Here is a 57,671-nt window from a genome sequence, read left to right as displayed (position 1 = left end):
CCCGGAAGTTCGAACGATTCCGCGGTATCGGATTCGTCTACGTCGACAACAGCCGACTGAGCCTCGTTGCGTCGCGCCTTGAGCTCCTCCAGCGAATCCTCCGAAACCTCGTCGGACTCCGTTCGCCGCGGTGCGTCGTAGTCAGTTGCCATGTCGTCTTCCCCTCATCTTCTTTCATGTATCCCGGCCTCGCGGGGCCCGTCGAACGGAAGTCGGTCGATCGTCCACACGAAAACCGCCTCGGCGCAGATCACACCCGCGGCCTGCACAACGTTGCAGCGGCCGCCCACGTGCCCGGATCCAGTTCCCGGGGACATGATGTGCGCCTCACTTCGTCTCTTCTGTCCGCCCTCGTCGTACGTGCATTTAACGACTGGGGCCGCCAGACAGTAGCCGAAGGGAGTACAAAAGTCGTAACCGAATCAACGGATCGCGCAAATTGTCTGCTAATCGTCACCAACCCCACAGCAAGCTGTGACATTTGACAACCGGGACGGGTACGGAGATATGACACTGGTGGGATCTAAGGTAGGTGCCGAACCTGCGCCACAACGTGTGGCCGGGCCCTGTATCGATGCGCTGTACGGGGTGGACGTCCCCAGCGCTGTTCGTAGGAGAGGTCGAGGCACACTGTGGTTTCACTGATCACCGAAGGCAGTTCGCGCGACGAGAACGGTCGTCCGTTCCGGCGACGGCGAAGTTTGCCCATTCTTGTGGTGTTCGCGGTTCTCGCCCTACTCGGCGCAGTGGTGTGGGCGGGCATTCTGGGCGAGGACGAAAACCTCGCCACCACCGTGGATTGCAACGCTCCTGCGCCGGCGTCGCAACCGGCGGATCCGGCGGCCCCGCCGCAACAGACTCTCGGCGAGAAGGTGGACCCGTCGACGCTCCGGGACGTCGAGCCGGCCGCTCTGTCCGCCACCAAGGTGCGGGTGTTCAACGCGAACGGTGAGCACGGCCAGGCAGCCCAGGTCGCCGCCCAGCTGAGCGACTACGGCTTCGCGAGCGCACCCGACGTGCAAGCCGGCAACGACCCGATCTACCTCGACCAGAACATGCAGTGTCAGGGGCAGCTGCGGTTCGGTCCTCAGGGTCTCGCCGCCGCGAGCGCCGTCTGGCTGGTGGCGCCGTGCGCGGAACTGATCCAGGATGCACGCACCGACGACACCGTCGATCTCGCGCTCGGCACCTACTTCCGGAAGATCTCACCGAACACCGACGCCGAGGAGGTGTTGCGGTCCCTGAAGGATCCTCCTCCGGGAACGCAGCCCGCCCCACTCGACATCGACCTGCTGAAGGCCGCTCGCACCGCCCGCTGCTGATCCCGCGGCCGTTACTCCGGGATCGGCCGGTCGCATCCGACCTCCGCGAACAATGCGTCGAGGGCGTCGGCGATGCCGGGGGCGGCAGCGACGGTGATCTCCCCGTCGGCGCTGGAGGTGTGCGGTGACGGGACGCGTACGCGGGCGCCCGCCTCCGCGGCGATCAGCGATCCGGCGGCCCAGTCCCAGGGGCTCAACCCGTGTTCGAAGTGGGCATCCACCCGGCCCGCAGCGACCATGCACAGATCGAGCGCCGCTGAGCCGATGCGTCGGATGTCCCGCACGCGCGGCAGAATGTCGCCGATCAGTGCGCCCTGTACGGCGCGCCTGCCTGCGCCGTATCCGAATCCTGTGGCGAGCAGAGTCATCGACAGCTCGCGGACAGGGTTGCAGCGTAGTTCGCTCACCCGACCGTCCACATCAGTCATCGTGGCACCGCGGCCCGACGCGGCGGAGTAGGTCGACTGCGCCGCCACGTCGACGACCGCCCCGGCGACCGAGACCCCGTCGATCTGCGCCGCCACCGACACGGCGTAGGCCGGTACGCCGTACAAGAAGTTCACCGTGCCATCGATCGGATCCACCACCCACCGCACGCCGTCGAGCGAATCCCCCTCTCCCCCACCTTCTTCCCCGAGGATCGCATCGTCCGGACGCCACTGCGCGAGGCGCTCCCGGATGACGAGTTCAGCTTCGGTGTCGACCACCGTCACAGGATCGGTCGGACTACTCTTCGACGCTACCGAGTCGCCGGAACCCAGTCGGCTCCCGACGATCCCGAAAACCTCGGGCCGCCGGGCGCGGACATGAGCCGCGGCCTCCTGCGCCACCGCCACGGCAACCTCGCGGAGATGCTGGGGATCGGGGGCGGTGTGGCCTCGGACAGTGTCTCGACTCTGGGGTGCGTGCACAGACCCATCGGATCACACTTCCCCTGCCTCCCACCACCGCTGGAGGCACGGTGGGGCCTCCGTGTCATCCACCCAACTCGGCACAACCCATTAGTGTGACGATCAGCAGGAGCGTTTCCGAGCACGCCACAGTCGACACGGAGGAGTACACGCGATGACCAGGACCGGGTTCGGCGTCGACGTCGGAGGCAGTGGCGTCAAGGGCGGTGTGGTGGACCTCGAGACCGGCAAGCTGGTCGGGGATCGCATCAAGATTCTCACTCCACAACCGTCCACGCCGGAGGCTGTCGCCGACACCGTCGCCGAAATCGTTCGTCAAGCGTCGTGGGACGGGCCGGTGGGGATCACCTTGCCGAGCGTCGTCACCGGCGGAGTCGCCCGGTCCGCGGCGAACATCGACAAGAAGTGGATCGGTACGGACGCCCGTGCACTGTTCAGCGAGGCGCTCGGCGGACGGAACGTCACCGTCCTCAACGACGCCGACGCCGCCGGGATCGCCGAGGACGCCCTCGGCGCCGGCAGGGACGCCAAGGGCGTCATCATCCTCCTCACCTTCGGTACGGGTATCGGATCGGCGATCCTCCACAACGGCGTCCTGCTTCCCAACACCGAGTTCGGGCACATGGAAGTGGACGGAAAGGAAGCCGAGCATCGTGCGGCGTCCTCGGTCAAAGAGGACAAGGATCTCTCCTACAAGGAGTGGGCGGTGGAGGTGTCCCGGGTGCTCACCCGCTTCGAGGACCTCCTGTGGCCGGATCTGTTCATCGCCGGGGGCGGAATCAGCCGCAAACACGAGAAGTGGATTCCGCATCTCACCAACCGGACCACCGTCGTACCTGCTGCCCTCCTGAACTCGGCGGGCATCGTCGGCGCTGCTCTGGCGGTCGAAACGGGCATCGCTCCGTAACTGTTTCGGATAGGTCGTTACAATGGAAGAGCCCGGCTGCGCGCCGGCAAAACCAGTAGACCTCTCCGCCGGATGACCACTCTGGCGTGACGCCGCACGACACCGTCACGAAAGGGCGTACGTGGCAGCCACCGATACACGTCAGACTGCTGATTCGACTTCAGAGTCAGGACCGGAAGCACCAGTCGCACAGGCCGCCGACGGAACTGCTTCGGCAGTCGAGGAAGCTCCCGCGAAGAAGGCTCCGGCCAAGAAGGCTCCCGCCAAGAAAGCAGCGGCAAAGAAGGCTCCTGCGAAGAAGGCAGCAGCAAAGAAGGCGGGCGGCAAGAAGGCCACGTCCGGCAAGACCGGCGACGGTGAGGACGGCCCCGACGAGGACGTCGCGGACATCGAGGACATCGACATCACCGAGGGCGACCTCGCGGAGGTCGAGTCCGATGTCGTCGAGGTCGTTGCAGTCGGCGAGGAGGACGAAGCCGAAGAGCCGTCCGACAAGGACAAGGCATCCGGCGACTTCGTGTGGGACGAGGAAGAGTCGGAGGCGCTCCGGCAGGCCCGCAAGGACGCCGAACTGACGGCCTCGGCCGACTCGGTCCGCGCCTACCTCAAGCAGATCGGCAAGGTCGCCCTCCTGAACGCCGAGGAGGAGGTGGAACTCGCCAAGCGGATCGAGGCGGGCTTGTACGCCACCCAGATCATGCAGGAGCTCGCCGACGCGGGCGAGAAGCTCCCCGCCGCCCAGCGTCGCGACATGAGCTGGATCTGCCGTGACGGCAACCGCGCCAAAAACCACCTGCTCGAGGCGAATCTTCGCCTCGTGGTGTCGTTGGCCAAGCGCTACACCGGCCGCGGCATGGCTTTCCTCGACCTCATCCAGGAAGGCAACCTGGGCCTCATCCGTGCAGTCGAGAAGTTCGACTACACCAAGGGCTACAAGTTCTCGACCTACGCAACGTGGTGGATCCGTCAGGCCATCACCCGCGCCATGGCGGACCAGGCACGCACCATCCGTATCCCGGTGCACATGGTCGAGGTCATCAACAAGCTCGGCCGCATCCAGCGTGAACTGCTCCAGGACCTGGGTCGCGAACCCACTCCCGAAGAGCTCGCGAAGGAAATGGACATCACGCCGGAGAAGGTGCTGGAAATCCAGCAGTACGCCCGTGAGCCCATCTCCCTCGACCAGACCATCGGCGACGAGGGCGACAGCCAGCTCGGTGACTTCATCGAGGACTCCGAAGCTGTCGTGGCCGTCGACGCCGTGTCGTTCACGTTGTTGCAGGACCAGCTGCAGTCGGTACTCGAGACGCTCTCCGAGCGCGAAGCAGGTGTCGTCCGGCTCCGCTTCGGACTCACCGACGGGCAGCCGCGCACGCTCGACGAGATTGGACAGGTGTACGGCGTCACGCGCGAGCGCATCCGTCAGATCGAATCCAAGACCATGTCGAAGCTGCGGCACCCGTCCCGGTCCCAGGTGCTGCGCGACTACCTGGACTAGACGCACAGATCACACGACGATGCCCCGGACTTCCGAGTCCGGGGCATCGTCGTGTCGTAGTGACCGGTGTCGGGGCCCTCAGGCGCTCGCGCGCACTCGCAGCCACGCCTCGGCGACCGGTTCGACCACCCGCGCCGCGATGGGTCCGATGACAGCCATCAGGAGAACGTAGGCCGTGGCGAGGGCGACGAGTTGACTTTCGACTGCACCGGCCGCCACGGCGAGTCCGGCGATGACGATCGAGAATTCCCCCCGCGCAATCAGCGCCACCCCGGCCCTGGCGCGGCCCAGGCGGCCGACACCCTGTTGTTTGGCCGCCCACGCACCGGTAATCATCTTGGTGAGCGCTGTGGTGACCGCCAGCAGGACGGCCCAGCCGAGGACCGGGGGAATTGCCGTCGGATCCGTATTGAGACCGAACACGACGAAGAACATGGCGGCGAAGAGATCGCGGAGGGGTTCGAGGACACGGCTCGCGTTGTGCGCGGTCGAACCGGAAATCGCGATCCCCAGCAGGAAGGCCCCCACCGCAGCCGACACCTGCATCGCCGAACTGATCCCGGCGATCAGAAGGGCTGCGCCGAGCAACTTCAACAACAACGTCTCACTGTCCGGGCTGTCCAGCACAGCGGAGACGTAGCGTCCGTACCGCAGGGCGATCACCAGGACGACCGAGATCACTATCAGCGAGATGCCGACTGCCTCGAGGCCACCGGCGATACTGACCCCGGCGAGCAACGCGGTGAGGATCGGAAGGTAGACGGCCATCGCGAGGTCCTCGAACACCAGGATGGACAGCACGACCGGAGTTTCCCGGTTGCCGAGGCGGCCGAGATCGGTGAGGACCTTCGCGATGATGCCGGAGGACGAGATGTAGGTGACGCCGCCCAGCACCACCGCCCCGGTGGTCCCCCAGCCGAGGAATATCGCGACGGCCGCGCCCGGCGCGGCGTTCAGAACCAGATCGACGACACCGGCCATCCACGATCTGCGTAAACCGGTGACGAGCTCCGAGGCCGTGTACTCGAGGCCGAGAAGCAGCAGGAGCAGTACGACACCGATCTCACTGGCGATATGGCTGAACTCACTGATGTCTCCGAGCTGGACGAAGCCGCCACTGCCGAAGCACAGCCCGCCCAGCAGGTAGAACGGGATCGGCGACATGCCGAATCGTGCCGCGAGGCGGCCGAGAAGCCCGAGCGCGAAGAACACCGCGCCCAGTTCGATGAGCGCGAGCGTGGTGGTGTTCACGGGACTGTCAGCCGTTGGCCAGGAGCTTGGCCGCTGCGTCCAGTCCCTCTGTGGTTCCGACGGTAACCAGAAGATCGCCTGACGTGAGCATGAAATCCGGCTTCGGCGACGGGTACACCTCGCCCGCCCGCATCACCGCGACGATCGAGACCCCGGTACGGGTACGCATCGCCGTATCCCCGAGCGGACGACCGTCGAACCGGGAATCTTCCTTGATGTAGAGCTGCTTGGTGCGGATTCCCGGGAGGTCGCGATGCTCCTCTTCCAATTGGGCCACCAGTTGCGGCGCACCCAGCAGATTGCTGAGGACCGCCGCCTCCTCGGTACTCAACGGCAGGGACGCGGCGCACGCGTCGGGGTCGTCCTGTTTCGACACGATCAGGTCTGTGCGACCGTCACGATGGCTGACGACACCGATACGACGTCCGGAGGCGAGTACGAAGTCTTTGCGTACGCCGATTCCGGGTAGAGGCGTCACTTCTACGTTCATGCCTCCACGGTAGTCCCGCGGGGCGACACGGCGGTGTCGGGCGCGCGAGAGGGTGTTCGGCGACCCGCGCGGTCTTTCGGTTCCGTCACCCCAGAGCGGGAAACCGGCCGTCGGCGCCGGGACGGTAGTCCTCGATCGAGGTGACCGCAGCCAACGGCAGTGGCCCGTAGAGGTGGGGAAAGAGCATCGAGGACGGGTCGGTCGGCACACCGGGCTCCCAGAGCACCGGCGAGCCGAGAGCGGTCGGATCGAGCCACAGAATGACCAGATCTGAGCGCCCCGCGAAGAGCCGGTTGGCCGGCAGGTGCACCTGCGCCGGCGTCGACAGGTGAATGAATCCGTCGGCGCCGAACGACTCCGGTACGCGCCGGCCGCTTCCGAGCGCCTCATTCCACTCGTCGCGGCTACAGATGTGCACGAGCGCCTGTTCCGAATTCATTCGGCGAGAATAGCGTTTCGACGCGGGAGGGCGAATCAGCTGTCAGCGAAACTCATACCGCGAAGTCTGTTCATATTCGCCCTCGTCACGGGGTGTTGCGCAGGTTTCAGAGCTGTTTCGTGTGTGATGCAACACTGAGAAACGCCTACGGGAACAACGCGTAAACCGCAAACGTCTGACAGAGTAGATCCACCGCGCCACCCCGACGCGGCGGACCAAGGCCCCAGGCACTCGGCACCAGTCGAAAGCCAGTACGGAGGAGTCATGCCCGGAACACTGACCAGCCCCCCGTTGACCGCAGCCGACCGGTGCGACCGGTGCGGTGCGGGAGCCCGCGTTCGCGCGGTACTTCCGACCGGAGGAGAGTTGCTCTTCTGCGGTCACCACGCCAACGAGCACGCAGACCGTCTTCGCGAGATGAACGCCACGATCGTGTCCGAAGCCGAAGCTGCAATCTGATACGTCAGCCCGGGTGACCCGTCCCAGGCTCACCTCTTCAGACCGAGAGACCGGCGAGTGCCTGCACTCGCCGGTCTCTTCTGTGTCGCCCACATTTGCACGAGTTACCACTGGCGCAGGGTGGCGATCCGATCGGTCAGCTGCTCGACGGTCGCAATGGCCGTCGGCGGTCCACCACAGACGCGGCGCAGTTCCCCGTGGATGGTGCCGTGCGGCTTTCCTGTCCTGTGGTGGTGCATCGCGACGAGACTGTTCAACTCGCGCCGGAGCTGGGCGAGCTGCCCAGCTGCTGCCACCCTCTCGGCGACCTGCGGGACCGGTGGCGCAACGACGGGCGCGGCCTCCGGCTTGCTGATCTGCTCCTGCTGGCGTTGACGAAGTAGCGCACGCATCTGCTCGGCGTCGAGCAGCCCCGGCAATCCCAGGTAATCCGCCTCCTCGTCCGAACCGGAGAAGGTCGCCGTCCCGAAGGACGAACCGTCGTAGATCACCTGATCGAGTTCCGCGTCGGCGCCGATCGAAGTGAACGCCTTCTCGTCCTCCCCGAGCTCGTCCTTCTGCTTGTTCGCGTCGGCGAGGAGGTCGTCGTCGAACCCTTCCTTCTCCCGATGCGGCTTACCCAGTACGTGATCTCGCTGCGCCTCGAGCTGGCTGGCAAGGTCGAGGAGAACCGGCACCGACGGAAGGAAGACGCTGGCGGTCTCACCCTTGCGCCGCGACCGCACGAAGCGTCCGATCGCCTGCGCGAAATACAGCGGGGTGGACGCACTGGTGGCGTAGACACCGACGGCCAAGCGGGGAACGTCGACACCCTCGGACACCATCCGGACGGCGACCATCCATTTCTGGGTACTTGCGCCGAATTCCGCGATCCGCTTGGAGGCCGTCGGGTCGTCCGAGAGCACGACGACCGGTTCTTCGCCGGTCACGGCCGTCAACGTCTGGGCATATGCGCGGGCAACCGTCTGATCGGTGGCGATGACGAGTCCGCCCGCGTCCGGCATGCCACCCGCACGTAGCTGTCCGAGCCGGGTGTCGGCGGCGTGCAGCACAGCCGGAATCCAGTCGCCCGCAGGGTCGAGCGCGGTTCGCCAGGCACGCGCCGTCTGTTCCGCGCTGAGGGGCTCGCCCAGTCGAGCCGAGAATTCCTCGCCCGCATTGTTCCGCCACCGGGCCTCACCGGAATATGCGAGGAACACCACCGGCCGGACGACTCCGTCGGCGAGCGCATCGGAATATCCGTACGAGTGATCGGCTTTCGACCGGAGAAGCCCCTCACGGTCGGGTTCGTACGTGACGAAGGGAATCGCGCTGTCGTCGCTTCGAAAGGGCGTTCCGGTCAGCGCAAGCCGGCGCGTGGCATCACCGAATGCCTCACGGATCGCATCTCCCCAGCTCTTCGCGTCACCGCCGTGGTGGATCTCGTCGAGGATCACCAGCGTGCGCCGGCTCTCGGTGCGCACCCGGTGCTTGAACGGGTGGGAAGCCACCTGCGCGTAGGTGACCACCACACCCTGGTAATCACTCGAGGTCTGCCCGGTCGAGTTGGAGAAGTACGAGTCCAGGGCGATCCCGTTACGGGTTGCCGACTCGGCCCACTGGTGTTTGAGGTGTTCGGTGGGTGCGACCACCGTCACCTGGTCGACCGTGCGGTCCCGCAGCAGTTCCGACGCCACGCGTAGCGCGAACGTCGTCTTACCGGCACCCGGTGTTGCGACAGCGAGGAAATCGCGCGGACCGGTGGACAGGTATTTGGCCAGGGCACGACGCTGCCAAGCGCGCAGTGACCCCGCCGCCGGTCGAGCTGGTTCGGTCTGAGCGAGATATGCCTCGGTGCCCACTATCTGCGCCGCCCCGGGACCTACGGTCTCAGCACTCACTGGCGGCCCTCCGCTGACATGGCACTGTTTGCTGCACTCCTCGTGTATCCGTCCGACGTGTTCCGGTCCAGCCCCGCGGGCGCTGTCCGTCAAGGAGCCTAGCGCCCGAGTCCGACTCGAACCGCATTCGCGGCGCCCGGCAGCGGCAGATTCTTTGCGACACGAGGAAGGCAGCGGTGGGCAACCGGGCGTGTCGTCAGGGATGCTGGAGGAATCATGAGCGAAACGCGCGCGAAGGCGTCGGACAGGGGCGCCGCCCGACACCGAGCGCGGTGGCATCCGCTACGCCGGACGCTGCGCGTGATCACGCACACAGCGAGCCAGGCGTGGGGCGACTCGATCTTCGCCAAGGCGGCGACCGCTGCGTTCTGGCAGACGCTCTCGCTGCCCCCGCTCCTGCTGGGACTGCTCGGGATGCTCGGTTACGTGGGGGGATGGTTCGGGCCGGACACTGTCGACATCATCCAGTCCAAGATCATCACCTTCAGTGGAACCGTATTCAGCGACAGTGTGGTCGAGGAGATCATCCGCCCCACCGTCGGTGACGTGCTGCGTCAAGGTCGCCCGGAGATCGTCTCCCTGAGTTTCCTGCTGTCGCTGTGGGCCGGATCGTCCGCGATCTCGACGTTCGTGGACTCGATCGTGGAGGCACACGGGCAGCAGGAGGCACGCCACCCCGTCTGGCAGCGGGTGTTCGCGTTGTTGCTCTACGTCGCTTTTCTCGTCCTCGCGGTGTTCACCCTGCCGCTGGTTGCCCTGGGACCTACCCTTGTCGGCCAGGTCCTGCCCGAGGCGTGGCGCACCATCGGAACGGAGATCGTGGACACGTTCTACTACCCGGGTGTCGGATTGCTCATGATCATCGGCCTGACCACCCTGTACAAGGTGGCGCTGCCGAAGTCGCTGCCCTGGCACCGCCTGCTCGGCGGCGCACTCGTGGCGGGAGTCTTCTTCCTGGCCGCCAGCACGGGCCTGCGGCGGTACCTGAGCTGGGCGACCGGTACCGGATACACGTACGGGGCGCTCGCCGCCCCGATCGCGTTCTTGCTCTTCACGTTCTTCCTCGGTTTCGCCGTGGTTCTGGGCGCCGAGTTCAACGCAACGATTCAGGAGTTCTGGCCGGCCCGCGCGACTCGCATCGATCAGATGCGGGACTGGATCGCCGCCCAAGCCGATAGCCCCTCGACGGGTCCGGTGACCAACCTCACCCGCCGCATCGCCACGGGACCGATCAACATCATCGGCGACCGCAATCGGCAAGGCGGAAGACATGAGGCCTCCGACGGGGACGCCACACCGGGCCGTCCCCGAGACGGCAGCCCGAAGGACGCCAGCCCGAAAGACGCCGGGCCGGAAGAGGGGGTCCTACGGGACGAAACCCCCGCGTCCCCCGGTCTGTGTGAACCGTCGACGCCTCAGTCGCCCTTGCGCAACCCCTCGTAGATCTTCTTGCAATCGGGGCAGACGGGTGATCCCGGCTTCGCGGACTTGGTGACCGGGAAGACCTCACCGCACAGCGCGACGACGTGCGTGCCCATCACAGCGCTCTCGGCGATCTTGTTCTTCTTCACGTAGTGGAAGAACTTCGGGGTGTCGTCATCGGTCGACTCGTCAGTGGTGACGTCGGGCCGTTCCTTTGTTTGAGTGCTCACCCCTCAATAATGCCGCAACGGCCCGAGGATCCCACCCCCACGACCCGCCGTGTGCATTTGCTCCCCGACAGTGGAACAGTGGAGGCATGGCCCGAAGTGCAGGGTTCGGCGCATCAGGCGAAGCCGGCTCACCGAACAACCCGGTTCTCATCACCGAAGCGGCGCGATCCATCGAGGATCAGCACCGCGCGCGTGTCCGCAAGTACCTGATCATCATGTCCTTCCGCTTCCCCGCACTTATTTTCTCGGCGGCGGCCTACGGCATCTGGGGCAATGCCTGGATCTCCATGGCGATCATCGGTCTGTCCATCCCGTTGCCGTGGATCGCAGTCCTCATCGCGAACGACCGGCCTCCGCGCACCAAGGACGAACCGAGTCGGTACGACCATCGAGACACCACCGCTCTGCCTGCGCCGCCGCACCGAACGATCGAAGGCTGACACCGGAGCGCGACCTGCAACAATGCACCGGTGAACCGCAACACGCTGCTGTCGATCTGCGCTCCCCTGCGAGAAGCTCTCCTTCGCAACCGGTATGACACCGACACCCTGCTCGACACGCTGGGCCCGGACATCCATGCAGCACTGGGCCGCAACGAGCCCGTCCCGGTCCGGCGGGCCAGCGCGAGCTGCGGTGAACTCGGAACACTGATCCGGTTGTTCCTTCTCGGCGACGACTGCCCGATCGCCGAGGTCGCGGCCGCACTCCGCCCGCTGAGCGTCGAGGCGGCGGTCGACGCGGGTCTCCTCGCGAGCGATGCCGGTGTCGTCCGCGCGGCACTGGACCTCCGGCCCATCGATACCGGCTCCGGAAATCGGTGGGTGCTTTCGGACCTCGACGGGTCGATGCGCCCCCGCGAGACTGCGGTCGATCACGTCATCGGGGTGGGCCACGCCTCTCTGTCCTTGTTGCAGGCCACCCCGGGTGCGCCCGTCGGGTCTCTCCTCGACGTGGGAACGGGGTGTGGCATCCAGGCCCTGCACGGAACGTCCTATGCGCAGTCGGTCACCGCGACCGACCTGAACGTCAGGGCGGTGGATCTGGCAGCCGTCACGATGGCCCTCAACGAAGAGGAGGTCGAACTGCTGACCGGGTCGTGGTTCGAGCCGGTGGAGGGCCGTACTTTCGACCAGGTCGTCGCGAATCCGCCGTTCGTCGTCAGCCGAGCGACAGTGGGCCACACATATCGCGACTCCGGCCTCGACCTCGACGGTGCGAGCCGACTGATGATCTCCCGGTCTCCCGACTACCTGGCTCCCGGCGGCACCGCCGCGCTCCTCGCGTCCTGGGTCCACGTCGCGGGAGAGGACTGGCGGAACCGGGTGGCGTCATGGTTGCCCGCACACGGCATCGACGCGTGGGTGGTCCAGCGGGACGTGGCCGACCCAGCCCTCTACGTGGGCACCTGGATGCGCGACGGTGGACTGGACACCAAGGATCCCTCTGCCGCCGCGACGGCCGAGCAGTGGCTCGATCACCTCGAGAGCGCCGATGTCGAGGGAGTCGGATTCGGGTTCGTCTACCTGCGCCGGACCGACGCGCCCAGTGACCTCCTGGCCGAGGATCTCACGCACGGTTTCGACGATCCGCTGGGGGCGGAGGCGCTCGCCTACTTCGACCGGGTGGCGTGGTTGCGCGAGAACGACGTGCTCACGGCCCGCTTCCACGTGCAGGAGAGCACAGCGCTCGAGCGGGTCTTCCTCCCCGGTGAGGAGGGGTGGACTCAGGTGGTCGCACGACTGCATCGCGGGAACGGTCCCGCATGGCAGCACGAGATCGACGACCTGGTCGCCTCCCTCGTCGCGGGAATGCGGAGCGACGGTCTCGTTCTGGGAGAACTGATCGATCTCCTGGCTGCCGCGCACGACATGGTTGCCACCGACCTCGCCGAGTCGGCGATACCGCTCGTGCACTCTCTCGTGCGGCACGGTTTGGTGCTGCCGGTGTAGCCGCTGGGGTTCCGTGCGGTTCCCCTTATACGTGTTCTCAGCAACTTCTCAGGACCGAACGTACGAAGTCGCAGGTCAGAGCCCTCCTGCCGAAAAGTGTCCGGGAACTTTCCGTGCCAGTCGGAGCGTTGTTCCCTATGAGACACCACCGATGAGGAGGCAAGTCATGACAAGCCCCAGCACCACTACTCGCATTCGCCCCAGCGCCGCCGATCTGGACGCCCAGAGCCCGGCTGCCGACCTGGTCCGCGTCTACTTGAACGGGATCGGCCGCACCGCTCTGCTGACGGCCGCGGACGAGGTGGAGCTGTCCAAGCGAATCGAGGCTGGGCTGTACGCCGCGCATGTTCTCGAGACCGGCAAGCGACTGTCCCCCGCGAAGAAGCGAGACCTTGCGACGATCGTCCGCGACGGACAGTCGGCCAGGGCGCACCTGCTCGAGGCGAATCTTCGCCTCGTGGTGTCGCTGGCCAAGCGCTACACGGGCCGTGGCATGCCCTTGCTCGACCTCATCCAGGAAGGCAACCTGGGCTTGATCCGGGCGATGGAGAAGTTCGACTATTCCAAGGGTTTCAAGTTCTCGACGTATGCCACGTGGTGGATTCGTCAGGCCATCACCCGGGGCATGGCCGATCAGAGCCGCACCATCCGGCTGCCAGTGCACCTCGTCGAGCAGGTGAACAAACTCGCCCGCATCAAGCGTGAGCTGCACCAGCAACTCGGCCGTGAGGCCACCGACGACGAACTGGCGGAGGAGTCGGGCATTCCGGCCCACAAGATCGCGGATCTCCTCGACCACAGCCGCGACCCGGTGAGCCTGGATATGCCGGTCGGCAACGACGAAGAGGCTCCTCTGGGCGACTTCATCGAGGATTCGGAAGCCACGTCGGCGGAGAACGCGGTCATCGCCGGTCTTCTGCACAGCGACGTTCGCAGCGTTCTGGCCACTCTCGACGAACGCGAGCAGCAGGTGATCCGCCTGCGGTACGGACTCGACGACGGTCAGCCGCGCACCCTCGATCAGATCGGCAAGCTCTTCGGGCTCTCACGCGAGCGGGTCCGCCAGATCGAGCGTGAAGTGATGGGCAAGCTTCGTCAGGGTGATCGCGCGGAGCGGCTGCGTTCCTACGCCAGCTGATCTTCGCACTCCACCGACTGATTTGTGTCTACCCGCTGCCGGTGCCGGTTTTCGAGACCGGCACCGGCAGCGTCGCATCTAACGGAGCCTGCGTGGCCCCAGGTCGGCGAAACTCGGTTCCGGACCGATGCGCACCCGTGAGTCGGTGACCTGAGCGCCCTCGGCGGACGCGAGTACGGGTTCGCAGGCCAGTTCCCGTACCTCGGGGAGGTCGTCGGCGAGTGCGGAGATCCGCTGGACCAGATCGACGAGCGCCGACTTGTTCACCGGCACCGCACTCCGGTACCCCGACAGCAGCGGTGCAGCCTTCGGCGCATCGATCAGTTCGGTAGCCGCGTCTTCGGTGAGCGGCAGCACCCGGTACGCGCGGTCCCCGAGGAGGTCGGAAATCACGCCGGCGAGCCCGAACGAGATGAGTGCGCCGAACGACGGGTCGTCCTGCACGCCGACCACGCAGCCGATTCCCTTCGTCGCCATTCGCTGCACGTGAAGGAGGGGTTCACCGGACGCCGCGGCCAGGTCGCGGTACGCCAGCCGAACGGAGTCGGGGCCGACGAGGTCGAGCCGCACACCCCCGAGGTCGGGGCGGTGGCGCCACTGCTCACCGGTTGCTTTCACCGCCACCGGGTAGCCGAGTTCGTCGGCCGCGGCAACAGCTTCTTCCTCGGTCGTGGCCGAGCGGAACTCCACAACCTCGACTCCGTAACACGCGAGTAGTTGCGACGCCTCGTAATCGGACAGCCACCGCCCCGACGACGTGGACAGCCAGGTGTCCACCATCTCTTTCGCCTTCTCGGGGTCGATCCCGGCGGGTCGCACGACCTTGGATGCGGGTTTGCTCTTCCACGCGGCATACCGCCAGGCGCGCGCAAGCGCCAGCGCGGCCCGTTCCGGTCCCGGATAGGACGGCACCGAGCCGCGCGTGGGATGCCCGTCTTCGCCCCGCACCGCGAGGACGTCCGGGACGCCCTCCGCTGCGAGGAACGTGGTCAGAACCGGCTTGTCGGCATCGCGGACGGCTTCCTTCAGCGCCTGGGCGAACGGCTCGACCGGTATGGCAACGGGCGGAACGAAGACCGCGATGACCGCGTCGACGTCGGCCGAGGACAGCGCCGTGCGCACGGCGCTGGCGAATTCGTCCGGTCCGGCCTGCGGTCCGAGGTCGACCGGGTCGCCGACGTGCAGGCCTTCGCTGCGCGCCGCGTCAGCGGCCAACACCCCCAAGGCGGTGGAGTTGCCGACCACCGCGAGCCGCGGCCCCGCAGGCAACGGTTGATATCCGAACAGGAGAGCGCAGTCGAACAACTGGGAAATCGACCCCACCTGCACGACACCGGCCTGCTCGAACAGTGCCCGCACGATCGAATCGTCCATTTCGACGCCCGTGGCAGCCAGCGCCGGGGGAACCGCGTGCCGGCCACTTTTCACCGCGACGATCGGCTTGTTGCGGGCAACGCGGCGAGCGATTCGCGAAAACTTCCGTGGGTTGCCGAAACTTTCGAGGTAGAGCAGGACCACCTCGGTAGCAGGATCGGAATCCCAATACTGCAGGAGATCGTTACCCGAGACGTCAGCCCGGTTACCGGCCGAGACGAACGCAGACAAGCCGATTCGACTTCGGGCGGCCTCGTCGAGGATGGCGATTCCGAGCGCACCGGACTGGCAGAAGAATCCGACGTTGCCAGGGCTCGGGAGCACGGGCGCCAGCGTGGCGTTGAGGGACACCGCGGCGTCGTTGTTGGCCACTCCGAGTGCGTTGGGCCCGATGAGTCGCATCCCGTGCGCCCGCGCCGCGTGCACGAGACGCCTCTCGGACTGCTTTCCGTCGAGTCCGGTTTCGCTGAATCCGGACGAGACCACGACGAGCGCTTTGACGCCTTTGTCGAGGCAGTCGTCCAGAACTGCGCTGATCGACTCGGCGGGGACGGCGACCACGCCGAGATCCACCTCGTCGGGAATGTCGCGGACGGTCGGGTAGGCCCGCACACCCTGGACGGAACGATGCTCGGCATTGACCGGGTACACGGGGCCGGTGAACCCGGCCCGCAGCAGGTTGGTGAGCACGGCGTGCCCGACCTTGGCACTGTCGGTGGAGGCACCGATCACTGCAACCGACCGCGGACTGAGCACGTTTCGCATACTGCGCGCCTCGGCCGCCCGCTCCCGGGAATTACGCACCGAGACCATGGCTTCGGTGGGGTCGATCGCGAACTCGAGTTTGAGCACTCCGCCCTCGTAGCTGCGACTGACCTGATAACCCGCTTCGCGGAACACCGTGACCATGTTGCGGTTCTCCGCGAGGACCTCGGCGACGAACATGGTGAGCCCGTTTTCTGCTGCTGCCCCGGCTAGATGCTCGAGGAGGATCGGCCCGAGTCCCCGTCCCTGGTGCGCGTCGGCGACGACGAATGCCACTTCCGCCGACTTGCCGTCCCCCTCACCGACGAGCCGTTCGTACCGCCCGACGGCGATGATCTCGTCGCCGAGGACCACCACGAAAGCCACCCGATTCTTGTGGTCGATCGTGGTGAAGTGCACGATGTCGCGTTGGGACATGGTGGGGTACGGGCCGAAATAGCGTAGGTAGCGGGTACGTTCGGACAACTTCGCGTGAAACGCGACGAGCTTCTCGGCGTCCTCCGGCACGATCGGCCGCAGCGCCACCGCGCCGCCGTCCGCTGCCAGCACATCGACCACCCAGTGATGCGGGTAGTCGTGCGCCGAATCGGGAGCGCCGTCCGTCGATTCAGTCACGAGGATCCTCCGGGTCGAGGCCGAGTAGCGGGAAGCAGGCCCGGCGGGTGGCGATGACTGCGGAGTCGATGCGGGTCAGTGCGCGGTCGACCGAAGCGTTTCCTGTTTCGGGTGTGCCCCCCGGCCCATCCCAGGGCAGGTAGGCGACCTCGCCACCGTCACCCATCGTCTCGGGTAGGTCGACACTGGGTGCGAGCGCGGACGCTTGCTCGCGCCACACCTCGGGTACTGCGGTGCCCGTGTCGATCTCGCGGTCCAGGGCCGCGGCGATGAGGTGTGTCCACGACCGCGGAACCACCCGCACGAGCCCGTAGCCGCCGCCGCCCACAGCCAGCCAGCGACCCTCCGAGTACCGATCCGCAAGGTCACGCATCGCGAGAAACGCTGCACGCTGACCATCGACCGTCAGTGACAGGTCGGCGAGCGGATCCTCACGGTGGCTGTCGACGCCACATTGGCTGATCACGATCTGCGGACGGAACGCCGCGAGCGCCCCGGGAACGATGGCGTGAAACCCTCTGAGCCACAGTGCGTCCACTGTGCCCGGAAGAACCGGAAGGTTGATCGAGGTACCCTCCCCCGCCCCCTCGCCGACTTCGCTCGACCACCCGGTGTTGGGCCACAACGTCGCAGGATGCTGATGCAACGAAATGGTCAGTACACGTGGATCGCCGGCAAAAGCGTGCTGGACACCGTCCCCGTGGTGCGCGTCCACGTCGATGTAGGCGATGCGGTCGAACCCGTTGTCCAGCAACCAGGAAATGGCGATGGCGACATCGTTGTACACGCAGAAGCCGGACGCCCAGCCGGGCATCGCGTGGTGCATTCCCCCGCCGATACTCACGGCCCTGCGGGTGCGCCCCGATGCGATTTCCTTGGCCGCCGCGAGAGAGCCGCCGGCGAGGATGGCACTCGCCTCGTGCATCTGCGGAAACACCGGATTGTCCTCGGTACCGAGCCCGTACGGCGCATCCGCGCCGAGCACGCCCGACGCCTGCGAGTGCCCGGCCTGCTTGACCGCCTCGACGTATCCGGGGGTGTGGATGCGCAGCAGATCTGCGTCTGCGGCCGCGTCGGGGCGAACCAACTCCACACCCTCGAGCGTTCCCAGCGCACGCGCGAGCGACATGGTGAGCTCGAGCCGAGTGGGATTCATCGGGTGGTCCGCACTCCACCGGTAGCTGAGATAGTCCGGACTCCACACGACTACACGGTTCGATACCCCTGCAGCCGAATCCTCTCCGGAACTGAACGACGCGGTCATGAACTCACGCTACTGGTCCTCCGCAGACCGTGCGAGCAGACCCCTCCCGGGGGCCGGGGCCCGCGCGAGCAGACCCCTCCCGGGGCCCGGGGACTGCCCGAACAGGCCCGGCCGGGCGCGCTCCGGGAGGGAGCGCGCCGGTGAGGGCGGATGACCGGTAGAATCGGCAAGGACGAAGGGGTGTGAGTGTGAAGGATCTGGTCGACACCACGGAGATGTACCTCCGGACGATCTACGACTTGGAAGAAGAGGGCGTCGTCCCACTTCGAGCACGGATTGCCGAACGACTGGAGCAGAGCGGCCCGACGGTGAGCCAGACCGTCGCCCGGATGGAACGCGACGGCCTTCTCCTGGTCGCCGGTGACCGCCATCTGGAACTGACGGAGAAGGGGCGCGAGCTTGCGGTGTCGGTCATGCGTAAGCACCGACTGGCGGAGCGCCTTCTGGTCGACATCATCGGCCTGAAGTGGGAAGAGGTCCATGCCGAGGCGTGCCGCTGGGAGCACGTCATGAGCGAAGAGGTCGAACGGCGGCTCGTGGAGGTGCTCAACAACCCCACCACGTCGCCGTACGGAAATCCGATTCCCGGACTTGCCCTGCTCGGCCTCGAACGCCCGGTGGACGCGCCGGAGACACTCATCCGTCTCACGGACGTTCCTCCCGGTAAGCCGACAGCTGTGGTCGTGCGGCGCCTCGCCGAGCACGTTCAGTCGGATCCCGATGTCATCGGTCAACTGCGTGAGGCAGGCGTGGTTCCGGACGCCCGCGTGACGGTCGAGACCAAACCGGGATCGGTCACGATCACCGTGCCCGGTCACAGCGGGTTCGACCTTTCCGAAGAGATGGCGCACGCCGTCCAGGTGAAGGTCCAGGGATAGTCGATGAAACTTCTCGTCACCGGCGGCGCCGGTTATGTCGGCAGTGTGTGCAGCACCGTGTTGCTCGAGCGGGGACACGAGGTCGTCATCATCGACGACCTGTCCACGGGCAATGCCGACGCGGTGCCGCTCGGTGCCGAGTTCATCGAAGGTGATGTCGCCGACGTCGCCGTGGATGTCCTCGGGACCGGCGGAACTCCCAGGTTCGACGGTGTGCTGCACTTCGCGGCGCAGTCGCTCGTCGGCGAGTCCGTGGAGTACCCGGAGAAGTATTGGCGCGGCAACGTCGTCACCACTCTCGAACTCCTCGAAGCCATGCGACATTCGGGAACGTGGCGGCTCGTCTTCTCCTCGACGGCCGCAACGTACGGTGAGCCGGAGCATTCGCCGATCACCGAGGCGGATCCGACCCGTCCCACGAATCCGTACGGAGCCACCAAACTCGCCATCGACCATGCCATCACGTCCTACGCAGTGGCACATTCGTTCGCGGCGACGAGCCTGCGCTATTTCAACGTGGCGGGCGCGTACAAGTCGGTCGGCGAAAACCGGGTCGTGGAAACGCATTTGATCCCTCTGGTGCTTCAGGTCGCGCTCGGCCAACGCGAGAAGATTTCGATGTTCGGAACCGACTGGCCCACGCCGGACGGGACGGCGGTGCGCGACTACATTCACGTTCTCGATCTGGCCGAGGCGCATCTGCTCGCGCTCGAGTCGTCCATCGAAGGCCGTCACAGAATCTACAACCTCGGAAGCGGTGCGGGATTCAGTGTCCGCGAGGTGATCTCGGCATGTGCCCGGGTCACCGGGCTGCCCATCCCGGTGGAGGACGCGCCGCGCCGAGCCGGCGACCCAGCGATTCTCGTCGCGTCCAGTGACCGCGCCATCGCGGAACTCGGGTGGCGGCCGGAACACACCGATCTCGATGAGATCGTCGCCGACGCGTGGGCCTATCTGCAACAACTCGGCGACAGGTCCCACGCGGCGCGGCGATGATGCTGTTCTCAGGTGTCGATCGGCGGCGGCAGGGTGACGCCGATCTTCCGCGCTGAGTCGTAGCCGAGACCGGCCAGTTCACGAACCGCCGCCGGCCGAAGTCCCGATTGCAAGGCGTTGTCCAGGAGCGCGGCCAATGCATGATCGGGATCGGCTTCCAGTGCCGCGCAGAAGGCAACGCCGGCCAGCGGTCCGTCGCCACGTACGTACGCGCTGTACCCGAGAAGGGCTGCTGCGGTGGCCCGTTCGGGATCGGGAAGATGACGTGCCAGCAGAATCCACAGTTGTTCGGCATCGTCGGCATATGCGCTGACGGCGAGTGCGAGAAGACTGTCGCGAACAACCAGATTGTCCAGTGCCAGGGCCAGCTCGACATATTCGTGCGCGGCCACTCCCTGTCCCGAATGCAACCGTGCGATGTGGGCCAGCACGAATTCAAGTTCGCGGCGATCACCCCGGGTGTCGGTGCGTCCCGCGAATTGGCCTCTCGGCGCGGCAGATTCGCGAACATCGTCGAGGAGTTCGGCGATGCGGACCCGCTCGCCGACCGGACCTGCCTCTACGGTCGCTTCCAGATCTTCACGGGACGACCGGATTGCCCGGCCACTGACGACCTGCGCCACGGCGACATGAGAGGCCGCCGGATCCGATTGCACACCGTATCGTCCCCCACCCAGCAGTCCGAACCACCGGTTGCCGGCGCCGATGTCGGCGGTCACGAAGACATCGAGCAGTTCGGTGGACGTCCGATCCAGGAGGTCCTCGAATTCCGACACGATACTTGCCACTTCGGCCCGTGACGTGTCCGTAGGATCCGCGAATCGGTCGTCGACGAGGACGACCAGCACGCCCGTGGCCTGTTCACGCTCGCATACCACAGCGAATTGGTCCACGGCCGCGCACATGGGTGCAGTCGGTATATCACCGCCACCGAGCACGAGGTCGTGCCTCATCACGGCCCCGACCGTCGAATCATCCGTCAAACACACGGCTACGATGGACCGTTCCGGACGGAAGCCGAGGAGCGCGGGGATCGCGGCGAGGAGGTCGCCGGGATCGCACAGGCGGAGCTGCTCGGGCGGCAAGAAGTGTCGGCCGGTGGGGTCGGAACCGGACCTGTGTGGAAACGCGGACGTCGTCATGCACTTGACTCTGAACGCGCACCGGAGCCCCCGAATTCACCGACCAGCGACAATGGGTCGGGCTGTGGATGAGCGGCAGGTTGTGGACAAACGGGCAGCCGAGCCGGACGAATGCGCTGTGGACCCGCGCAGGGTGTCGGAGCCGTGTGCTATCTGCCGCGCTCAGCCTGCTCGAACCTTCTGCACCGCTCTCGTGAACACGTCGTCGAGCGCCGAGGTGTCCGCCGTGGCGTGTCCGAAGGACATGAACGTTGCCGACACACGGACATCCCCTACCTGCGCGATCAACGTCAGCATCGACTGCGTGACCTTGTCGCCGTCACTGCCGGATCGAACCGTGCGGCGCAGGGCCAGCGTGTCGTCCGCTCGAATCGGCGGGGCAGGCATGATGTCGGTGGCGACCGTCGATTCGGCACCGCTGGCCGCTACGGTCATCTCACCGCAATTCGCCGTCTGCTGCTCGAGTTCGTCGAGCGGTGTGTCTGTCTTGGCGAGCTCGACCGTGATCGTCGACCGGCTCGCGTTGTCGGTGCCCACGGCCATCACCGTTCCGGTCGGTCCGTAGTCCTGGGCCGGCGGAGCACACTCCGACGGATCGACGACGGCGTCCTGGGGAACACCCGTGAGATCCGGTGCGGCCATCGACACGGCGTGCGGCGGCAGCACGATCGCCTGATATTTGGACGGGAAGTCGGACGGCTCCAACAACAGTGCCGACAAACCCCTGCCGGAGGGCACCCCGGCCGCGATGCTGCTGGAGGGCTGAGCCACACCCGGGACCTCGGACGCGCACGACGCGAGCGCCCCGGCTACCGCGGCAAGCACAGCGACAGGAAGGAGGACCGCGCTTCGACTCGTCGTACGCCGCGAACTCACCGTCGACCTCCCGTACCGCTGCTGGCGGCTCGTCAACCGAGCCCTTTCCGCCACTCTGCCAGAAGTCCGCAGTGCCCTCGGGGAGGCAGAGCGTTCAACTTCGCGCGGGCGATGGGCCCGCGGATTCGGCACCTCGGTACCCGCGTCCACGCCTTTTTCCGAGAGGAGCTGCCATTGTCCTGGGCGTATCGTGAAAAGATGAAGACCAAATCGGTTCAATACGAGCTCGCCCGGCGATTGGCCGAGCGGGATCAACTGAACGTCGACATCCTCGAACTCGAGGGTCGGCTCGCACGAGCACAGCGCCGACTTCACGAGTTGTCCACCGAAATCGCTTCGCTGGGGCACGTCGAGCACTGAGTACCGCCCATCCGCCCAGGAGCGCGGATGCCGTTCGCGGCGACCTGCCCACACCACGCTGGGCATGGGAGCTCGCTGTGGGCGAACACGGAAACGGGGTACACGGGAATTATCCGTTGCCTTCGAGGCGTTCCCCCGAAGCAGACCTCCGCGAAGAATGTCCGACGTATCGATGCCGGAGACGATAGGGGACACTGGAGGTCACGCACGAAGGAGATGAGGTCTGTGATGGACGAACAGTCGAAGATGTACGAACTCGAGTTTCCCGCACCGCAGCTGTCCTCCGCGGACGGGCAGGGACCGGTGCTGATCCACGGACTCGAAGGTTTCTCCGACGCGGGCCACGCCGTCAAACTCGCCACAACGCACCTCCGGGAGAGCCTCGAGAGCGAATTGGTTGCCTCCTTCGCGGTGGACGAACTGGTCGACTATCGCTCACGTCGCCCGACCATGACCTTCAAGTCCGACCACTTCTCGGACTACGACCAGCCGGAACTGAATCTGTATGCCCTGAAGGACACGACAGGGACCCCCTTCCTTCTGCTGGCCGGAATGGAGCCCGACCTGCGGTGGGAACGCTTCACCACGGCGGTGCGCCTGCTGGCGGAACAACTCGGTGTCCGGCGCACAGTGGGTATCAATGCGATCCCGATGGCGATTCCGCATACTCGGCCGCTGGGAGTGACTGCTCATTCGACCAACAAGGAATTGATCAAGGACCACCAGCGCTGGGCCGGCGAACTTCAGGTACCCGGCAGCGCGTCGTCGTTGATCGAGTTACGGATGGCGCAGCACGGTCACGAATCGATCGGGTTTTCCGTTCACGTTCCGCACTACCTTGCGCAGACCGACTACCCGGGGGCGGCTGAAACCCTCCTCGAGAATGTTAGTGAGGTCACAGATCTCCAGCTGCCCCTCAACGCGCTCGGCGAGGCAGCCGCACGGGTGAAGGAACAGGTCGACGAGCACATCGCGGGTAACGAAGAGGTCCAAACCGTGGTTCATGCCCTCGAGCGTCAGTACGATGCCTACGTAACGGCCCAGGAGCAGCAGTCGAGCCTCCTGGCCAGCGAGGAAGACCTTCCGAGCGGGGACGAATTGGGGGCCGAATTCGAGCGCTTCCTTGCCGAGCAAGCGCAGCAGGACGGCCATGGAGAGCGGTCCGATGGCGAGTCCGGAACAGCGGGCGGAGCCTGACGGAAAGGCGGCTGTGCGGCCGCCACCCGGTTGCTGTGCGACCGCCCTGATCAGTTGTTCACCGGACGCCCGTGCAATAGCGTCGAACCGAAGCGGATGATTGAGAGGTCAACATTCGGGAAGTTCACCTAGTTCAGGAGGCGACATGAGCGACACTCGCATTCGTAAGCTCAGGCCTGTTCCCGACGCCGAAACCCGCATGATGTTTCGCACCATCCACGGATACCGTCGCGCGTTCCGCATGGCCGGTGAGGGCCCAGCCCTCCTGCTGATCCATGGAATCGGGGACAACTCGTCCACCTGGACCGAGATCATCCCGCATCTGGCCCGCAACTACACAGTCATCGCACCGGACCTTCTCGGTCACGGACGCTCCGACAAGCCCCGCGCCGACTACTCCGTGGCGGCCTACGCCAACGGCATGCGCGATTTACTCTCGACCCTCGGCATCGACAACGTCACCGTCATCGGGCACTCACTCGGTGGCGGAGTAGCCATGCAGTTCGCCTACCAGTTCCCGCAGATGGTCGACCGATTGGTTTTAGTCTCTGCCGGCGGCGTCACCAAGGACGTCCATCCCCTACTCCGCCTCGCGTCGGTCCCGATCCTGAACGAGGCCCTCAAACTGCTGCGCATTCCCGGGGCAATGCCGACGGTCCGGCTGCTCGGCAATGCGATCGGCCAGCTCAACGGAACCAGGCTCCGCCCCGGCGCCATCCTGCACGACACCCCGGATCTCGTCCGCGTGCTCGCCGAGCTCTACGACCCCACGGCGTACGAGGCGTACCTACGCACGCTGCGCGCGGTCGTCGACTGGCGCGGTCAGGTGGTCACGATGCTCGACCGGTGTTACCTGACCGAGAACCTCCCGGTGCAACTCATCTGGGGGGACCAGGATGCGGTCATCCCGGTCGCTCACGCCCACCTCGCTCATGCCGCCATGCCGGGTTCACACCTCGAGATCTTTCGCGGTGCCGGTCACTTCCCGTTCCGGGACGACCCGATGCGCTTTCTGCGCACCATCGAGAAGTTCCTCGCCGGCACTCGTCCGCTGGCATTCGACGAGGCCAGATGGCGGCAGATGTTGATTTCCGGTGTCGGCGAGGGAACGATCACCGGCAGTGCGTCCACCCGAATGGCTGTTCTCGACGCCATGGGTTCCGACGAACGCAGCGCGACATAGGCGCGAGAGCGGCGTACTGCTGTACGGCTAGCCTGTAGCAGTGCTTCTTCCCGACCTTCTCCCCGAAGACGCGGATCCTGATTCCGTTTTCGACGCCTTCACCTCGTGGACCGAAGATCGAGGTCTGCGGCTCTATCCCGCCCAAGAAGAGTCGATCATGGAGCTCGTCTCCGGCGCCAATGTGATCCTGGCGACGCCCACCGGATCCGGCAAGTCGATGGTCGCGGTCGGTGCGCACTTCTTCGCCATGGCCACCGGAAAGCGCACCTTCTACACCGCGCCCATCAAGGCCCTGGTGAGCGAGAAGTTCTTCGCGCTCTGTGAGGTGTTCGGCGCGGAGAATGTCGGAATGATGACCGGTGACGCCGCCGTCAACTCCCGGGCGCCCATCATCTGCGCGACTGCAGAAATCGTCGCGAATCTTGCGCTACGTGAGGGACCCGACTCCGACATCGGGCAAGTCGTGATGGACGAGTTCCACTTCTATTCCGAGCCGGATCGCGGCTGGGCGTGGCAGGTGCCCCTCATCGAACTCCCCCACACCCAGTTCCTCTTGATGTCGGCCACCTTGGGTGAGGTCGACTTCTTCTCCACCGACCTCACGAGGCGCACGGGCAGGCCTACCACCGTCGTCGCCGGTACCGAGCGACCCGTCCCGCTGATGTTCTCGTATGCGACCACCCCGGTGAGCGAGACCATCGAAGAACTGGTGACCACCAATCAGGCTCCCGTATACGTCGTGCACTTCACCCAGGCCGCGGCGCTCGAACGTGCCCAAGCGCTGACCAGTGTGAACTTCTGTTCCCGCGCCGAAAAGGATGCCATCGCCGAGGCACTCGGCGGCTTCCGTTTCACCACCGGCTTCGGCAAGACCCTCTCCCGCCTCGTGCGGCACGGTATCGGTGTGCACCATGCGGGGATGCTGCCCAAGTACCGCAGGCTGATCGAGAAGCTGGCCCAGGACGGACTGCTCAAAGTGATCTGTGGCACCGACACACTGGGGGTGGGCATCAACGTGCCCATCCGCACCGTGCTCCTCACCGGCCTGACCAAGTTCGACGGCAGCCGCACGCGTCACCTGCGTGCGCGCGAATTCCATCAGATCGCGGGACGTGCCGGCCGAGCCGGGTACGACACCCTCGGCACCGTCGTGGTCCAGGCCCCCGAGCACGAGGTCGAGAACCTGCGGGCACTGGCCAAAGCCGGCGACGACCCGAAGAAACGTAGGAAGGTCCAGCGTAAGAAGGCGCCGGACGGATTCGTTTCGTGGAGCGAGGCCACGTTCGACCGCCTCGTCGCAGCCTCACCCGAGCCGTTGATCTCACGGTTCTCGGTATCGAACTCCATGCTGCTCAATGTCATCGCGCGACCCGGCAATTGTTTCGCCTCGATGCGGCATCTCCTCGAGGACAACCACGAGTCGCGGCCCGCGCAGCGTAAGCACATCTTGAAGGCACTGTCGCTGTATCGCGGGTTGATCGACGCCGGCATCGTGCAGCGGCTGGACGAACCTGATGCCGATGGGCGGATGGCCCGCCTCACGATGGAACTGCAACGGGACTTCGCTCTCAACCAACCGTTGTCGACATTCGCGCTCGCGGCGCTGGAACTACTCGACGCGGAGTCGGAATCCTATGCGCTCGACGTTGTCTCGGTCATCGAGTCGACCCTCGACGACCCGCGGCAGGTACTCATGGCGCAGCAGCATGCCGCCCGCGGCGAGGCTGTGGCGCAGATGAAGGCGGACGGAATCGAGTACGACGAGCGCATGGAACTCCTCGAGGAGGTCACGTGGCCGAAGCCGTTGTCCGATGTACTGTTCCCGGCGTTCGAGATGTATCGCGGTGGGCACCCGTGGATTTCGGAGTTTGCGCTGTCACCCAAGTCGGTGGTCCGCGACATGGTCGAGCGGGCAATGACCTTCGCCGAGCTCGTCAGCCACTACGGACTGGCACGGTCCGAGGGACTGGTCCTGCGCTACCTCGCCGACGCCTATCGCGCCTTGCGGCAGACGGTTCCGACGGAAGCTCGGACGGAAGAACTCGACGATCTCATCGAGTGGCTGGGTGAACTCATCCGCCAGGTGGATTCCAGCCTGCTCGACGAGTGGGAATCACTTACCGATCCGGGCGCGGAAGGTGACGTTCAGCAGGTCGCGTTCGGTGCCGACGTCCCACGACCCATTTCCGCCAACGAACGTGCCTTCCGGGTGATGGTGCGCAATGCGATGTTCCGGCGCATCGAGCTGGCGTCACGGCGACGGTGGTCCGAGCTCGAGGCGCTCGGCGACGGCATCGACGCGTACGAGTGGGAAGAACAGCTCCTCCCCTACTTCGACGAGTACTCCACCGTGGGCACCGGACCCTCCGCGCGTGGACCCCAGCTCTTCCAGGTGGAGGTGGCCCCCGAGTTCTGGCGCGTGCGTCAGGTCCTCGAGGACCCGCAGGGCGATCACGGCTGGGCCTTGACCGCCGTCGTCGATCTCCCCGAGTCCGATGCCGCCGGAGAAGTGGTGTTCGACGAACTCAGCATCGTCGAGGGCTAGCGGTTCACGAACGTCGTTTCCGGGGCTGATCGCGTCGTGCCGCCTTCTTCTCCTTGATACGCACGGCCTCCTGCCGAACCTCGGCCTGGGTGGCGCGCTCCTGCTGCAACCACTCCGGCCGATCCGCCATGAGGCTGTCGATCTCCTCGGTGGTGAGGGCCTCGGTGACCCCGCCACGCGCGAGGCCCGCGATGGAGACCCCCAGCTTCGCCGCGACCACGGAACGCGGGTGCGGGCCGTTGCGCCGCAGTTCGAGCAACCACTCGGGCGGATCGGACTGCAGCGCGGTGAGCTCGTCGCGGGACACGACACCCTCCTGGAACTCGGCAGGTGTGGCTTCGAGGTACACACCCAGCTTCTTCGCCGCGGTTGCCGGCTTCATCGTCTGGGTGCTCTTGTGCGACGTCATGGTGCCAAGAGTAACGAGGATGCGCAGTGGTTCCGACCACGGCCGGTAGCCTGACGGAGTGACAGACGCGGTAGTGCCCCCTTCGTTCCGCCTTGCGTACGTCCCGGGGGTGACACCCACCAAGTGGATCCGGATCTGGAACGAGCGGATGCCCGACGTACCCCTCACCCTGATTGCGCTGTCCGCGGCCGACGCGCCGGCAGCTCTGCGAGACGGCGAGGTGGACGCCGGGCTCGTCCGGGTGCCGATCGACGGGGAAGGCCTCAGCGCCATCCCCCTCTATGCCGAGACCCCCGTCGTCGTCATCCCCCGAGAGCATGTGGTGGCAGCGGTGGACGAGATCGCCGTGGAGGACCTTGCGGACGACGTCGTGCTGCATCCCCTCGACGACATTCTCGAATGGGCAAAATTGCCCGGAGTACCGGCGAAGGAGCGTCCGGCCACGACGGCGGATGCGATCGAACTGGTGGCGGCCGGAGTGGGCCTCGTCGTCGTACCGCAGTCGCTGGCCCGGCTGCATCACCGTAAGGATCTGACGTTCCGGCCGGTGACCGACGGCCCCGAGTCGCGGATCGCCCTGTCGTGGCACGAGGATCGGAAAACGGAACTGGTCGAGGAGTTCATCGGAATCGTGCGCGGGCGCACGGTCAACAGTTCGCGAGGGCGTCCACCGGCCGAGCCGGTGAAGAAGAAACGTCCGGAACCCGGCGCTACGCGGCAGCAGCGGGCAGCCGGGAACAAGAATGCCCGTGGAGGTTCGGGGAAGCGCGGTGGCAGCCGCGGGAAACCTCGCCGCCGGTCGTGAGTTCGCGCCGGGGTCTCAGTCCCGAGCGGTGAGCCGCCGTCGGCGGCTCAGTGTGAAGTAGTGACCGGGGCCGAGTTCGTGAGCAGGGCCGCCAGCTGCCCGTAGTCTTCGGCGCGCGCACTCGACGAGCGGAAGACGAGTCCGATCGTCCGGCCCGGAGCGGGGGCGGCGAAGCGTGCGGTGGCCAAGGGGCCGCGCCCGATCTCTACCCGCACGGCACACTCGGGGACCAGCGTCACCCCAAGCCCGCCAGCAACGCACTGGACCACCGTCGACAGCGACGTCGCGCGGGTGTCGCCCGCCATAGGCTGGACATCCGCCGATCTGCAGAGGTCGAGGGTCTGGTCCCGCAAACAGTGACCTTCGTCGAGGAGCAGGAGCGGCAACGCACCCAGCACCGAGGGCGAGATACCCGTATGTCCGGCCAGCTCATGCCCTTCGGGCACGACCATCACGAAGTCTTCTGTGTACAGCGGTATTTCGGTGAGCCCGGCCGCGCCGCTGGGCAGTGCCATCACCGCGACGTCGAGCGAGCCGGTGCGCAGTGATTCGAGAAGGCGCGCAGTCTGATCCTCGATCACCTGTGGTTCCAGAGCGGGCATGTCCTGCCGGAGGGCCGGCAGCAATGCGGGCAACACGTACGGGGCCACAGTGGGGATCAGTCCGATCCGTAGCGGTCCGGTGAGCCGCTCCCCCACGCCCGCCGCCGTCGCGACGAAACCATCGGTGGCTTCGAGGATGACCTTCGCCTGGCCGAGCAGTCTCTCACCGGCTGTGGTCACGAGAACCCGGCGGGTACTGCGTTCGATCAGCTGTACGCCGAGGCCGCTTTCGAGGGCGGCGAGGGACTGGGAGAGTGTGGGTTGGCTCACACTCAAACGTGTAGCCGCAGTGCCGAAATGGCGGTGTTCGGCCACCGCGACGAACGCACGCAGCTGCGACAGTGTGGGTTGATAACTCTGATCAGCCATGCCTATCAGTGTAGAGACATCTATCGGCTTTACCTTTCAGCCGGTTTCGTGCAGAATGGAATCACACCAGAAAACGCGGGTGCACGACCTTCGTGCCACCCGCTTCCGGTACCGAAACCCTCAACTGCGCCTTCGGGTGTGGTTGCACTGCGTTCGACGTGTTCACAAGACAAGTAGGAGGACGAATATGGCTCTGCTCACCATCGGCGATCAGTTCCCCGCGTACAACCTGAAAGCCGTCATCGGCGGTGACCTCTCCAAGGTCGACGCCCAGCAGCCCGACGACTACTTCACCACGATCACCAGCGACGACCACGCCGGCAAGTGGCGGATCGTCTTCTTCTGGCCCAAGGACTTCACGTTCGTGTGCCCCACCGAGATCGCCGCATTCGGCAAGCTGAACGACGAGTTCGCCGACCGCGACGCGCAGGTGCTCGGTGCGTCCGTCGACAACGAGTTCGTCCACTTCCAGTGGCGTGCACAGCACGAGGACCTGAAGACCCTTCCCTTCCCGATCCTTTCGGACCTCAAGCGTGAACTGGTCGAGGCCACCGGCGTTCTCAACGCCGACGGTGTCGCCGACCGCGCCACCTTCATCGTCGACCCCAACAACGAGGTTCAGTTCGTCTCCGTCACCGCCGGTTCCGTGGGCCGCAACGTCGACGAGGTCCTTCGTGTCCTCGACGCCCTGCAGTCCGACGAGCTGTGCGCCTGCAACTGGAAGAAGGGCGATCCGACGATCGACGCCGGCGAACTGCTGACTGCGAGCGTCTGAGTCATGACTGTCGAGAATCTGAAGAACTCACTCCCCGAATACGCCAAGGACCTCAAGCTCAATCTGAGTTCCATCGCGCGCAGTACCGTGCTGAACGAGCAGCAGCTGTGGGGCACCCTCCTCGCCACCGCAGCCGCCACCAAGTCGGCGACCACCTTGAAGGAGATCGCCGAAGAGGCGGCCGACTCGCTGTCGGCCGAGGCCTACAACGCAGCTCTGGGTGCCGCGTCGATCATGGGCATGAACAACGTCTTCTACCGGACCAAGGGCTACCTTGACGGTAAGTACGACGATCTCCGTGCGGGCCTGCGGATGAACATCATCGGCAACCCGGGTGTCGACAAGGCCGATTTCGAGCTGTGGTCGCTCGCGGTCTCCGCGATCAACGGCTGCAACCACTGCCTCGAAGCCCACGAGAACACCCTCCGGCAGGAAGGCGTCGACCGTGAGGTGATTTTCGAAGCGATCCGCGCCGGTTCGATCGTCGCGGGTGTCGCTCAGGCCGTCGAGGCCAACGAGACCCTCGCCACCGCGAGCGTCTGACACCTCGCAGAGGTAACTCCCGAAGGGCCCCGCTCGCGTACTGCGCATGCGGGGCCCTTCGTCGCTCCTCGGAGCGATAGAGTGCGTCAATGCCCCTTCACGTAGACGTCGTCCGGGTATTCACGGACGAGAACGGACGCCACGGCAATCCGCTCGGCATCGTCGATGCGTCGACCGTCCCGCCCGGCGACCGGCAGAAAGTCGCCGCTGCCCTCGGATACAGCGAGACGATCTTCGTCGATCTCCCCGCCCCGGGCGACGACTCCGCCCGCGCGGTAATTTTCACACCCGGAACCGAGCTTCCCTTTGCAGGACACCCCACCGTCGGGCTGTCCTGGTGGCTGCGTGAACGCGGTACCGCAGTGAAGACGCTGGACGTACCAGCCGGACCTGTGACCACCCGGCACTCGGGTGCCATCACCTGGGTGCGGGCAAAGCCGGAGTGGGCGCCCGAATTCTCGCTGTACCCGATGAACAGCGTGAGGGCCATCGAGACCGCAGATCCGAAGAAGTTCGGCAAGGGCCACCACTACCTGTGGGCCTGGACCGACAAGGTGGAGCACTCGATTCGATCACGAATGTTTGCGCCCGACATGGGCATCGTGGAGGACGAGGCGACTGGAGCGGCCGCCGTCCGCATCACCGCTCACCTTCGGCACGCCCTGCTGATCACGCAGGGCCGCGGGTCCGAACTGCGCACCACGTACGACCCGGCCGGCTGGGTCGAGGTCGGCGGGCGTGTACATGCCGAAAAGTCACGAACCCTCTGACGGGCGACGGCCTCGCCCCGCTGCGAGATCGGCGTCGCTGAGGACGACCTCGATCTCGCGGCCCAGCGTGACACCGGGGACAAGGGGAAGCCGGTCGCCACTCCAGAACTTTCCGGGGTCGTACCAACTCGTGCGGTGATCCCCGGCGAGAAGGCCCATCTCTTCGTAGGTTGTGGCGACCACCTCGGCACAGTAGGCACTTTCGAGGCTCCCCGAACTCCTCCCCGAACGCCGGCCGAGAGGGAGCCGTCCACCGAACCAGCGAGAAGCGAGTTTCGCGGTTGAGGGGAACGGAGTTCCGTCGAGTCGCGCAATGGTCCGCATCAGCGCGTCTTCCTGTTCCTTCGTCGCGGGCTCCGCGAGCTGCCGCAACCACCCGCGCTGTCCGTAACGGGCACCCCACACCTGGACGGCAGCGCGTAGATCGTGCAACTGCACGCCGCGTTGAAAATGCCCGGTCCACATGTCCTGCAACGAATGCCCGAGTTCCGCGTGCCACATCAGCGGCGGCAGATCTTCGAGCACCACCGACATGCCCACGTGGTTGACGGGGCTGTTGGTCAGCGTCTGAATGGCCCGGTCCGCCGGCGATTCTCCGCGGAAGATCCAGATATCTCCCGTGCGGGTGACGTTCACCGCGGTGTCGAGGTCGATACGGGAACCGGCCGATCGAGCGTCGGTGTGCGAGGGCGCGTGCATGGGCTCTAGCCTAAGGCGATGAGACCCCGAGGCAGACAGTGGTGGAAGCTCGTCGGGCTCGCCGGTGTGGTGGGCGTGGCAGCGACCGGTGTCGTTGCGGCCCGCGCAGACCGGCAACGCAAGGCATACACGCCGGACGAGGTCCGCGCCCGGCTCCACGAGCGCTACACCCGCGCCTACGCAGCACGCGACGGGAAGAAGGAGATTCCGTTGGCACCGCCGACCTGGCGGGCTCGCTCGGCCGCCGCCCTGCACCGACTCCGCAGCCGGCTACCCGGATCGCACTAGCCGAGTGCGCGTCCGAATCCGTCGGCGAGCGCGCCCACCTGCTCGTCCGTCATGACGAACGCGGGTGAAATCTGCATCGCACCTTGACCGGCGGCACGACTCGAAATTCCGTGCTCGCGAAGGGTCTTCACGAAGGGCAAGGCCTCCGCGGGGTCGGCGAGTTGCACGGCGGCAACAGCACCGAGGCCGCTGCGAATCTCCGCGACCCGTGGGTGGTCGGCGAGCGGTGCGAGGTGCCGATGCAACGAGGCCTCGAGGCGCTTCGACTCCGCGAGAAGGTTCTCCCGCTCGATGATGTCGAGGTTGGCAAGTGCAGCGGCCGCCGCGCCGGCGTGACCACCGTAGGTGTATCCGTGACGCCACCAGACGCCGCCGGCGAAGAAGGGCTCCGCCACCCGGGGTGCGATGAAGACCGCACCCATGGGGACGTAGCCGGAGGTCAAGCCCTTCGCCGTGGTCATCATGTCGGGTTCGAGACCGAACCGTGTGGACGCGAACCAGTCGCCGCCGATTCGCCCGAAGCCCGTGACCACCTCGTCGACGACGAACAGGATGTCGTGTTCACGGCAGATGTCCCGGACCTCGGTGAGGTAACCGTCCGGCGGCAGGTACACGCCCCCCGCGCCGATGATCGGCTCGCAGAAGAATGCCGCGATCCGGTCGGCGCCGACCTTCTCGACGAGCTCGAGGAGACTCTTGGCGTCGTCCCATGCCACGGTCGCGGCGTCGGCCATCAACTCGCCGTAGCCCTCCCGGTTGACGGGGATGCCTGCCAACGCGGTACCCGCGACATGCATGCCGTGGTAGGCCTTCTGCCTGCCAACCACGATCGTCTTGTCGGGCCTGCCCATTTCGTGCCAGTAGCGGCGCGCCAGTTTGGCTGCCGTGTCCACGGAGTCGGATCCACCGGAGGTGAAGAAGATCTTGCTGCCCGGCACGGGAGCCAGCGCGGCCAGCCGGTCGGCGAGGGCTGCCGTGGTTGCGGGGACGAAATCGCCGAAATTCGAGAAGTGGGCGACGGTCCGAAGTTGGTCCGCCACAGCATCCGCGATCTCCGAGCGCCCGTGGCCGACGTTGGTGAACCACAGACCCGCGGTGGCGTCGAGGTAGCGGTTTCCCTGATCGTCCCAGATGTACGCGCCGTCGCCGCGGGAGACGACGAACGCGCCGTTCTCCTCCACCGCGCCCATATCCGCGAAGCCGTGCCACAGTGCCGACGCCATGATCATCCCTTCGTGAACCCCACTCCGAGGCGACTATGCCATGTCGCCGGCCAGGGATCTCGCCCGCCTACTTCTCGGCGTATGCGGTGGGATGCGGTTCCGTGTCGATTCCCGGCAGCCCCCGGCCTCGGATGGAGGCTCCTGCCGTCTCGGCCACGAAATAGAGCGCCACGAGACCGATCCCGCACGCGATCATCATGTAGAACGCGGGCATCAGCGTGTTGTCCGTCCACTCGATCAGCAGTTCGTTGACGGCAGGCGCCGTTCCCCCGAACAGCGAGGTGGACACGTTGTAGGCGATGGCGAATCCGGCGAAGCGCACGTGCGTGGGAAACATCGCCGGGAACGTTGCGGAGATCGTCGACAGCTGCAGCACGTACAGCAACCCCAGGACGGCGAAAGCCAAGATTGCCCAGGCGAATCCCTGGCGCATCAGCAGATACATCGGCACCGCCAGCACGATGAGACCGACGAGCGAGACGTACCACAACGGTTTTCGCCCAAATCGGTCCGACAACCCACCCGCGAACGGGATCACCGCCATCATCACGAGTTGCCCGACGATGAACAGCGTCAACGACGCGGTGGACGACAAACCGATCTGGGTTTCCAGATACGTCGGCATATAGCTGAGCAAGGTGTAGTTGGTGACGTTCAGAGCGACGACGAGACCGGCGAGCAGCAACATCGGCCGCCAGTACTCCGTCACCAGGTCCTTGAACTCCGTCGCGGCCCCCTCCTCGACCGCCCCTTCCTCGTCGAGTTCACGGAAGACGGGTGTTTCCTCGAGTTTCGTGCGCAGGTACAGGCCGATCAGACCCATCGGGCCCGCGATCAGGAAGGGAATACGCCATCCCCAGGTCTCCATGAACGGTTCGGTGGACGCCAGCTCCACCGTCAGAACCACAATGGCGCCCAGCGCGTATCCGCCGAGCGTGCCGAATTCGAGGAAACTACCGCAGAATCCTCGCTTCCGGTCGGGCGAATATTCGGCCATGAAGGTTGCCGCGCCGCCGTACTCACCTCCGGTGGAGAAACCCTGGATCATGCGGAGAAGCACCAGCAACAAGGGTGCCCAGAATCCGATGACGTCGTATCCGGGAACGAGTCCCACACAGAACGTCGCTCCCGCCATCAGCAAGATGGTGAGCGCCAGAACCTGTCGGCGGCCGAGACGGTCACCGAGCGGGCCCCAGACGAGCCCGCCGAGGGGTCGCACGACGAAGGAGACGGCGAACACCAGCAGGGCATACAACGTGGCAGAGCCGGTGTCGCCGGGAAAGAAGGACGCCGAAATATACGACACCGTGAACGCATACACGCCGTAGTCGAACCATTCGGTGGCGTTGCCCATTGCCGAAGCCGCGATTGCGCGTCGAAGAACTCCTGGCGGCAGGGCATCCTGGTCGGCTGGTGGATTCTCGTATGCCATGTTCCGCCCCCTCGAGGCCGCTGTCAGGTGAGTCCATTGTGTCCCGAGTGGCGGATGTTGTCGCCACTTTGCCGATTGCCACCGTGTCCGCGGACGCCCGATAGCTTCGACCAGCGGCAGTGTGCGCCGACTCATCGACGGGTAGTCGACCAGGATGAACAGTCGCATCATCGCCGTGGCCGTCGACTGCCACGACGCGCAATCACTGGCCCTATTCTGGTGTGAGGCTCTGGACTATCCGTCGACCCGCCAGTGGAACGACGCGTACGGCCGCACCTACGTCGAGGCGAATCGGCCGGGATTTCCAGCGCTGCTCTTCCAACCCGTCGCGGAAGAGAAAGCGGCCAAGAATCGACTGCACCTCGACATCGCGCCGTCGTCGCGCACGCAGGACGCCGAGGTGCAACGACTCCTCGCGCTCGGGGCCCGGCTGCTGAGCAACGATTCGAGGGTGCCATGGGTGGTGCTTGCCGATCCGGAGGGAAACGAGTTCTGTGTTCTTCCCCCGCACCCGGAGGGCGACGATGCGGGCGGATAGCGACGCCCTTCGGTCAGCGCGGAGACCGCGACACCCGCTGCCGGAACACGCGCTCCCATGCCGCCACCCGGCGACGGGCGGTGTCGACCCACGGATGCTCGGTGACCAGCAGGACGGCGTCCCGCCAGGCACTGGGTGCGGGTAGCGATTCCACCGATCTCGTGACGAGGCGATCGAGCGCCTCCGAGACCAGTGACGCCCGTTCCAAGTGCACCATGTGTCCTGCGCCGGGCACCCTGACGAGTTCCGCCTCCGGCAATTGCTCGGCGATCGCCTTCGAATACCGGAACGGCGTCAGGAGGTCCCTGTCGCCGCACAGCACCAGAGTCGGAACCGGTTCGAGGAGCGGCACCGCGGCGGTTTCGTCGTGGTTCTTGAACGAGGGCAGAAAATCGACGAGCGTCTTCAGGGGTGTGTCGTTGATCATCTGTTCGGAGTGCCAGACGATGGCCGGGCTGACACGACGATCACCGAAGGACGCCGACCGGAGAATCGGCGCCAGCACGCGCTTGCTCGCGCCCCGGCCGCCCTGGACTACGCGAGGCAGGGCACGTGCTGCCGTGCTGAATCCGGCGACCACCGGCGTGTTGAGGGTGCGTGCGAGGCCGACGTCCCCCAGTGCACCCGCCGCGGTCGCGATCAGTCCGACCCCCACCACCCGGGAACCGATCAGATCGGGATACCGGCCGACATAGGAGAGCACCGCCATTCCGCCCATGGAGTGCCCGACCAGCACGATCGGCCCCTCGGGGACGAGTGCCCGGATCACGGCGTCGATGTCCCGGGCGAGGTGCGGAATCGTGCAGGTCTCACGTCGCGGCACACCCGAATTGCCGTGCCCACGTAGATCGAAGAACACCATGCGGATCGTCGGTCCCCATACCTCTTCGAGGTGTACGCGCTGGAGGTGCCAGCCGGTCATCCGGTTGCAGAAACCGTGCACGAAGACCACGGTGAGCGGCGCATATTCGGGACCGACCTCGCGGACGGCCAGCGGAACGCCATCGTCGGCCGCGACGACGCTGCCGCGGTCGCGGCTGAGCAGGTCGAAGTTCTCACCTGCGAACTCGTCGAACATAGTCTCCCAGCCGTTGCCGATATCGGGGTACGCGTCTGACGTTGGTCGTCCTGGAGAATAGCGCGTGGCGACGACCTGCCCCGCCGCTACGCCCGAGCCGTCGGCTCGTCGACCGCGTTGGCTAGGCTGTAGCTCAGCATGTCCATCACAGCACCGAGCCGGCGAGATCTGAAGAACTCCCTCGGCGAACTCACTTTGCGCGACGAGCACCGGCTCCGCAGGCGACTGGACCGAGCGCGCACGCCCCAGGCGCTCGCCGGCGTCTCGGACGAGATCGCGACCGCCCGTGCCCGGCTCGAGCGCCGACGGGCGAGCGTTCCCCGTATCGACTACCCCGACGCGCTCCCGGTCAGCCAGCGTCGTGACGACATCGCACACGCCATCTCGGAGCACCAGGTGGTAATCGTCGCGGGTGAGACCGGGTCGGGCAAGACCACGCAGATTCCGAAGATCTGCCTCGAACTCGGCCGCGGGGTACGCGGGCTCATCGGGCATACGCAGCCCCGCCGGCTCGCAGCACGGACGGTAGCCGAACGGATCGCCGAAGAGGTACACAGCGAACTCGGCGAGACCGTCGGCTACACGGTGCGGTTCACCGACCAGGTGTCGGACGGCACACTCGTCAAACTGATGACCGACGGCATCCTCCTCGCCGAGATTCAGCGCGACAAGATGCTCCGCCGGTACGACACCCTCATCATCGACGAGGCTCACGAGCGCAGCCTGAACATCGACTTCATCCTGGGGTACCTACGCCAGCTACTCCCCCGGCGACCCGACCTCAAGGTCGTCATCACCTCGGCCACGATCGACCCTCAGCGGTTCGCCGAGCACTTCGCCGTCGACGGCGTGCCCGCACCGATCGTGGAGGTGTCGGGGCGGACCTTCCCCGTCGAGATGCGTTACCGCCCTCTCACCGTCGAAGTGGGCGATCAGACCTTCGATCGTGATCCCGTCGACGCGGTGTGTGAAGCCGTCGAAGAACTGTCGGCGGAAGGGGACGGCGACATCCTCGTCTTCCTGTCCGGCGAGCGGGAGATCCGCGACACCGCGGACGCGCTGCGGGACAGACGACTGCGGGGTACCGACATCGTTCCGTTGTATGCACGACTCTCCGCGGCGGAACAGCACAAGGTGTTCACTCCCCACACGGGACGTAGGGTCGTCTTGTCGACGAACGTCGCCGAGACGTCCCTGACCGTGCCCGGCATCCGTTACGTCGTCGATCCGGGAACTGCCCGCATCTCGCGCTATTCGGTGCGCACGAAAGTGCAGCGTCTTCCGATCGAGCCGATCTCCCAGGCCTCCGCCCGCCAGCGCTCCGGCCGCTGCGGACGCGTCGCCGACGGCATCTGCATTCGGCTGTACTCGGAAGAAGACTTCGAGTCCAGGCCCCCGTTCACCGAGCCGGAGATTCTTCGCACCAACCTCGCATCCGTCATTTTGCAGATGACCGCCCTCGGCCTCGGTGACATCGCCGCGTTTCCGTTCGTCCAACCGCCCGATCCCCGCGCGATCCGGGACGGCATCGGCCTGCTCGAAGAGCTGGGCGCGATCGAGCAGTCCACCCAGAAGGAGCAGCCCGTCCTGACCCCGGTCGGACGCGAACTCGCCCAGATTCCGGTGGACCCTCGCATGGCCCGCATGCTCGTCGAGGCGCACCGGAACGGCTGCCTCGCCGAAGTCCTCGTGATCGTCTCCGCCCTGTCGATCCAGGACGTGCGCGAACGTCCCGCCGAATTCCAGCAGGCTGCCGACGAGAAGCATGCCCGTTTCGCCGTGGAGAACTCGGACTTCCTGGCCTTTCTCGAGCTGTGGAAATATCTCGGTGAACAACGGAACGAACTGTCCTCCAACCAGTTCCGGAAGATGTGCCGCAACGAATTTCTTCACTGGCTTCGCATCCGCGAATGGCAGGACCTCCACGGCCAACTCCGCCAGATCACCCGCGGACTGGGCTGGGAGGTGAGCAGTACCACCACCGCCGGGGAGGCGGCGATTCACCAATCACTGCTGGCAGGACTGTTGTCGCACATCGGACTTCGCGAGGGCGACAAGCGCGACTTCCTCGGTGCGCGCGGAAGCCGATTCGCCGTCTTCCCCGGTTCCAGCCTGTTCAAGAAGCCCCCGCGGTGGGTGATGGCCGCAGAACTCGTCGAGACCTCTCGGTTGTGGGCCCGCATGTCCGCGCGGATCGAACCCGAGTGGGCCGAGAAGCTCGCGCCGCACCTCGTGAAACGCACCTACTCCGAACCGCACTGGTCATCCAAGCGCGGATCCGCCATGGCGTACGAACGCGTGACGTTGTACGGAATTCCCCTCGTCGCCCGGCGCGCGGTGAACTACGCTGCCATCGACCCCGAAACGTCCCGCGAACTGTTCATCCGCCATGCACTCGTCCAGGGCGAATGGCAAACGCAGCACACATTTTTCCACGCCAACCGCGCACTGCTCGAAGATGTCGAGGAACTCGAGCATCGCGCGCGTCGCCGCGACATCCTCGTCGACGACGACACGTTGTACGAATTCTACGATCAGCGTGTGGGCGCCGAGGCAGTGTCAGCCCGCCACTTCGACTCCTGGTGGAAAGTGGCCCGCCGCGCCACGCCGGACCTCCTCACCTTCACCCAGTCGACGGTCGTCAACGCCGATTCGGCCGCCGTGCTGGGCGGCGACTACCCCGACGCCTGGCGTCAGGGCGACATGCAGTTCCCGCTCACCTACCAGTTCGAGCCCGGGAACGAGGACGACGGCGTCACCGCTCGTATCCCGATCGCCCTGCTCGCCGGTCTCCGGCCGGTGGGCTTCGATTGGCTCGTCCCCGGCATGCGCGTCGAGTTGGTGACGGCCCTGATCAAGACTCTCCCCAAAGCCCTGCGCCGGCAGGTGGTTCCGGCCCCCGACTTCGCGGCAGCGGCCCTCGCGGCGGTGAAACCGCGTTCGGAACCGCTCGTCACAGCGATGGCTCGGGAGTTGTCGCGACTCGGCGCATGCCGCATCGATCCGAAGGACTTCGATGTCGCGGCACTCCCCGACCACTTACGCATGACGTTCGCGTCCGTGGACGAGAAGGGCACCGTTCTGGGCCGCGACAAGGATCTGGTGGCGCTCCGCACGTCCCTCGCTCCGCGCGTGCAGAAGGAAGTCGCGAAGGCGGCCTCCACGTCCGAGCGGCCCCCTGCGCTCACCTGGACGCCGGACACGCTCGGTTCCCTCGAGCCGACGGTGACCCGAGAACTGGGCGGGCAAAAAGTCACCGGCTATCCCGCCCTCGTTCCAGAGGGCGACGGTGTCGCCGTCCGTGTCCTGAGCACACCGTCCGAGCAACGGGCGGCTATGCGCGCCGGAACCCGCAGGCTCCTCCTGGCCGCCGTACCGACCCAGGCCAAGACGGTCGTCTCCGGGCTGAGCAATACCCAGCGACTGACCCTCGGCCAGAATCCGGACGGCAGCCTCGACGCGTTGATCGACGACTGCCGCAATGCCGCGGCTGACCAGTTGATCGCCGCCCACGGGGCGCCGATCCGCACTCCCCGTGACTTCGACGCGCTCGTCGCCGAGGCGCGAGCGGCGATGGCCCGCGAGGTCGCAATTCTGCTACGCCTCGTCCTGCCGATTCTGGAATCAGATCACCGACTCGCCGTGGTTCTCGAACGGGCCACCGGCGAGGCCGCCGACGACGTGCGGGAACAGCGCGCGTCGCTGCTCTTTCCTGGTTTCGTTGCCGAGACCGGATCCGCGCGGCTCCGTGAGCTACCTCGGTATCTCTCCGCCGCCACCGCACGCCTCGAATCGCTCCCCGGCAGTGCACCCCGCGATCGGAAGGGAATGGACGTCCTCGACCGCGTATATGCAGCATACGAACGCATGCTGGCAACGCTGCCGGAGGAGCGGCACCATTCGCCCGACGTCGACGCGATCCACTGGATGATCGAGGAACTTCGGGTCAGCTTGTTCGCCCAGACGATCGGGACACCGATACCGGTGTCCGAAAAGCGGGTCCTCAGCGCGCTGCAGAAGGTGCGCTGATGGCCGAATCGGGTGTCATTCGCTTTCGCGGGACTCGCGATGAGCGCGTAGTTCTTTGATTTCGCGCGCGAAGTCTTCCGCCGAACTGAACGAGCGGTACACGGACGCGAAACGCAGATAGGCGACCTCGTCGAGATCTCGCAGGGGACCCAGGATGGCGAGCCCGACCTCGTTGCTGGGAATCTCCGCGGAACCCGACGCCCGAACGGCATCTTCGACTTGCTGGGCAAGAAGATTCAGTGCGTCGTTGTCGACCTGACGGCCCTGGCAGGCGCGCCGAACGCCGCGCACCACCTTCTCCCGACTGAACGGTTCGGTGACACCGCTGCGCTTGACGACCGAGAGGACCGCAGTTTCCACGGTGGTGAACCGGCGGCCGCACTCGGGGCACGAGCGTCGCCTGCGGATGGCCTGACCTTCGTCGGCTTCCCGGGAATCGACCACACGTGAATCGGGGTGCCGGCAGAACGGGCAGTGCATGGCGATTCCTTCGTCGTAGCCGTCGTGGCCACGGCTTTTCGCCTCACCCGATGGCGAACCGACGAATACGGATTCACGCAGCGGATGCACGACTTCGACGCGACCACACGAAGTGGTGGGACTGACAGCATTCGAGACTACTCGTCTGTCGATCGGCGGAGACATGCAGAGCCATCCCGATCACCGGGTGCCGGACGCAGGAACGATCAACGTCTGCCCCGGATGCACGACGGAGTCCGACATGGCATTGAGTTCCATGATCTGTTCGACGACCCGCGCCACAGGACGGTCCGGTAAGACAGTCGCGGCCACAGCAGCGAGAGTGTCGCCCTCCCGGACGTGAACGACCTCGGTCGCGCCCGACGACCCCACGTCGTCGACGGCGGCAAGCTGCGCCACTCCCACGAGCCCCAACAGAACTGCGGCCGTGATCGCGATGCTTGCGAGGACCATCCGCCAACCCACGTCGCTTCCCTGATGCGCGTGCTCGGCGCGAGACATGCGTGACCGGGTGCCGTAGGCGACCGTTCCGGCCGCGGGACGGCGAAGGTCACCCTCGACGAAACGCCGACGAGGCCGTGTCCGGTACGACCGCCCCCCACGCGAGCGGACGACACGTGACCCGGCGCCTGCCCGAACCGCGCGCGGGCCGAGTGCCTGCCGAACCAGGACGGCCTGGTCATCCACATTTCGGCCGTTCAGTACTGATTGCCGATGGAGAACTGACTGCCGATGGAGAACTGCGTTGCTCATCGGGACCTCCGCTGCTCGAATCCGATTCCGTCCCGCCAGGCGTGGGAGTCTGCCGGGTGTTCGATCACGCGTTCGAAAGAACACATGTTCGATTTCTACCACGCGGGTCCGACAAAGTCTTCCCTTCGCGGTCGAACACGTGCACGACACGGTCGAACAGGTGTTTGATACTGCGGCGGAACCGAGATAGATTCGAGGCAACGAAACAACAGTCACATACGACCCATTTTCGAGTGGATCCGCACGACCCACACCACCCGATCCACATCAGCACGGCAGAAGATCGACACGACAAACGGAGGCCCCTCGCCATGAAGGACGACAGCTCGACCGACGGTTCGGCTCCACAGGTGAGCGGCGGCACCGCCGCCGGGTTGACCGATCGGCAGCGCCGCGTCCTCGAGGTGATTCGGACGTCCGTGAACGAACGGGGTTACCCGCCGAGCATCCGGGAGATCGGCGACGCGGTGGGCCTCACCTCGACGTCGTCGGTCGCCCACCAGCTCCGAACGCTCGAACGCAAGGGCTTTCTCCGCCGCGACCCCAATCGTCCACGCGCCGTCGACGTGCGCGGTGTGGACGAGGTCGCCGCAGGCGCCGCCGCGAACGCTGCCAATGCGGGCAATGCTGCCCGCGCCACCACCGCCCCCTTGGCCGCGGTTCCTACCGGCGTCGAGGGCGCACCGCTACCGGAGCCGACCTTCGTGCCGGTTCTCGGTCGAATCGCCGCAGGTGGCCCGATCCTCGCGGAGGAGGCTGTCGAGGACGTCTTCCCGCTTCCCCGCGAGCTTGTGGGCCAAGGGTCGTTGTTCCTGTTGAAGGTGGTCGGTGAGTCGATGATCGAGGCGGCGATCTGCGACGGCGACTGGGTGGTGGTGCGTCAGCAGAACGTGGCGGAGAACGGTGACATCGTCGCCGCGATGATCGACGGCGAGGCCACGGTGAAAACCTTCAAGCGCACGAAAAACGAGGTGTGGCTGATGCCCCACAACGCGTTGTTCGAGCCGATCCCCGGCAACGAGGCCGTGATCCTGGGCAAGGTCGTCACCGTGATGCGCAAGATCTAGAGGGCAATCCTCACACGGAAGAGCCCGCGGCACACACGCCGCGGGCTCTTCCGTGTCCTCGAGATGTCGCTGACCGGGTCAGAGGTTGAGCCCCCGACCGATGATCTCTTTCATGATCTCCGTGGTTCCGCCGTAGATCGTCTGCACACGGGAATCCATGTAGGCCTTGGCAATCGGGTACTCCTTCATGTACCCGTACCCACCGTGCAGCTGCAGGCACCGGTCGATGAGCCGGACCTGGGCTTCGGTGGTCCACCACTTGGCCATGGCGGCTTCCTGGACGGAGAGCTTCTCGTCGTTGAGCAGTTCGATGAACTTGTCGACGAGGACGCGTACAGCTGTTGTCTCCGTAGCGAGCTCGGCGAGTACGAAGCGCGTGTTCTGGAAACTGCCGATGGACTTGCCGAAGGCCTTCCGGTCGCGGCAGTACTGGATCGTCATCTCCAGCGCCGACTCCATGGCCGCCGCGGCCACCACGGCAATCGACAGACGCTCCTGCGGGAGATTCTTCATGAGGTAGAGGAAGCCCATTCCCTCCTCACCGAGCAGATTCGCCGCGGGAATACGCACGTCGGTGAAGCTCAATTCCGCGGTGTCCTGGGCCTTCATGCCGATTTTGTCCAGGTTGCGGCCGCGTTCGAAACCCTCCATGCCCCGTTCGACGACGAGGAGGCTGAATCCCTGCGCGCCCTTGTCGGGATCGGTACACGCGACGACGATCACGAGATCTGCGTTGATGCCGTTGGTGATGAAGGTCTTGGAGCCGTTGAGAACCCAGTCGTCGCCGTCACGAACCGCACGGGTCTTGATTCCCTGCAGATCACTGCCGGTACCTGGTTCGGTCATGGCGATCGCCGTGATCAGCTCACCGGAGGCGAACCCGGGCAACCAGCGCTGCTTCTGCTCCTCGTTGGTGAGCTCGAGCAGGTAGGGGGCCACCACGTCGTTGTGCAGTGTGAAGCCGATGCCGCTGTATCCCCCGCGCGTGGTCTCTTCGGTGATGATCGCGTTGTACCTGAAGTCGCGGACACCGCCGCCGCCGAACTCCTCCGGCACCGCCATACCGAGGAAGCCCTGCTTACCGGCCTCGACCCACACGCTGCGGTCGACAATGTTCTGTTCTTCCCATTTGGCGTGGTTGGGTTCGGCGTGCTGGGCGAGAAACTTTCGGTACGACTCCCGGAACAGTTCGTGCTCCGGTTCGAACAGGGTGCGCTCCACGCCGACTCCTCATATCAAACTTGTCCGGGTACGTCTCGTTCGACGGTAGAGGTGGCGGACGCAGCGGAGAATGACCCAGGTGATCGCGATTCGTGACCCATCCGGTTCGGTCAGGACCTGCGGAACCTCGCGAGCGACCGCATGACGGGATAGGCGACGAGGATGCCGATCGAACCCCAGGCGATTCCGCCGAGCTCCACAGAGCCCATCGTCAGCGTGAGGTCCCCGATGCCGGCAACAAGCGTCGCCGCAACGACGGTCAAGTTCACCGGGTCGGTGAAATCGACCTTCGCCTCCATCCAGATGCGGACACCGAGGACGCCGATGAGCCCGTACAGCACCAGAGTCGCGCCGCCGATCACACCGCTCGGGACGGTGAAGACCAGGGCACCGAACTTGGGGGAAAATGCCAGGACCACGGCCGTGGCGGCAGCAACCCAGTACGCCGCGGTCGAATAGACCCGTGTCGCGGCCATGACCCCGATGTTCTCGGCGTAGGTGGTGGTGCCGGAGCCACCGCCGAATCCCGCCAGGGTGGTGGCGAGTCCGTCCGCGACGAGTGCATCGCCGGCAACGTCGTCGAGCGATCGGCCGGTCATCGCAGACACCGCTTTCACGTGGCCGACGTTCTCGGCGACGAGGACGATGACGACAGGCAGTGTCAGCGCGATCACCGACCATTCGAACGTGGGCCCCCGTAACTCGGGCATTCCGAACCAGGCGGCGTCGCGCAGAGTGGTCACGCGTTCGTCGGCGAGGCCCCCGGTGATCGCCGCGAAGATCCAGCCGAGGACAACGCCGACCAGGATCCCGAGGCGGCCGAGCAATCCGGGTCCGAGAACGGTGACGACAAGGATGGCGAGCAGGGTCACGCCCGCTATGAGGGGTTGCGACTCGAACGAATCGACCGCTGTGGGAGCAAGATTGAGCCCGATCAGCGCCACGACAGCGCCCGTGACGACGGGCGGCATGACCGCGTCGATCACCCGGGAGCCCGCCAGTTTCACGGCCACGCCGACCAGCAGGAGAAGCGCACCCGCCGCCGCCACCCCGCCGAGCTGGGCGGCGGGACCGGATCCCTGGGATGCCGTCAACGGGGCGATGAACGCGAAGGAGGAACCGAGGTAGCTGGGAATGCGGCCGCGGGTCAGGAGCAGGAAGAGCGCCGTTCCGATCCCGGAGAACAGCAGCGTGGTGGTGACCGGGAAGCCGGTAATCGTCGGCACCAAGAGGGTGGCACCGAACATCGCGATGACGTGTTGCATCCCGATCCCGACTGTTCGGGGCCAGGTCAGACGCTCGGCAGGTGCAACGACCTCACCGTCGGCAACCCGCCTACCGTCACCGTGCAGGGTCCACCCGAAGGCCTTCGCGGGGGCGGCCTGGTCGGAACCCCCTCCGACAGGGCCGTCGGAGGCGTCGGTTTCTCTTCTCGTCACAGTTGGCCAATAGTAGGGATGATCTGCGAATTTCGCGCCGCGGGGACCGAAACGACACGGCAAGCGTCGTCAGCCCAAGACCCGGGCCGCGACGTTCCGCGCCTCCATGGGATCGCTGGTGGCCAGGACCTCCTCGGCGGCGCGACGGCACTGTTCCTGGGACACCGTGCCGATCTTGGCGCCAACGCCGGACACCGCAGCACCTGCGCAGGACAGCGACGTCACCCCGAGCCCCACCAGCACGCATGCGAGAAGAGGATCGGCTGCTGCCTCGCCGCAGACTCCCACGGGCTTCCCGGCCGCGAGTCCCGCCGCAGCGGTGCGCGCGACGAGGTCGAGGACCGCTGGCTGCCACGGATCGGTGAGCGCCGCGAGTTCGGAGGACATGCGGTCGGCAGCCATCGTGTACTGCGCAAGGTCATTCGTACCGATGGACAGGAAGTCGACGTGCCGGAGCAGGCGGTCCGCGAGCAGCGCAGCGGCTGGTACCTCGATCATCACGCCGGGGGTCAGACCCCGCGCCCGGACCTCGGCAGCGAAGTTCTCGGCCTCCGCGGTGGTGGCGATCATCGGCGCCATCACCCACGGCTGTGACTGAGTCTGTTTCGCCGCAGCCGCGATGGCGTCGAGTTGCCTACCGAGAATGCCCGGGTTCTGAACTGCGATGCGGATTCCCCGGACGCCGAGCGCCGGGTTGGCCTCGTCTGCCGTAGTGGCGAAGCGCAGCGGCTTGTCCGAACCGGCATCCAAGGTGCGGATCACTACCTTCCGACCGGAAAACGCCTCGAGCACCTCCGCGTAGATGTCCGCCTGCTCGTCGACACCGGGTTCTGAATCACGGTCGAGGAAGCACAGTTCGGTGCGGAAGAGGCCGACGCCTTCGGCGGCGGTCTCCCGTGCGGATCTGGCGCCCGCGCCATCCTGCACGTTGGCGAGGATCGATACGGGTCGGCCGTCGCTGGTCTGCCCCGGACCCGACCACGTCGAAATCCTCGCCCGCTCCGCTCGGCCGTGCTCGACCGCGGCCCGCGCTTCGGCCGGATCCGGCTCCACCACCACTTCGCCTACCGCACCGTCGAGCAGCACGGGAGTGCCGGCCGGAACCGACTCGAGATCGTGTACTGCCACCACGCACGGAATGCCGAGCTGCCGCGCGATGATCGCGGTGTGGCTGGTCGGCCCCCCGAGCAGGGTGACGAGTCCGACGATCGACGCGGGGTCGAGACCTGCGGTGTCCGCTGGAGCCAGATCCCGGGCGCACAGGATCGACGGCGCGTCGGGAACGGGAATGCCGGGTTCTGGTAGACCCCGGAGTTCCGACACGACCCGATCGCGGATGTCGCGCAGATCGGTCACGCGTTCGGCCATCAGCCCACCCATCTTGGTGAACAGCGCCGCAAACTGCTCGGTTGCTTCGGAGGCTGCTTCTTCGGCGGGCGCCCCGCCGGCGATCAGCTTCTGAGCTGCGCCCAGCCACCCCCTGTCTGCCGCCATGGCCGCGTTGGCCTGAAGGACTTCCGCAGCGGCTCCCGACACGGTGGCTGCCCGATCGCGCAGGCGCTGCGCGACCACCGCTGCAGCTTCCTCGAAGCGAATCTTCTCCTCGTCGCGCCCGGATTCGTCGACCCTCGGCAGTCCGCTGGTGACCTCCGGTCGAGCGGCGGGCCAGATGACCGGCGCATAGGCGATGCCCGGCACCACCGGGGTACCTCGCACGATTTCACGGTTCTCGGTCATCGGGTCCTCCTGGCCGGTCGGTTCAGTCATCGCGTGGTTCGCACACGCATCAACTCTGTGACGGAGATTACTCTCAACTCTTGACATGTCAACACAGTCGGGCGTAAAACAACATGACACAACATTTCGTGTGATGCGGACCATATCGGACTTTGTCCCGATCGGACTTCCTCACCGAACTTCTTCGAGACAAAGAACGGGGAGACGGTGTACCCGGAAGAACGTCAGCAGGCAGTCACCACACTGATCTCGCAACGCGGCCGCATGTCGGTCGCGGATCTCTCCGACACCTTCGGCGTCACCACCGAGACGGTCCGGCGGGATCTCGCCCTGCTCGAGCGGCTGGGACACGTCCGACGCGTGCATGGTGGCGCGGTGCCCGCAGGATCTCTCACGGTCACCGAACCCGGCATGACGGAGCGGGATCACACCCGCGCCGAGCAGAAGGACCGGATCGCCAAGCGCGCGGCCTCGTTCCTGCCTCCCCCCGGGGGAAGTGTGCTGTTCGATGCGGGAACGACCACCGGCCGGATCATCCCGGAACTGCCGTCCGACGCCGACCTCACAGTGATCACGAACTCCGTGCCCATTGCCGCCCGGCTTGCAGGACTGAACTCGGTCACCCTTCATCTGCTCGGCGGCCGGGTGCGGGGTATCACCCAGGCTGCAGTCGGCGAAGAGGCATTACGCATTCTCGACGTTCTTCGGGTGGACGTCGCATTCATCGGCACCAACGCCCTGAGCGTCGGCCACGGTCTATCCACACCGGACACCGACGAGGCGGCGGTGAAGCGGGCCATGGTCCGATGCGCCAACCACGTCGTGGTGGTGGCCGACTCGTCCAAGGTGGGGCGCGAGCACCTGGTGAGTTTCGCACCCATCCACAGCGTCGACATTCTCGTCACCGATGCCGACATCAGCCCCGCAGACCGAGCCCATTTCCACGACCAGGGAATCGAGGTGGTGATCGCATGATCGTCACGCTGACCGCAAATCCGAGTATCGACCGCACCGTGACCCTCGGGGGACGGCTCGAACGCGGCTCCGTCCTTCGCGCTGTCGCCACCCATAACGATCCGGGTGGCAAGGGTGTCAACGTGGCGCGCGCCCTGACCTCCGCCGGCGTCGCCACTGTGGCGATCCTCCCCGCCAACGCCGGCGATCCGTTGCCGTCCACCCTCAGGGACAACAAAATCGAGCACGTCACCGTGGCCATGTCCGGCTCGGCCCGCACCAACATCACGATCACCGAACCCGACGGCACGACCACGAAGATCAACGAACCCGGTGTCCCGATGACGGCTCAGTCCCTCGCCGATCTGCACACCGCGCTTTCCGAGTTCGGTGCGCGTGCCGACTGGGTCGTGCTGGCTGGTTCCCTGCCGCCCGGTGTTCCGACCGACTGGTATGGCACGCTTGTCGAGTCGCTGCGCTCGGCGTCCTGCAAAGTGGCGGTCGACACCTCCGACGCGCCCTTACTGGCCTTGGCGGAACGCTTTCCCTCCGCCGCACCGGACCTCGTCAAACCGAACAGCGAGGAACTCGCCCAGCTCACCGGCTACGACGGTCGTCTACTCGAAGAGGCCGCGCTGCAGGGCGATCCGACTGCGGCCGCCCACGCAGGAAGGCTGCTCCTCGATCGTGGCGTCGAGACGGTACTCGTCACCCTGGGAGCGGCCGGTGCCGTTCTCGTGACGAACGACGGATCCTGGTGGGCGACGCCGCCACCCATCGTCGCGCGAAGCACCGTCGGGGCCGGCGATTCCTCGCTGGCCGGCTACCTGGCGGCGCACGTCGCCGGTGCAGCCCCTCCGGAGTGCCTACGATCCGCCGTTGCCTACGGCAGCGCGGCGGCGGCCCTCCCCGGTACCACCCTGCCGAGTCCCGAACACGTGCACAGGGACGCCGTCACTGTGACCGCCCTCACCTCCCCCGCCCCCGATCCGGCCTGACCCGAAGGACACCCCATGTCTCACTCCACCCCCGACCGCGATTCGGGGCCGCAGATCATCAGCGAAGATCTGATCTCCCTGGATTCCGACCTCGGAGCATCCAAGGACGACGTGATATCCGCGCTCTCCACCCGGTTGGCCGACGCCGGCCGAGCCACCGATGCGGACGCTCTTCGCGACGCCGCGCTGGCACGCGAATCGCAATCAGCGACAGGCCTTCCGGGTGGAATCGCCATTCCCCACTGCCGCGCGGAGGCCGTGTCGGCTGCCTCCCTCGGCTTCGCCCGGCTCGCACCCAAGGTCGATTTCGGCGCTCCCGACGGCCCCGCCGACCTGGTGTTCCTCATCGCCGCCCCGGAGGGCGCCGGCGCCGAGCACATGAAGTTGCTGTCCTCACTCGCCCGGGCGCTGGTGCGTCCCGACTTCGTCGGTGCACTGCGGGCGGCGTCCACCCCGGCCGACGTGGTCACCCTCGTCCAGGACGTGCTGTCTCCGGCACCGGCCACTGCCGCGGCCTCGACACCCGCGCCGACACCGACCGCGGCGTCGACTCCAGCTGCCGCCACACCCGAACGGGCCGCCGCCGCACCCGAACCGGCCGCCGAGGAGGCGTCCCGCCACATCGTCGCGGTCACGGCGTGCCCCACCGGAATCGCGCATACCTACATGGCCGCCGACTCCCTCGTCGCCGCCGGTGAGCGTGCGGGGGTGAAGGTGCACGTGGAAACCCAGGGTTCGAGTGGCAGCACTCCACTGGCCCCCGGACTGATCGCCGGCGCCTCCGCTGTCATTTTCGCCACGGATGTCGGCGTGAAAGGCAAGGAGCGGTTCGCGGGCAAGCCCGTGGTCGCCTCCGGCGTCAAGCGCGCAATCAACGAGCCCGACGTCATGATCACCGAGGCTCTGCGCGCAGGAATGAACCCGTCGGCCGCGACGGTGGGGGGCAGCGCATCCGCCGAGCCCGCGGAACCCGCCGGCTCGATCGGCTGGGGCACCCATCTACGTCAGGTCCTGCTGACCGGTGTCAGCTACATGATCCCCTTCGTCGCCGCGGGCGGCCTGCTGATCGCCCTCGGTTTCCTGCTCGGCGGGTACGAAATCTCCGGACCAGCCGAGGACATCGTCCTGAACAGCTCCCTCGGCAGCCTGCCCGAGGGCGGTCTCACCACCTATCTGGGTGCAGTGCTCTTCCAGCTCGGTTCGCTGGCATTCAGCTTCCTCGTTCCGGCCTTGGCCGGTTACATCGCCTTCGCGATAGCCGACCGACCCGGCATCGCTCCCGGTTTCACCGCCGGCGCGGTAGCGGTATTCGTCGGAGCCGGCTTCATCGGCGGCCTGGTCGGTGGGCTCATCGCGGGTGTCGTCGCCCTGTGGATCAGCCGGATCGCCGTTCCTCAGTGGTTGCGCGGCCTCATGCCGGTGGTCATCATTCCGCTCTTCGCGACCCTCATCGTGGGTGCGTTGATGTTCCTGGTGCTCGGCCGTCCCCTCGCCGCCATCACGTCCGGCCTGACCAATTGGCTCAACGGGCTGTCCGGTAGTTCGGTCATCTTCCTCGGCATCATCCTCGGGCTGATGATGTGCTTCGACCTCGGTGGTCCGGTGAACAAGGCCGCCTATGCCTTCGCGGTGGCAGGACTCAACGTCAACGATCCCGCCTCGCTCCGCATCATGGCGGCCGTCATGGCGGCCGGAATGGTTCCGCCGCTGGCCATGGCCCTCGCCTCCACCGTTCTGCGACCGAGCTTGTTCAGTGAGGCGGAACGGGAGAACGGTAAGGCCGCCTGGCTCCTGGGTTCGGCGTTCATCTCCGAGGGCGCTATCCCGTTCGCCGCCGCCGATCCCCTGCGCGTGATCCCGTCGATGATGGCCGGGGGCGCTGTCACGGGTGGCCTGATCATGGCGTTCGATGTGAGCCTGAGCGCACCCCACGGTGGCATCTTCGTGTTCTTCGCCATCGGCAACCTGCTGTGGTTCCTGGTCTCCCTGGCCGCCGGCGTGGTCGTCGCCGCTCTCTGTGTCGTCGGAGCCAAAGAATTCATCAAACCCGGCGCGTCCGACGCCGAACTCGACCCCGACGTTGCAACAGTCGCAGCATAGGAAACACCACCGCGAGACAACCCCAACAGACCAAGGAGAGATCCATGCCCAGCACCACAGTCGCCGTCGGTTCGTCCATCGGACTGCACGCCCGCCCCGCCGCCGTCATCGCCGAAGCGGTGGCCGCTGCCGGAGTCCCCGTAACCCTCTCGGTCGCCGACGGCGAACCGGTCGATGCGGGCTCCGCACTCCTCATCATGACGCTCGGCGCCACCAAGGGCACCGATGTGACGGTGACCAGCGACGACGCGGATGCCGTCGAGAAAGTGGCTCAGCTGGTGGCGGCAGACCTCGACGCATAGGACACACGAAGCCGCCGCGTTCCGCCTCCGGTGCCCTGCACGCGCCGCCACACCCGGCCGGGCAGGGCACCGTTCGCGTCGCTACCCCGCCCAGCCGGCTTCGACAGCGGTCAATCTCCGCTGCAGATGCAGGCGTTCGGGTTCGGTACCGACGAGGACGAGCGCCTCCCGGTACGCCGCCGCGGCCTCGGAGAACCGGCCGAGGCGGCGCAGCAGCTCACCCCGGGTGGCCGGGTAGGGGTAGTAGCCGCGCAGCCGAGGCTCGTCGTCCAGCTCCTCCACCAACGCCAATCCTGCTTCGGCTCCGTCGCGCATCGCCACCGCGGCCGCCCGGTTGAGGGCCACCACCGGCGACGGTGTGATCGCGAACAGGACGTCGTACAGGGCCACTACCTGCGGCCAATCGGTGGTCGCCACATCCGCCGCCTCGTCGTGGAGTGCAGCGATCGCCGCCTGCACTCCGTAAGGCCCGGGCGGGCCACCGGTCAGCGCGGTCAGCACCAGCGCGCTGCCCTCCTCGATCGACGCGCGATCCCAGCATCCGCGGTCCTGGTCCTCGAGCAGCACGATTTCTCCATCCGAGCCGGTTCGGGCCGCGCGCCGAGCATGAATCAACAGCATCAGTCCGAGGAGCCCGGCGACCTCTCGTTCGGCGGGCAATAGCCTACGAAGGATCCGCCCCAGCCGGATCGCTTCCTCGGCAAGATCGAGCCGTTGCAGGTCGGGGCCCGAACTCGCAGCGTAACCCTCGGTGAAGATGGAATAGATGACCTGAAGCACTCCCGGTAGGCGTTCCGGGAGCTCGTCGGCGCCGGGAACACGGAACGGAATCCGAGCGACACGAATCTTCTTCTTCGCCCGCACGATCCGCTGGGCCATCGTCGCGGCCGGAACGAGATATGCCCGCGCGACCTCCGGCGTCGTCAGGCCGGCGAGGCAACGCAGCGTCAGGGCACCCCGATCTTCCGCCGGAAGAGCCGGATGAGCGCAGGTGAAAAAGAGCTGCAGCCGCTCGTCCGGCAGGTCGCCTCCGACATCCGCGGGTGCGACGGGATCGACCCGATCCGCCTCGACCTGGAGGACGGCGAGTCGGGCGGCATAGGACTTGTCCCGCCGCAACCGGTCGACCGCCCGTCGCCGCGCCGTGGTCAGAAGCCACGCCCCCGGCTTGGCAGGCACACCCTGCACCGGCCAATGAACGAGCGCGGCCTCGATCGCTTCGGAAGAGACCTCTTCGGCCAGGTCGAGATCGCCGAAGCGACGGACGAGGGACGCCAGCAACCGACCGCGTTCCTCGCGGAACACAGACTCGACTGTCCGTTCGATCCCAGGCGTCCCCTCGTCCCCCACGGTCAGACCCCGAAGTCCGCGATCGGCCGCACCACAACGGAACCGCCCCCGCGTGCGCCGGGACAGCGGGCCGCCCAATCGAGCGCGACGTCGAGGACCGGCACGTCGATGACATAGAAGCCGCCCAGAACCTCGCGGGTCTCGGCGAAGGGCCCGTCCGTGGTGATCGACCGGTCGCCGGCGGGCCCGACGCGCACCGTCGTAGCGGTGGTCAGATCGGCCAGCGACTCGCTCGCGACCACGATGCCTGCCTCGGTGATCTGCTTGTCGTAGACCATCCAGTCCTCGACGGTGCACTGGGAGGCCGCATCCGCCGAAGCGGCGTTGATCAGCATCATGTACTTCATGTTCGACTCCTCTTGTCGTTCCGGCACGGTTGCCGTACACCATGACGACGAACGGGACGCAGCAGAATCGACACGCCCTTCAGAACATTGTTGCGATCGAGGCTATTTCTGGGCGACCGGCCCTCACGCCGCACCTATTCAGCGGGTGCGACGAAGACACGCGTAGGCCACGACCGCGATGAGCCCGCACAACGCGACTGCCCCCACTCCGATCGACAGCCCGGCGGAGGAACTCTTCTCCTCATCGGACACCGCTTCGGAAGAGGCGTGATCCTGCGCCATCGCCACCGCCCCGCGGAGTACCTGAACCGGGGGTATGGGACCGTCCCGCGCCTCGGAGGCAACGAGAAGATCCCCGTCCTCGGTGAACGCCACCGCTTCACCTTGCGGCTGCGCAGGCAGGTGTACCCGGACGGTGGGACCCGCGGCCAAAGCCGCCGCGACATCACCATCCGGGGCGGCGAACAGGAACACGTCGGAGTAACTGCGCACCGCCGCAACGGTTCCGTCCGCGGATACCGCACCTCCGGTGAACATGGTGGAATACACCGCCGGGGCCGTGGTGCCTGCGCCCGTGGTCGCATTGCCGGCGCCGTTCGGTTCCGCGACGTCGAGTGACCCCACCCTCTCGAGCGGGGTCGGCCCGGGACTGGCCAAGGCGTCGACAGAGAGTCCTCCCGCAGGCCGGTACACGATGCCGGGCCCGAAGACCTCCTTAGTCACGATCAGCGGTGTGCCGTCACGCTGGACCAGCACCGTCTCGGCGTCGTGGGCGCCATCCGGATACGTGAGCCGGTGCACTTGCCCCGCCCCGGTCGCGCGGTCCATTCCGATCAGCGCGACCGTCTCCCGCTTGCGACCGTTGTCGCCGATGTCGGCCAGCCACAGACGCCCGTCCGGGCCGGTTGCCAGATCCTCGACGTCGTAGGGATCGACGGGCACCGACAGCCAGCCGGTGACGCCGCAGGAGTCGTCCAGGTCCGCGACAGCACGATCGGAGCCGCTGTCACCGACCGCGTAGGACCGGCCCCCCACCGACACCAGTCCGGACAACTCGTCGAGCGACGCTTCGTCGGGGATCGACCCCGGATCGACTGTGTGCGGGGTGCAGAACGGTTCGAAGTCGGACGCTTCCACGGTGATCTGATCACCCAGGATCGGCTGCGCCGAACCCGACCCGGTAGCCACCAGGGGTGCACAGACGGCCACGACTGCGACCGCTCCCGCAGTGAACCACCGGGACCGTTCAGGCACTGCCGGCGTACTGGAGCAGCGCCGACGCCAAGGCCTGCGGCACACGCGCGTGGATCAACGTGCCGTCCTCCTCGTGCGAGGATTCGAGGATCTGTCCGTCGGAGTGGATCCGGGCCATGAGATCGCCCCGCGAATACGGGAGACGCACGTTGACCTCGATCTCGGGTCTGAGCAGCACCTCGTCGAGCTGTGTCCGCAGTTCGGCGATTCCCTCACCCGTGCGGGCGGAGACGAACGCCGAACCGGGTAACAGTCCGCGCAGCTGGGTCAACGTGACCGGATCGGCTGCGTCGATCTTGTTCACCACGATGAGTTCGGGCGGCGCCGGCGCGTCGTTCTCCCGGATCACCTCGGTGATCACGGCATGGACTGCGCGGATCTGGTCGAGCGGCAACGGGTCGGACCCGTCCACCACGTGCAGCAGAAGATCCGCATCCGTCACCTCCTCGAGTGTGGACCGGAAGGCCTCGATCAACTGTGTGGGCAGGTGCCGCACGAAACCGACGGTGTCGGTGAGGATGTACTCGCGGCCGTCGTCGAGCGCAGCCCGACGGGTGGTCGGGTCGAGGGTGGCGAACAGGGCGTTCTGCACGAGCACCCCGGAGCCGGTGAGCGCGTTGAGCAAACTCGACTTTCCGGCGTTGGTGTAACCGACGATGGCGATCGACGGCACCTCACTGCGCAGGCGCCGGGTGCGCTTGGTGTCGCGGGCGGCCTTCATACCCTTGATCTCGCGCCGCAGCTTCGCCATCCGCTCACGGATGCGACGCCGGTCGGTCTCGATCTTGGTCTCACCCGGTCCGCGCAGACCCACACCACCGTTGCTGCCGGCGCGACCACCGGCCTGCCGGGACATGGACTCACCCCAGCCGCGCAGTCGCGGCAACATGTATTCCATCTGGGCCAGCGCCACCTGGGCCTTGCCCTCTCGGGACGTGGCGTGCTGGGCGAAGATGTCGAGGATCAGGGCCGTCCTGTCGATGACCTTGACCTTGACGACCTTCTCCAGTGCGGTGAGCTGCGCAGGAGTGAGTTCACCGTCGCAGATGACGGTGTCCGCCCCGGTGGACAAGACGACCTCGCGCAGCTCCTGCGCTTTACCCGAGCCGATGTAGGTGGCGGCATCAGGCTTGTCCCGCCGCTGCACGAGGCCTTCGAGGACCTCGGATCCCGCGGTCTCCGCGAGAGCGGCCAGTTCGGCCATGCTCGACTCGGCCTGCGCTGCGGTGCCCTGAGTCCAGACACCGACCAGGACCACGCGTTCGAGTCGGAGTTGTCGGTACTCGACCTCGGTGACGTCGGTGAGTTCGGTGGACAGGCCGGCAACTCGGCGCAGCGCGCTGCGATCCTCGAGTTGCATCTCGCCGACCGAGGGCCGCCCATCGTCGTGGGCGAACTCACCGGAGTCCGAGATCGGCGATTCTTCTGTGCGATGTGATTTCGTCATACACCCTCATGATCCCACGGAATGTCGAGGGTGCGCACGTCCATTTCGCGCAGGGCGATCAGGTGAGCGCGTTCCACCACGAATCGTCGACAGTGCCCGACGCCACCAGGACGGACGGCCCGCGCAGGGTCGCCCGGCCGTCGGACAGCGAAACAATGACCTGACCACCGGGAATGCGGACGATGACCTCCCCCGAGTCGGCGCCCTCGTGACGCAGAGCAGCTGTTGCCGCGGCGACCGTTCCGGTCCCGCAAGAGCGTGTTTCCCCGACCCCGCGCTCGTGGACCCGCATGTCGACTGCACCGGAATCGATGCGGGTGAGGATCTCGACGTTGACGCCGTGCGGGAAGAAGCCGGGGTCGAAGCCGGGCGCGGCGGTCAGGTCGAGCGCGGAGAGTGATGCGGCGGTGAGGTGGGGGTCGACGCACGCCAGATGCGGATTTCCGACGTCGATGCCGATTCCGTTGAACACTTTGCCGTCGAGGGTGGCAGCGCTCGATCCGAGGTCGCGAACCTTTCCCATGTCGACGGTCACCTCACCGAGCGGACCCGCGGCCGAGTGAACGACAACAGGCTTACCCCCGGCACGACTCCCGACCACGAACTCGTCGCGTGTCTCGAGTCCGGTGGACAGAAGGTAGTGGGCAAAAACCCGGACGCCGTTGCCACACATCTCGGCGAGAGAACCGTCCGCGTTGCGGTAGTCCATGAACCAGTCGTCGGCGGATGTTCCGTCGGGCAGGTCGGCGAGGACACCGGCCTCGGCGAGCGCGCCCGCCTTGGCGACCCGCAGGACGCCGTCGGCGCCGAGTCCGCGCCGGCGATCGCACAGTGCCTTCACCCGCGGCACCGTCAGGTCGAGGCGCACGTCGAGATCGGGAAGGACGACGAAGTCGTTCTCGGTTCCGTGCCCCTTGCTGAAGTCCATGGGTCCCACCTTATCCAACCGAGGTGCGCGTCCACCCGGACCGCGCTTGTCCGCGGCCGCTCATCGTCGCTGCCGGGCGATCTCATAGAGGGCAACGGCACCGGCCGAAGGTGCACCGAGCGAACTGGCGGCGCCGCCGATGGGAATGTTGACCACGGTGTCGCAGGCCGCTCGCCACGCGGCGCTCATGCCACGAGTCTCGTTGCCGATCACCAGAACCGTGCCTCCGGTGAAGTCGTGGGCGTCGATCGTGACGGAACCTGTCTCGTCCGTTCCCACGATGTGCAGATCGGTGCCGGCCGCTCGACGTGTGTCCCGGAAGGCGAGGACGTCGTCGACGGAGGACACGGTGACGACCGGCATCGCAAAGAGCGAACCGGTGGAGGCGCGCACGCTCTGCGGGTCGAACGGGTCGGCGCCGTGGCCCACCACGATTACCGCGTCGGCACCGAATGCGTTGGCGGACCGGACAAGAGTGCCGAGGTTGCCCGGCGAGCTCGGCCGGTCGAAGACCACGATCAACGGACTCGCCTGCAGCTCCAGATCTTTCAGTCGCGGTGCGCGGATCTTCGCCACGGCGATCAGTTCCGGGGCGGTGTCGGCCTTCTCGCCCAACTCCCCCATCAGTTCGGCACTGACACCG

The 57,671-nt window shown here is 66.3% G+C and carries 54 protein-coding genes (2 of these 54 cut by a window edge); 26 read left to right on the top strand and 28 right to left on the bottom strand.

Annotated features, from left to right (window positions below):
- On the bottom strand, positions 1-152 hold the 5' portion of the coding sequence (locus HYG77_RS29910; protein ID WP_109330657.1) for a DUF4193 domain-containing protein. Its footprint begins 151 nt before the window's first position; only the first 152 of its 303 coding nucleotides appear in the window; it begins with the start codon at positions 150-152; its stop codon lies beyond the left edge, outside the window.
- Positions 153-632: 480 nt separating this feature from the next.
- Here HYG77_RS29910 and cei point away from each other — a divergent pair, with 480 nt between their 5' ends.
- Entirely contained in the window at positions 633-1,322 is a 690-nt protein-coding gene (gene cei / locus HYG77_RS29905; RefSeq protein ID WP_109330659.1) for an envelope integrity protein Cei, read from the top strand.
- A gap of 11 nt (positions 1,323-1,333) precedes the next feature.
- On the opposite strand, the gene HYG77_RS29900 is transcribed toward cei, so the two are convergent.
- Positions 1,334-2,233, bottom strand: a complete 900-nt coding sequence (locus HYG77_RS29900; RefSeq protein WP_109330661.1) for an inositol monophosphatase family protein — start codon at positions 2,231-2,233, stop codon at positions 1,334-1,336.
- A 154-nt stretch (positions 2,234-2,387) separates the two neighbouring features.
- Here HYG77_RS29900 and ppgK point away from each other — a divergent pair, with 154 nt between their 5' ends.
- Both ppgK and HYG77_RS29890 read left to right on the top strand, forming a co-directional pair.
- Positions 2,388-3,140, top strand: coding sequence for a polyphosphate--glucose phosphotransferase (gene ppgK / locus HYG77_RS29895; protein WP_109330663.1), 753 nt, complete (start codon positions 2,388-2,390; stop codon positions 3,138-3,140).
- A 121-nt stretch (positions 3,141-3,261) separates the two neighbouring features.
- Positions 3,262-4,638, top strand: a complete 1,377-nt coding sequence (locus tag HYG77_RS29890) for an RNA polymerase sigma factor (protein WP_109330665.1) — start codon at positions 3,262-3,264, stop codon at positions 4,636-4,638.
- A gap of 78 nt (positions 4,639-4,716) precedes the next feature.
- Here the strand turns inward: HYG77_RS29890 and HYG77_RS29885 are convergent, their stop codons facing one another.
- From HYG77_RS29885 to HYG77_RS29875, 3 genes are all read right to left on the bottom strand, one after another.
- On the bottom strand, positions 4,717-5,889 hold the full coding sequence (locus HYG77_RS29885) for a cation:proton antiporter (RefSeq protein WP_208961399.1): 1,173 nt from the start codon (positions 5,887-5,889) through the stop codon (positions 4,717-4,719).
- Positions 5,890-5,896: 7 nt separating this feature from the next.
- A complete protein-coding gene (locus tag HYG77_RS29880; RefSeq protein ID WP_109330669.1) occupies positions 5,897-6,379 on the bottom strand; it encodes a cation:proton antiporter regulatory subunit in 483 nt (160 codons plus the stop codon).
- A gap of 85 nt (positions 6,380-6,464) precedes the next feature.
- Complete coding sequence (locus HYG77_RS29875; protein ID WP_208961398.1) at positions 6,465-6,818, bottom strand: DUF952 domain-containing protein; 354 nt, start codon at positions 6,816-6,818, stop codon at positions 6,465-6,467.
- A 264-nt stretch (positions 6,819-7,082) separates the two neighbouring features.
- Between HYG77_RS29875 and HYG77_RS29870 the strand changes: the two genes are divergently transcribed.
- Entirely contained in the window at positions 7,083-7,277 is a 195-nt protein-coding gene (locus tag HYG77_RS29870) for a hypothetical protein (protein WP_005240831.1), read from the top strand.
- Positions 7,278-7,381: 104 nt separating this feature from the next.
- Here HYG77_RS29870 and HYG77_RS29865 read toward each other — a convergent pair whose 3' ends face one another.
- Positions 7,382-9,118 (bottom strand): DEAD/DEAH box helicase, encoded by a 1,737-nt coding sequence (locus HYG77_RS29865; RefSeq protein ID WP_230990243.1) that lies wholly within the window; start codon positions 9,116-9,118, stop codon positions 7,382-7,384.
- Positions 9,119-9,373: 255 nt separating this feature from the next.
- On the opposite strand from HYG77_RS29865, the gene HYG77_RS29860 reads away from it, so the two are divergent.
- Positions 9,374-10,600, top strand: coding sequence for a YihY/virulence factor BrkB family protein (locus HYG77_RS29860; protein ID WP_208961397.1), 1,227 nt, complete (start codon positions 9,374-9,376; stop codon positions 10,598-10,600).
- Here the strand turns inward: HYG77_RS29860 and HYG77_RS29855 are convergent.
- Positions 10,573-10,809, bottom strand: a complete 237-nt coding sequence (locus HYG77_RS29855) for a DUF3039 domain-containing protein (RefSeq protein ID WP_005240826.1) — start codon at positions 10,807-10,809, stop codon at positions 10,573-10,575. The genes HYG77_RS29860 and HYG77_RS29855 overlap by 28 nt on opposite strands.
- Before the next feature lie 86 nt (positions 10,810-10,895).
- Between HYG77_RS29855 and HYG77_RS29850 the strand changes: the two genes are divergently transcribed.
- The 3 genes from HYG77_RS29850 to HYG77_RS29840 all read left to right on the top strand — a co-directional run bounded on the left by HYG77_RS29850 (position 10,896) and on the right by HYG77_RS29840 (position 13,896).
- Entirely contained in the window at positions 10,896-11,249 is a 354-nt protein-coding gene (locus tag HYG77_RS29850; protein ID WP_109330675.1) for a DUF3099 domain-containing protein, read from the top strand.
- A gap of 30 nt (positions 11,250-11,279) precedes the next feature.
- Entirely contained in the window at positions 11,280-12,758 is a 1,479-nt protein-coding gene (locus HYG77_RS29845; protein WP_208961396.1) for a methyltransferase, read from the top strand.
- A gap of 166 nt (positions 12,759-12,924) precedes the next feature.
- On the top strand, positions 12,925-13,896 hold the full coding sequence (locus HYG77_RS29840; RefSeq protein ID WP_109330679.1) for a sigma-70 family RNA polymerase sigma factor: 972 nt from the start codon (positions 12,925-12,927) through the stop codon (positions 13,894-13,896).
- Between the two features lie 78 nt (positions 13,897-13,974).
- On the opposite strand, the gene HYG77_RS29835 is transcribed toward HYG77_RS29840, so the two are convergent.
- Positions 13,975-16,650: a GNAT family N-acetyltransferase gene (locus HYG77_RS29835; protein WP_208961395.1), complete on the bottom strand. Its 2,676-nt coding sequence runs from the start codon at positions 16,648-16,650 to the stop codon at positions 13,975-13,977.
- A complete protein-coding gene (locus tag HYG77_RS29830; RefSeq protein ID WP_109330683.1) occupies positions 16,643-17,914 on the bottom strand; it encodes an acetoin utilization protein AcuC in 1,272 nt (423 codons plus the stop codon). Before HYG77_RS29830 ends, HYG77_RS29835 begins: the two co-directional genes overlap by 8 nt.
- A gap of 188 nt (positions 17,915-18,102) precedes the next feature.
- Here HYG77_RS29830 and HYG77_RS29825 point away from each other — a divergent pair, with 188 nt between their 5' ends.
- Positions 18,103-18,792 carry a metal-dependent transcriptional regulator gene (locus HYG77_RS29825; protein ID WP_109335161.1) on the top strand — a complete coding sequence of 230 codons (690 nt, stop codon included), beginning with the start codon at positions 18,103-18,105 and terminating at the stop codon, positions 18,790-18,792.
- A gap of 3 nt (positions 18,793-18,795) precedes the next feature.
- Positions 18,796-19,788, top strand: a complete 993-nt coding sequence (gene galE / locus HYG77_RS29820) for a UDP-glucose 4-epimerase GalE (protein WP_208961394.1) — start codon at positions 18,796-18,798, stop codon at positions 19,786-19,788.
- Positions 19,789-19,796: 8 nt separating this feature from the next.
- Here the strand turns inward: galE and HYG77_RS29815 are convergent, their stop codons facing one another.
- Entirely contained in the window at positions 19,797-20,930 is a 1,134-nt protein-coding gene (locus tag HYG77_RS29815) for a DUF4192 domain-containing protein (protein ID WP_109330687.1), read from the bottom strand.
- Positions 20,931-21,092: 162 nt separating this feature from the next.
- A complete protein-coding gene (locus HYG77_RS40010; RefSeq protein ID WP_244373310.1) occupies positions 21,093-21,806 on the bottom strand; it encodes a DUF5642 family protein in 714 nt (237 codons plus the stop codon).
- Positions 21,807-22,004: 198 nt separating this feature from the next.
- Here HYG77_RS40010 and HYG77_RS40005 point away from each other — a divergent pair, with 198 nt between their 5' ends.
- From HYG77_RS40005 to HYG77_RS29795, 4 genes are all read left to right on the top strand, one after another.
- Complete coding sequence (locus HYG77_RS40005) at positions 22,005-22,166, top strand: hypothetical protein (RefSeq protein WP_159926358.1); 162 nt, start codon at positions 22,005-22,007, stop codon at positions 22,164-22,166.
- A 228-nt stretch (positions 22,167-22,394) separates the two neighbouring features.
- Entirely contained in the window at positions 22,395-23,363 is a 969-nt protein-coding gene (locus tag HYG77_RS29805) for a PAC2 family protein (protein WP_208961392.1), read from the top strand.
- 145 nt (positions 23,364-23,508) lie between these two features.
- A complete protein-coding gene (locus HYG77_RS29800) occupies positions 23,509-24,546 on the top strand; it encodes an alpha/beta hydrolase (protein ID WP_109330693.1) in 1,038 nt (345 codons plus the stop codon).
- 40 nt (positions 24,547-24,586) lie between these two features.
- On the top strand, positions 24,587-27,091 hold the full coding sequence (locus HYG77_RS29795) for a DUF3516 domain-containing protein (RefSeq protein ID WP_208961391.1): 2,505 nt from the start codon (positions 24,587-24,589) through the stop codon (positions 27,089-27,091).
- A 4-nt stretch (positions 27,092-27,095) separates the two neighbouring features.
- Here HYG77_RS29795 and HYG77_RS29790 read toward each other — a convergent pair whose 3' ends face one another.
- The gene (locus HYG77_RS29790; RefSeq protein WP_109330697.1) at positions 27,096-27,500 is read right to left on the bottom strand and encodes a DUF5997 family protein; all 405 of its coding nucleotides are present in this window, start codon (positions 27,498-27,500) and stop codon (positions 27,096-27,098) included.
- Positions 27,501-27,558: 58 nt separating this feature from the next.
- Here HYG77_RS29790 and HYG77_RS29785 point away from each other — a divergent pair, with 58 nt between their 5' ends.
- The gene (locus HYG77_RS29785) at positions 27,559-28,305 is read left to right on the top strand and encodes a LysR substrate-binding domain-containing protein (protein WP_109330698.1); all 747 of its coding nucleotides are present in this window, start codon (positions 27,559-27,561) and stop codon (positions 28,303-28,305) included.
- Positions 28,306-28,352: 47 nt separating this feature from the next.
- On the opposite strand, the gene HYG77_RS29780 is transcribed toward HYG77_RS29785, so the two are convergent.
- Complete coding sequence (locus tag HYG77_RS29780) at positions 28,353-29,276, bottom strand: hydrogen peroxide-inducible genes activator (protein ID WP_109330700.1); 924 nt, start codon at positions 29,274-29,276, stop codon at positions 28,353-28,355.
- A gap of 187 nt (positions 29,277-29,463) precedes the next feature.
- Between HYG77_RS29780 and HYG77_RS29775 the strand changes: the two genes are divergently transcribed.
- The 3 genes from HYG77_RS29775 to HYG77_RS29765 all read left to right on the top strand — a co-directional run bounded on the left by HYG77_RS29775 (position 29,464) and on the right by HYG77_RS29765 (position 31,364).
- Entirely contained in the window at positions 29,464-30,051 is a 588-nt protein-coding gene (locus tag HYG77_RS29775; RefSeq protein ID WP_109330702.1) for a peroxiredoxin, read from the top strand.
- A gap of 3 nt (positions 30,052-30,054) precedes the next feature.
- Positions 30,055-30,594 carry a carboxymuconolactone decarboxylase family protein gene (locus HYG77_RS29770; protein ID WP_109330704.1) on the top strand — a complete coding sequence of 180 codons (540 nt, stop codon included), beginning with the start codon at positions 30,055-30,057 and terminating at the stop codon, positions 30,592-30,594.
- 89 nt (positions 30,595-30,683) lie between these two features.
- Positions 30,684-31,364: a PhzF family phenazine biosynthesis protein gene (locus HYG77_RS29765; protein WP_109330706.1), complete on the top strand. Its 681-nt coding sequence runs from the start codon at positions 30,684-30,686 to the stop codon at positions 31,362-31,364.
- On the opposite strand, the gene HYG77_RS29760 is transcribed toward HYG77_RS29765, so the two are convergent.
- Complete coding sequence (locus tag HYG77_RS29760; protein WP_208961390.1) at positions 31,350-32,063, bottom strand: hypothetical protein; 714 nt, start codon at positions 32,061-32,063, stop codon at positions 31,350-31,352. The genes HYG77_RS29765 and HYG77_RS29760 overlap by 15 nt on opposite strands.
- An 18-nt stretch (positions 32,064-32,081) precedes the next feature.
- Between HYG77_RS29760 and HYG77_RS29755 the strand changes: the two genes are divergently transcribed.
- Positions 32,082-32,351: a hypothetical protein gene (locus HYG77_RS29755; protein ID WP_208961389.1), complete on the top strand. Its 270-nt coding sequence runs from the start codon at positions 32,082-32,084 to the stop codon at positions 32,349-32,351.
- Here HYG77_RS29755 and HYG77_RS29750 read toward each other — a convergent pair.
- Together HYG77_RS29750 and HYG77_RS29745 are read right to left on the bottom strand one after the other, a co-directional pair.
- Complete coding sequence (locus tag HYG77_RS29750) at positions 32,348-33,580, bottom strand: aminotransferase class III-fold pyridoxal phosphate-dependent enzyme (protein WP_208961388.1); 1,233 nt, start codon at positions 33,578-33,580, stop codon at positions 32,348-32,350. The genes HYG77_RS29755 and HYG77_RS29750 overlap by 4 nt on opposite strands.
- Positions 33,581-33,641: 61 nt before the next feature.
- The gene (locus HYG77_RS29745; RefSeq protein WP_159926344.1) at positions 33,642-35,006 is read right to left on the bottom strand and encodes an MFS transporter; all 1,365 of its coding nucleotides are present in this window, start codon (positions 35,004-35,006) and stop codon (positions 33,642-33,644) included.
- 154 nt (positions 35,007-35,160) lie between these two features.
- Here HYG77_RS29745 and HYG77_RS29740 point away from each other — a divergent pair, with 154 nt between their 5' ends.
- Positions 35,161-35,544 carry a VOC family protein gene (locus HYG77_RS29740; RefSeq protein ID WP_109330715.1) on the top strand — a complete coding sequence of 128 codons (384 nt, stop codon included), beginning with the start codon at positions 35,161-35,163 and terminating at the stop codon, positions 35,542-35,544.
- Between the two features lie 13 nt (positions 35,545-35,557).
- Here HYG77_RS29740 and HYG77_RS29735 read toward each other — a convergent pair whose 3' ends face one another.
- Positions 35,558-36,622: an alpha/beta hydrolase gene (locus HYG77_RS29735; RefSeq protein ID WP_109330717.1), complete on the bottom strand. Its 1,065-nt coding sequence runs from the start codon at positions 36,620-36,622 to the stop codon at positions 35,558-35,560.
- A 138-nt stretch (positions 36,623-36,760) separates the two neighbouring features.
- On the opposite strand from HYG77_RS29735, the gene hrpA reads away from it, so the two are divergent.
- A complete protein-coding gene (gene hrpA, locus HYG77_RS29730; protein ID WP_208961387.1) occupies positions 36,761-40,651 on the top strand; it encodes an ATP-dependent RNA helicase HrpA in 3,891 nt (1,296 codons plus the stop codon).
- Between the two features lie 15 nt (positions 40,652-40,666).
- Here hrpA and nrdR read toward each other — a convergent pair whose 3' ends face one another.
- Together nrdR and HYG77_RS29720 are read right to left on the bottom strand one after the other, a co-directional pair.
- Positions 40,667-41,131 carry a transcriptional regulator NrdR gene (gene nrdR, locus HYG77_RS29725; protein ID WP_109335162.1) on the bottom strand — a complete coding sequence of 155 codons (465 nt, stop codon included), beginning with the start codon at positions 41,129-41,131 and terminating at the stop codon, positions 40,667-40,669.
- Between the two features lie 180 nt (positions 41,132-41,311).
- A complete protein-coding gene (locus HYG77_RS29720) occupies positions 41,312-41,884 on the bottom strand; it encodes a LysM peptidoglycan-binding domain-containing protein (protein ID WP_208961386.1) in 573 nt (190 codons plus the stop codon).
- A gap of 311 nt (positions 41,885-42,195) precedes the next feature.
- On the opposite strand from HYG77_RS29720, the gene lexA reads away from it, so the two are divergent.
- Positions 42,196-42,951: a transcriptional repressor LexA gene (gene lexA / locus HYG77_RS29715; RefSeq protein ID WP_109330722.1), complete on the top strand. Its 756-nt coding sequence runs from the start codon at positions 42,196-42,198 to the stop codon at positions 42,949-42,951.
- 78 nt (positions 42,952-43,029) lie between these two features.
- On the opposite strand, the gene HYG77_RS29710 is transcribed toward lexA, so the two are convergent.
- The 3 genes from HYG77_RS29710 to ptsP all read right to left on the bottom strand — a co-directional run bounded on the left by HYG77_RS29710 (position 43,030) and on the right by ptsP (position 47,348).
- A complete protein-coding gene (locus HYG77_RS29710) occupies positions 43,030-44,172 on the bottom strand; it encodes an acyl-CoA dehydrogenase family protein (protein ID WP_109330724.1) in 1,143 nt (380 codons plus the stop codon).
- A 110-nt stretch (positions 44,173-44,282) separates the two neighbouring features.
- Positions 44,283-45,611 carry a solute carrier family 23 protein gene (locus HYG77_RS29705; protein WP_109330726.1) on the bottom strand — a complete coding sequence of 443 codons (1,329 nt, stop codon included), beginning with the start codon at positions 45,609-45,611 and terminating at the stop codon, positions 44,283-44,285.
- 69 nt (positions 45,612-45,680) lie between these two features.
- Positions 45,681-47,348, bottom strand: a complete 1,668-nt coding sequence (ptsP, locus tag HYG77_RS29700) for a phosphoenolpyruvate--protein phosphotransferase (RefSeq protein ID WP_109335163.1) — start codon at positions 47,346-47,348, stop codon at positions 45,681-45,683.
- 207 nt (positions 47,349-47,555) lie between these two features.
- On the opposite strand from ptsP, the gene HYG77_RS29695 reads away from it, so the two are divergent.
- From HYG77_RS29695 to HYG77_RS29680, 4 genes are read left to right on the top strand one after another with little or no spacing between them, the layout of a single operon-like run.
- On the top strand, positions 47,556-48,323 hold the full coding sequence (locus HYG77_RS29695) for a DeoR/GlpR family DNA-binding transcription regulator (protein ID WP_109330727.1): 768 nt from the start codon (positions 47,556-47,558) through the stop codon (positions 48,321-48,323).
- A complete protein-coding gene (pfkB, locus tag HYG77_RS29690) occupies positions 48,320-49,300 on the top strand; it encodes a 1-phosphofructokinase (RefSeq protein ID WP_208961385.1) in 981 nt (326 codons plus the stop codon). The genes HYG77_RS29695 and pfkB overlap by 4 nt, the downstream gene beginning before the upstream one ends.
- 15 nt (positions 49,301-49,315) lie before the next feature.
- Complete coding sequence (locus HYG77_RS29685) at positions 49,316-51,400, top strand: fructose-specific PTS transporter subunit EIIC (RefSeq protein ID WP_208961384.1); 2,085 nt, start codon at positions 49,316-49,318, stop codon at positions 51,398-51,400.
- Between the two features lie 44 nt (positions 51,401-51,444).
- The gene (locus HYG77_RS29680; RefSeq protein ID WP_109330731.1) at positions 51,445-51,702 is read left to right on the top strand and encodes an HPr family phosphocarrier protein; all 258 of its coding nucleotides are present in this window, start codon (positions 51,445-51,447) and stop codon (positions 51,700-51,702) included.
- A gap of 81 nt (positions 51,703-51,783) precedes the next feature.
- Here HYG77_RS29680 and HYG77_RS29675 read toward each other — a convergent pair whose 3' ends face one another.
- From HYG77_RS29675 to HYG77_RS29650, 6 genes are all read right to left on the bottom strand, one after another.
- The gene (locus HYG77_RS29675; protein ID WP_208961383.1) at positions 51,784-53,052 is read right to left on the bottom strand and encodes an RNA polymerase sigma factor; all 1,269 of its coding nucleotides are present in this window, start codon (positions 53,050-53,052) and stop codon (positions 51,784-51,786) included.
- 2 nt (positions 53,053-53,054) lie between these two features.
- Positions 53,055-53,399: a YciI family protein gene (locus HYG77_RS29670; RefSeq protein WP_208961382.1), complete on the bottom strand. Its 345-nt coding sequence runs from the start codon at positions 53,397-53,399 to the stop codon at positions 53,055-53,057.
- 138 nt (positions 53,400-53,537) lie between these two features.
- Positions 53,538-54,653 carry a hypothetical protein gene (locus HYG77_RS29665; RefSeq protein WP_208961381.1) on the bottom strand — a complete coding sequence of 372 codons (1,116 nt, stop codon included), beginning with the start codon at positions 54,651-54,653 and terminating at the stop codon, positions 53,538-53,540.
- Positions 54,646-56,100, bottom strand: a complete 1,455-nt coding sequence (gene hflX / locus HYG77_RS29660) for a GTPase HflX (RefSeq protein ID WP_109330739.1) — start codon at positions 56,098-56,100, stop codon at positions 54,646-54,648. Before hflX ends, HYG77_RS29665 begins: the two co-directional genes overlap by 8 nt.
- Positions 56,101-56,158: 58 nt before the next feature.
- Complete coding sequence (dapF, locus tag HYG77_RS29655; RefSeq protein ID WP_109330741.1) at positions 56,159-57,028, bottom strand: diaminopimelate epimerase; 870 nt, start codon at positions 57,026-57,028, stop codon at positions 56,159-56,161.
- Positions 57,029-57,088: 60 nt separating this feature from the next.
- Positions 57,089-57,671, bottom strand: the 3' portion of a protein-coding gene (locus HYG77_RS29650) for a TrmH family RNA methyltransferase (RefSeq protein WP_208961380.1). 266 nt of this gene lie beyond the right edge of the window; 583 of the gene's 849 nt are visible here — the last part of the coding sequence; its start codon lies off the right edge, out of view; the stop codon is at positions 57,089-57,091.

The organism is Rhodococcus sp. ZPP (assembly GCF_017656075.1).
Taxonomy (GTDB): Bacteria; Actinomycetota; Actinomycetes; order Mycobacteriales; family Mycobacteriaceae; genus Rhodococcus_F; species Rhodococcus_F oxybenzonivorans.
Note: the sequence above shows the minus strand (reverse complement) of the source record. Positions and strands in the feature narration are given on the sequence as shown.

Coding starts and splice junctions, on each gene's coding strand:
- HYG77_RS40005 (WP_159926358.1), top strand. CDS start 22,005: ATGAAGACCAAATCGGTTCAATACGAGCTCGCCCGGCGATTGGCCGAG.
- HYG77_RS29670 (WP_208961382.1), bottom strand. CDS start 53,399: ATGAAGTACATGATGCTGATCAACGCCGCTTCGGCGGATGCGGCCTCC.
- nrdR (WP_109335162.1), bottom strand. CDS start 41,131: ATGCACTGCCCGTTCTGCCGGCACCCCGATTCACGTGTGGTCGATTCC.
- HYG77_RS29685 (WP_208961384.1), top strand. CDS start 49,316: ATGTCTCACTCCACCCCCGACCGCGATTCGGGGCCGCAGATCATCAGC.
- HYG77_RS29760 (WP_208961390.1), bottom strand. CDS start 32,063: ATGCACGCGCCCTCGCACACCGACGCTCGATCGGCCGGTTCCCGTATC.
- HYG77_RS29870 (WP_005240831.1), top strand. CDS start 7,083: ATGCCCGGAACACTGACCAGCCCCCCGTTGACCGCAGCCGACCGGTGC.
- HYG77_RS29780 (WP_109330700.1), bottom strand. CDS start 29,276: ATGGCTGATCAGAGTTATCAACCCACACTGTCGCAGCTGCGTGCGTTC.
- HYG77_RS29800 (WP_109330693.1), top strand. CDS start 23,509: ATGAGCGACACTCGCATTCGTAAGCTCAGGCCTGTTCCCGACGCCGAA.
- HYG77_RS29750 (WP_208961388.1), bottom strand. CDS start 33,580: ATGATCATGGCGTCGGCACTGTGGCACGGCTTCGCGGATATGGGCGCG.
- HYG77_RS29755 (WP_208961389.1), top strand. CDS start 32,082: ATGAGACCCCGAGGCAGACAGTGGTGGAAGCTCGTCGGGCTCGCCGGT.
- dapF (WP_109330741.1), bottom strand. CDS start 57,028: ATGGACTTCAGCAAGGGGCACGGAACCGAGAACGACTTCGTCGTCCTT.
- ppgK (WP_109330663.1), top strand. CDS start 2,388: ATGACCAGGACCGGGTTCGGCGTCGACGTCGGAGGCAGTGGCGTCAAG.
- HYG77_RS29830 (WP_109330683.1), bottom strand. CDS start 17,914: ATGACCGCGTCGTTCAGTTCCGGAGAGGATTCGGCTGCAGGGGTATCG.
- HYG77_RS29775 (WP_109330702.1), top strand. CDS start 29,464: ATGGCTCTGCTCACCATCGGCGATCAGTTCCCCGCGTACAACCTGAAA.
- HYG77_RS29815 (WP_109330687.1), bottom strand. CDS start 20,930: ATGACGACGTCCGCGTTTCCACACAGGTCCGGTTCCGACCCCACCGGC.
- HYG77_RS29850 (WP_109330675.1), top strand. CDS start 10,896: ATGGCCCGAAGTGCAGGGTTCGGCGCATCAGGCGAAGCCGGCTCACCG.
- hrpA (WP_208961387.1), top strand. CDS start 36,761: ATGTCCATCACAGCACCGAGCCGGCGAGATCTGAAGAACTCCCTCGGC.
- HYG77_RS29840 (WP_109330679.1), top strand. CDS start 12,925: ATGACAAGCCCCAGCACCACTACTCGCATTCGCCCCAGCGCCGCCGAT.
- HYG77_RS29735 (WP_109330717.1), bottom strand. CDS start 36,622: ATGTTCGACGAGTTCGCAGGTGAGAACTTCGACCTGCTCAGCCGCGAC.
- HYG77_RS29765 (WP_109330706.1), top strand. CDS start 30,684: ATGCCCCTTCACGTAGACGTCGTCCGGGTATTCACGGACGAGAACGGA.
- lexA (WP_109330722.1), top strand. CDS start 42,196: ATGAAGGACGACAGCTCGACCGACGGTTCGGCTCCACAGGTGAGCGGC.
- HYG77_RS29770 (WP_109330704.1), top strand. CDS start 30,055: ATGACTGTCGAGAATCTGAAGAACTCACTCCCCGAATACGCCAAGGAC.
- HYG77_RS29805 (WP_208961392.1), top strand. CDS start 22,395: ATGGACGAACAGTCGAAGATGTACGAACTCGAGTTTCCCGCACCGCAG.
- ptsP (WP_109335163.1), bottom strand. CDS start 47,348: ATGACCGAGAACCGTGAAATCGTGCGAGGTACCCCGGTGGTGCCGGGC.
- HYG77_RS29880 (WP_109330669.1), bottom strand. CDS start 6,379: ATGAACGTAGAAGTGACGCCTCTACCCGGAATCGGCGTACGCAAAGAC.
- HYG77_RS29875 (WP_208961398.1), bottom strand. CDS start 6,818: ATGAATTCGGAACAGGCGCTCGTGCACATCTGTAGCCGCGACGAGTGG.
- hflX (WP_109330739.1), bottom strand. CDS start 56,100: ATGACGAAATCACATCGCACAGAAGAATCGCCGATCTCGGACTCCGGT.
- HYG77_RS29745 (WP_159926344.1), bottom strand. CDS start 35,006: ATGGCATACGAGAATCCACCAGCCGACCAGGATGCCCTGCCGCCAGGA.
- galE (WP_208961394.1), top strand. CDS start 18,796: ATGAAACTTCTCGTCACCGGCGGCGCCGGTTATGTCGGCAGTGTGTGC.
- pfkB (WP_208961385.1), top strand. CDS start 48,320: ATGATCGTCACGCTGACCGCAAATCCGAGTATCGACCGCACCGTGACC.
- HYG77_RS29720 (WP_208961386.1), bottom strand. CDS start 41,884: ATGAGCAACGCAGTTCTCCATCGGCAGTCAGTTCTCCATCGGCAATCA.
- HYG77_RS29860 (WP_208961397.1), top strand. CDS start 9,374: ATGAGCGAAACGCGCGCGAAGGCGTCGGACAGGGGCGCCGCCCGACAC.
- HYG77_RS29740 (WP_109330715.1), top strand. CDS start 35,161: ATGAACAGTCGCATCATCGCCGTGGCCGTCGACTGCCACGACGCGCAA.
- HYG77_RS29790 (WP_109330697.1), bottom strand. CDS start 27,500: ATGACGTCGCACAAGAGCACCCAGACGATGAAGCCGGCAACCGCGGCG.
- HYG77_RS29680 (WP_109330731.1), top strand. CDS start 51,445: ATGCCCAGCACCACAGTCGCCGTCGGTTCGTCCATCGGACTGCACGCC.